Annotated in this window: 56 protein-coding genes and 12 pseudogenes (1 of these 68 running past the window's edge); 32 read left to right on the plus strand and 36 right to left on the minus strand. The window is 67.6% G+C overall.

What is annotated here, in order from left to right; genetic code table 11:
- Positions 1-655: 655 nt before the first annotated feature.
- Both FE633_RS19985 and FE633_RS19990 read left to right on the plus strand, forming a co-directional pair.
- Positions 656-1,930: a sensor histidine kinase gene (locus FE633_RS19985; RefSeq protein WP_119104001.1), complete on the plus strand. Its 1,275-nt coding sequence runs from the start codon at positions 656-658 to the stop codon at positions 1,928-1,930.
- Positions 1,927-2,583 carry a response regulator gene (locus FE633_RS19990; RefSeq protein WP_119104000.1) on the plus strand — a complete coding sequence of 219 codons (657 nt, stop codon included), beginning with the start codon at positions 1,927-1,929 and terminating at the stop codon, positions 2,581-2,583. Before FE633_RS19985 ends, FE633_RS19990 begins: the two co-directional genes overlap by 4 nt.
- Here FE633_RS19990 and FE633_RS19995 read toward each other — a convergent pair.
- Positions 2,553-3,233: a DedA family protein gene (locus FE633_RS19995; protein ID WP_119103999.1), complete on the minus strand. Its 681-nt coding sequence runs from the start codon at positions 3,231-3,233 to the stop codon at positions 2,553-2,555. The genes FE633_RS19990 and FE633_RS19995 overlap by 31 nt on opposite strands.
- A complete protein-coding gene (locus FE633_RS20000; protein WP_138046554.1) occupies positions 3,230-3,949 on the minus strand; it encodes a class I SAM-dependent methyltransferase in 720 nt (239 codons plus the stop codon). Before FE633_RS20000 ends, FE633_RS19995 begins: the two co-directional genes overlap by 4 nt.
- Positions 3,950-4,072: 123 nt before the next feature.
- Here FE633_RS20000 and FE633_RS20005 point away from each other — a divergent pair, with 123 nt between their 5' ends.
- The 3 genes and pseudogenes from FE633_RS20005 to FE633_RS48455 all read left to right on the plus strand — a co-directional run.
- A complete protein-coding gene (locus FE633_RS20005; RefSeq protein WP_171060038.1) occupies positions 4,073-5,227 on the plus strand; it encodes a sensor histidine kinase in 1,155 nt (384 codons plus the stop codon).
- Positions 5,224-5,877 (plus strand): response regulator, encoded by a 654-nt coding sequence (locus FE633_RS20010; protein WP_138046556.1) that lies wholly within the window; start codon positions 5,224-5,226, stop codon positions 5,875-5,877. The genes FE633_RS20005 and FE633_RS20010 overlap by 4 nt, the downstream gene beginning before the upstream one ends.
- A gap of 207 nt (positions 5,878-6,084) precedes the next feature.
- Positions 6,085-6,458: pseudogene (locus FE633_RS48455) on the plus strand (hypothetical protein); the annotation flags it as partial.
- On the opposite strand, the pseudogene FE633_RS20020 reads toward FE633_RS48455, so the two are convergent.
- Positions 6,443-6,610, minus strand: a pseudogene (locus tag FE633_RS20020) (transposase); the annotation flags it as partial. The pseudogenes FE633_RS48455 and FE633_RS20020 sit on opposite strands and share 16 nt — an antisense overlap.
- A gap of 303 nt (positions 6,611-6,913) precedes the next feature.
- Between FE633_RS20020 and FE633_RS20025 the strand changes: the two are divergent.
- Positions 6,914-7,210 (plus strand): hypothetical protein, encoded by a 297-nt coding sequence (locus tag FE633_RS20025; protein ID WP_119103996.1) that lies wholly within the window; start codon positions 6,914-6,916, stop codon positions 7,208-7,210.
- Between the two features lie 279 nt (positions 7,211-7,489).
- On the opposite strand, the gene FE633_RS20030 is transcribed toward FE633_RS20025, so the two are convergent.
- The 3 genes from FE633_RS20030 to FE633_RS20040 all read right to left on the minus strand — a co-directional run bounded on the left by FE633_RS20030 (position 7,490) and on the right by FE633_RS20040 (position 11,862).
- Positions 7,490-7,735, minus strand: a complete 246-nt coding sequence (locus tag FE633_RS20030; RefSeq protein WP_138046557.1) for a hypothetical protein — start codon at positions 7,733-7,735, stop codon at positions 7,490-7,492.
- 230 nt (positions 7,736-7,965) lie between these two features.
- Complete coding sequence (locus FE633_RS20035) at positions 7,966-9,912, minus strand: RICIN domain-containing protein (protein ID WP_138046558.1); 1,947 nt, start codon at positions 9,910-9,912, stop codon at positions 7,966-7,968.
- A 1,053-nt stretch (positions 9,913-10,965) separates the two neighbouring features.
- Positions 10,966-11,862 (minus strand): AraC family transcriptional regulator, encoded by an 897-nt coding sequence (locus tag FE633_RS20040; protein WP_138046559.1) that lies wholly within the window; start codon positions 11,860-11,862, stop codon positions 10,966-10,968.
- A gap of 86 nt (positions 11,863-11,948) precedes the next feature.
- Here FE633_RS20040 and FE633_RS20045 point away from each other — a divergent pair, with 86 nt between their 5' ends.
- Both FE633_RS20045 and FE633_RS20050 read left to right on the plus strand, forming a co-directional pair.
- Complete coding sequence (locus FE633_RS20045; RefSeq protein WP_138046560.1) at positions 11,949-12,959, plus strand: aldo/keto reductase; 1,011 nt, start codon at positions 11,949-11,951, stop codon at positions 12,957-12,959.
- Between the two features lie 446 nt (positions 12,960-13,405).
- Positions 13,406-14,227 (plus strand): alpha/beta hydrolase, encoded by an 822-nt coding sequence (locus tag FE633_RS20050; protein WP_205571160.1) that lies wholly within the window; start codon positions 13,406-13,408, stop codon positions 14,225-14,227.
- Positions 14,228-14,370: 143 nt separating this feature from the next.
- Here the strand turns inward: FE633_RS20050 and FE633_RS20055 are convergent, their stop codons facing one another.
- The 8 genes from FE633_RS20055 to FE633_RS20085 form a co-directional block, all read right to left on the minus strand.
- Positions 14,371-16,311, minus strand: coding sequence for an MFS transporter (locus FE633_RS20055; protein ID WP_138046561.1), 1,941 nt, complete (start codon positions 16,309-16,311; stop codon positions 14,371-14,373).
- A gap of 219 nt (positions 16,312-16,530) precedes the next feature.
- The gene (locus FE633_RS48465; protein WP_246113727.1) at positions 16,531-17,616 is read right to left on the minus strand and encodes a DedA family protein; all 1,086 of its coding nucleotides are present in this window, start codon (positions 17,614-17,616) and stop codon (positions 16,531-16,533) included.
- Between the two features lie 110 nt (positions 17,617-17,726).
- Positions 17,727-18,926, minus strand: a complete 1,200-nt coding sequence (locus FE633_RS20065; RefSeq protein ID WP_171060039.1) for an NAD(P)/FAD-dependent oxidoreductase — start codon at positions 18,924-18,926, stop codon at positions 17,727-17,729.
- Positions 18,923-19,120, minus strand: coding sequence for a ferredoxin (locus FE633_RS20070; protein ID WP_119103988.1), 198 nt, complete (start codon positions 19,118-19,120; stop codon positions 18,923-18,925). The genes FE633_RS20065 and FE633_RS20070 overlap by 4 nt, the downstream gene beginning before the upstream one ends.
- Before the next feature lie 66 nt (positions 19,121-19,186).
- Positions 19,187-20,416 (minus strand): cytochrome P450, encoded by a 1,230-nt coding sequence (locus FE633_RS20075; protein ID WP_119103987.1) that lies wholly within the window; start codon positions 20,414-20,416, stop codon positions 19,187-19,189.
- A 67-nt stretch (positions 20,417-20,483) separates the two neighbouring features.
- Positions 20,484-20,768: a hypothetical protein gene (locus FE633_RS47795; protein WP_212747243.1), complete on the minus strand. Its 285-nt coding sequence runs from the start codon at positions 20,766-20,768 to the stop codon at positions 20,484-20,486.
- Positions 20,768-21,448, minus strand: coding sequence for an SDR family NAD(P)-dependent oxidoreductase (locus FE633_RS20080; RefSeq protein ID WP_212747244.1), 681 nt, complete (start codon positions 21,446-21,448; stop codon positions 20,768-20,770). The genes FE633_RS47795 and FE633_RS20080 overlap by 1 nt, the downstream gene beginning before the upstream one ends.
- A 142-nt stretch (positions 21,449-21,590) precedes the next feature.
- Positions 21,591-22,796, minus strand: a complete 1,206-nt coding sequence (locus FE633_RS20085) for a cytochrome P450 (RefSeq protein ID WP_119103986.1) — start codon at positions 22,794-22,796, stop codon at positions 21,591-21,593.
- 235 nt (positions 22,797-23,031) lie between these two features.
- On the opposite strand from FE633_RS20085, the gene FE633_RS20090 reads away from it, so the two are divergent.
- The gene (locus tag FE633_RS20090) at positions 23,032-23,661 is read left to right on the plus strand and encodes a TetR/AcrR family transcriptional regulator (RefSeq protein ID WP_119103985.1); all 630 of its coding nucleotides are present in this window, start codon (positions 23,032-23,034) and stop codon (positions 23,659-23,661) included.
- Here FE633_RS20090 and FE633_RS47345 read toward each other — a convergent pair.
- Complete coding sequence (locus FE633_RS47345; RefSeq protein ID WP_162931284.1) at positions 23,632-23,847, minus strand: hypothetical protein; 216 nt, start codon at positions 23,845-23,847, stop codon at positions 23,632-23,634. The two genes, FE633_RS20090 and FE633_RS47345, sit on opposite strands and share 30 nt — an antisense overlap.
- On the opposite strand from FE633_RS47345, the gene FE633_RS20095 reads away from it, so the two are divergent.
- Complete coding sequence (locus FE633_RS20095; protein WP_171060040.1) at positions 23,835-24,650, plus strand: IS5 family transposase; 816 nt, start codon at positions 23,835-23,837, stop codon at positions 24,648-24,650. The two genes, FE633_RS47345 and FE633_RS20095, sit on opposite strands and share 13 nt — an antisense overlap.
- A gap of 103 nt (positions 24,651-24,753) precedes the next feature.
- Positions 24,754-24,894: pseudogene (locus tag FE633_RS20100) on the plus strand (IS5/IS1182 family transposase); the annotation flags it as partial.
- A 9-nt stretch (positions 24,895-24,903) separates the two neighbouring features.
- Here the strand turns inward: FE633_RS20100 and FE633_RS20105 are convergent.
- Together FE633_RS20105 and FE633_RS20110 are read right to left on the minus strand one after the other, a co-directional pair.
- A complete protein-coding gene (locus FE633_RS20105; RefSeq protein ID WP_138046563.1) occupies positions 24,904-26,328 on the minus strand; it encodes a sensor histidine kinase in 1,425 nt (474 codons plus the stop codon).
- Complete coding sequence (locus FE633_RS20110; protein ID WP_138046564.1) at positions 26,325-26,993, minus strand: response regulator transcription factor; 669 nt, start codon at positions 26,991-26,993, stop codon at positions 26,325-26,327. The genes FE633_RS20105 and FE633_RS20110 overlap by 4 nt, the downstream gene beginning before the upstream one ends.
- A 177-nt stretch (positions 26,994-27,170) precedes the next feature.
- Between FE633_RS20110 and FE633_RS20115 the strand changes: the two genes are divergently transcribed.
- Complete coding sequence (locus tag FE633_RS20115) at positions 27,171-27,863, plus strand: PepSY domain-containing protein (RefSeq protein WP_138046565.1); 693 nt, start codon at positions 27,171-27,173, stop codon at positions 27,861-27,863.
- A 379-nt stretch (positions 27,864-28,242) separates the two neighbouring features.
- Positions 28,243-28,468, plus strand: a pseudogene (locus tag FE633_RS47800) (ATP-binding protein); the annotation flags it as partial.
- Here FE633_RS47800 and FE633_RS49485 read toward each other — a convergent pair.
- Positions 28,429-28,671 carry a hypothetical protein gene (locus FE633_RS49485; protein ID WP_171060041.1) on the minus strand — a complete coding sequence of 81 codons (243 nt, stop codon included), beginning with the start codon at positions 28,669-28,671 and terminating at the stop codon, positions 28,429-28,431. The pseudogene FE633_RS47800 and the gene FE633_RS49485 overlap by 40 nt on opposite strands.
- A 324-nt stretch (positions 28,672-28,995) precedes the next feature.
- On the opposite strand from FE633_RS49485, the gene FE633_RS20130 reads away from it, so the two are divergent.
- Complete coding sequence (locus FE633_RS20130; protein ID WP_138046566.1) at positions 28,996-29,643, plus strand: dihydrofolate reductase family protein; 648 nt, start codon at positions 28,996-28,998, stop codon at positions 29,641-29,643.
- Positions 29,644-29,771: 128 nt separating this feature from the next.
- Here the strand turns inward: FE633_RS20130 and FE633_RS20135 are convergent.
- From FE633_RS20135 to FE633_RS48475, 3 genes and pseudogenes are all read right to left on the minus strand, one after another.
- Positions 29,772-30,404 (minus strand): annotated as a pseudogene (locus FE633_RS20135) (ATP-binding protein); the annotation flags it as partial.
- Positions 30,377-31,072 carry a Mu transposase domain-containing protein gene (locus tag FE633_RS20140; RefSeq protein ID WP_246113728.1) on the minus strand — a complete coding sequence of 232 codons (696 nt, stop codon included), beginning with the start codon at positions 31,070-31,072 and terminating at the stop codon, positions 30,377-30,379. The pseudogene FE633_RS20135 and the gene FE633_RS20140, both read right to left, overlap by 28 nt.
- On the minus strand, positions 31,009-31,260 hold the full coding sequence (locus tag FE633_RS48475; RefSeq protein ID WP_246113729.1) for a hypothetical protein: 252 nt from the start codon (positions 31,258-31,260) through the stop codon (positions 31,009-31,011). The genes FE633_RS20140 and FE633_RS48475 overlap by 64 nt, the downstream gene beginning before the upstream one ends.
- 178 nt (positions 31,261-31,438) lie before the next feature.
- On the opposite strand from FE633_RS48475, the gene FE633_RS49765 reads away from it, so the two are divergent.
- The gene (locus FE633_RS49765; RefSeq protein ID WP_119103982.1) at positions 31,439-31,837 is read left to right on the plus strand and encodes a Tn3 family transposase; all 399 of its coding nucleotides are present in this window, start codon (positions 31,439-31,441) and stop codon (positions 31,835-31,837) included.
- Here FE633_RS49765 and FE633_RS20150 read toward each other — a convergent pair.
- Positions 31,774-32,643 (minus strand): NADP-dependent oxidoreductase, encoded by an 870-nt coding sequence (locus FE633_RS20150; protein WP_138046567.1) that lies wholly within the window; start codon positions 32,641-32,643, stop codon positions 31,774-31,776. The genes FE633_RS49765 and FE633_RS20150 overlap by 64 nt on opposite strands.
- A gap of 121 nt (positions 32,644-32,764) precedes the next feature.
- On the opposite strand from FE633_RS20150, the gene FE633_RS20155 reads away from it, so the two are divergent.
- The 5 genes from FE633_RS20155 to FE633_RS20175 all read left to right on the plus strand — a co-directional run bounded on the left by FE633_RS20155 (position 32,765) and on the right by FE633_RS20175 (position 36,604).
- Complete coding sequence (locus tag FE633_RS20155; RefSeq protein WP_119103980.1) at positions 32,765-33,178, plus strand: winged helix-turn-helix transcriptional regulator; 414 nt, start codon at positions 32,765-32,767, stop codon at positions 33,176-33,178.
- A gap of 17 nt (positions 33,179-33,195) precedes the next feature.
- On the plus strand, positions 33,196-33,519 hold the full coding sequence (locus FE633_RS49770; RefSeq protein ID WP_246113730.1) for a recombinase family protein: 324 nt from the start codon (positions 33,196-33,198) through the stop codon (positions 33,517-33,519).
- 1,227 nt (positions 33,520-34,746) lie between these two features.
- The gene (locus FE633_RS20165; protein WP_138046568.1) at positions 34,747-35,151 is read left to right on the plus strand and encodes a hypothetical protein; all 405 of its coding nucleotides are present in this window, start codon (positions 34,747-34,749) and stop codon (positions 35,149-35,151) included.
- Between the two features lie 601 nt (positions 35,152-35,752).
- A complete protein-coding gene (locus FE633_RS20170) occupies positions 35,753-35,941 on the plus strand; it encodes a transposase (protein WP_138046569.1) in 189 nt (62 codons plus the stop codon).
- A 138-nt stretch (positions 35,942-36,079) separates the two neighbouring features.
- Positions 36,080-36,604, plus strand: coding sequence for a P-loop NTPase family protein (locus tag FE633_RS20175; protein ID WP_138046570.1), 525 nt, complete (start codon positions 36,080-36,082; stop codon positions 36,602-36,604).
- 564 nt (positions 36,605-37,168) lie between these two features.
- Here FE633_RS20175 and FE633_RS20180 read toward each other — a convergent pair.
- The 4 genes from FE633_RS20180 to FE633_RS20195 all read right to left on the minus strand — a co-directional run bounded on the left by FE633_RS20180 (position 37,169) and on the right by FE633_RS20195 (position 39,966).
- Positions 37,169-37,615, minus strand: a complete 447-nt coding sequence (locus FE633_RS20180) for a DUF6069 family protein (RefSeq protein WP_212747245.1) — start codon at positions 37,613-37,615, stop codon at positions 37,169-37,171.
- Between the two features lie 21 nt (positions 37,616-37,636).
- Complete coding sequence (locus tag FE633_RS20185) at positions 37,637-37,915, minus strand: hypothetical protein (protein WP_138046572.1); 279 nt, start codon at positions 37,913-37,915, stop codon at positions 37,637-37,639.
- A 5-nt stretch (positions 37,916-37,920) separates the two neighbouring features.
- A complete protein-coding gene (locus tag FE633_RS20190; RefSeq protein WP_138046573.1) occupies positions 37,921-38,919 on the minus strand; it encodes an RNA polymerase subunit sigma-70 in 999 nt (332 codons plus the stop codon).
- Positions 38,920-39,000: 81 nt separating this feature from the next.
- Positions 39,001-39,966 (minus strand): helix-turn-helix transcriptional regulator, encoded by a 966-nt coding sequence (locus FE633_RS20195; RefSeq protein WP_138046574.1) that lies wholly within the window; start codon positions 39,964-39,966, stop codon positions 39,001-39,003.
- Between the two features lie 92 nt (positions 39,967-40,058).
- On the opposite strand from FE633_RS20195, the gene FE633_RS20200 reads away from it, so the two are divergent.
- Positions 40,059-40,424, plus strand: a complete 366-nt coding sequence (locus FE633_RS20200) for a VOC family protein (protein WP_138046575.1) — start codon at positions 40,059-40,061, stop codon at positions 40,422-40,424.
- Between the two features lie 71 nt (positions 40,425-40,495).
- On the plus strand, positions 40,496-41,500 hold the full coding sequence (locus FE633_RS20205) for an IS481 family transposase (protein ID WP_138046576.1): 1,005 nt from the start codon (positions 40,496-40,498) through the stop codon (positions 41,498-41,500).
- Positions 41,501-42,444: 944 nt separating this feature from the next.
- On the opposite strand, the gene FE633_RS20210 is transcribed toward FE633_RS20205, so the two are convergent.
- Complete coding sequence (locus FE633_RS20210; protein WP_138046577.1) at positions 42,445-43,245, minus strand: SDR family NAD(P)-dependent oxidoreductase; 801 nt, start codon at positions 43,243-43,245, stop codon at positions 42,445-42,447.
- A gap of 88 nt (positions 43,246-43,333) precedes the next feature.
- On the opposite strand from FE633_RS20210, the gene FE633_RS20215 reads away from it, so the two are divergent.
- Positions 43,334-44,185 carry a helix-turn-helix transcriptional regulator gene (locus FE633_RS20215; protein ID WP_138046578.1) on the plus strand — a complete coding sequence of 284 codons (852 nt, stop codon included), beginning with the start codon at positions 43,334-43,336 and terminating at the stop codon, positions 44,183-44,185.
- A gap of 367 nt (positions 44,186-44,552) precedes the next feature.
- On the opposite strand, the gene FE633_RS20220 is transcribed toward FE633_RS20215, so the two are convergent.
- Complete coding sequence (locus FE633_RS20220) at positions 44,553-44,810, minus strand: hypothetical protein (protein WP_138046579.1); 258 nt, start codon at positions 44,808-44,810, stop codon at positions 44,553-44,555.
- A gap of 190 nt (positions 44,811-45,000) precedes the next feature.
- Positions 45,001-46,002 carry a hypothetical protein gene (locus FE633_RS20225; RefSeq protein WP_138046580.1) on the minus strand — a complete coding sequence of 334 codons (1,002 nt, stop codon included), beginning with the start codon at positions 46,000-46,002 and terminating at the stop codon, positions 45,001-45,003.
- A 104-nt stretch (positions 46,003-46,106) separates the two neighbouring features.
- Here FE633_RS20225 and FE633_RS49260 point away from each other — a divergent pair, with 104 nt between their 5' ends.
- The 4 genes and pseudogenes from FE633_RS49260 (at position 46,107) to FE633_RS20240 (ending at position 49,566) form a co-directional block, all read left to right on the plus strand.
- Entirely contained in the window at positions 46,107-46,241 is a 135-nt protein-coding gene (locus tag FE633_RS49260) for a hypothetical protein (RefSeq protein ID WP_281291220.1), read from the plus strand.
- Positions 46,242-46,436: 195 nt separating this feature from the next.
- The gene (locus FE633_RS20230; RefSeq protein ID WP_138046581.1) at positions 46,437-47,420 is read left to right on the plus strand and encodes a hypothetical protein; all 984 of its coding nucleotides are present in this window, start codon (positions 46,437-46,439) and stop codon (positions 47,418-47,420) included.
- Between the two features lie 686 nt (positions 47,421-48,106).
- Positions 48,107-48,793 carry an HAD-IA family hydrolase gene (locus tag FE633_RS20235; protein WP_171060042.1) on the plus strand — a complete coding sequence of 229 codons (687 nt, stop codon included), beginning with the start codon at positions 48,107-48,109 and terminating at the stop codon, positions 48,791-48,793.
- A gap of 7 nt (positions 48,794-48,800) precedes the next feature.
- Positions 48,801-49,566: pseudogene (locus tag FE633_RS20240) on the plus strand (transposase).
- A gap of 83 nt (positions 49,567-49,649) precedes the next feature.
- Here the strand turns inward: FE633_RS20240 and FE633_RS48485 are convergent.
- A pseudogene (locus FE633_RS48485) lies at positions 49,650-49,808 on the minus strand (transposase family protein); the annotation flags it as partial.
- Positions 49,790-50,212, minus strand: coding sequence for a leucine zipper domain-containing protein (locus tag FE633_RS20250; protein ID WP_425473196.1), 423 nt, complete (start codon positions 50,210-50,212; stop codon positions 49,790-49,792). The gene FE633_RS20250 and the pseudogene FE633_RS48485, both read right to left, overlap by 19 nt.
- A gap of 125 nt (positions 50,213-50,337) precedes the next feature.
- Here FE633_RS20250 and FE633_RS20255 point away from each other — a divergent pair.
- Positions 50,338-50,556: pseudogene (locus FE633_RS20255) on the plus strand (transposase); the annotation flags it as partial.
- Between the two features lie 134 nt (positions 50,557-50,690).
- Here FE633_RS20255 and FE633_RS20260 read toward each other — a convergent pair.
- Positions 50,691-51,647, minus strand: a complete 957-nt coding sequence (locus FE633_RS20260) for an AraC family transcriptional regulator (protein ID WP_171060043.1) — start codon at positions 51,645-51,647, stop codon at positions 50,691-50,693.
- An 82-nt stretch (positions 51,648-51,729) separates the two neighbouring features.
- Here FE633_RS20260 and FE633_RS20265 point away from each other — a divergent pair, with 82 nt between their 5' ends.
- Positions 51,730-52,584: an NAD(P)H-binding protein gene (locus FE633_RS20265; RefSeq protein ID WP_138046582.1), complete on the plus strand. Its 855-nt coding sequence runs from the start codon at positions 51,730-51,732 to the stop codon at positions 52,582-52,584.
- Between the two features lie 115 nt (positions 52,585-52,699).
- Positions 52,700-53,529 (plus strand): annotated as a pseudogene (locus tag FE633_RS20270) (IS5 family transposase).
- A gap of 22 nt (positions 53,530-53,551) precedes the next feature.
- On the opposite strand, the gene FE633_RS20275 reads toward FE633_RS20270, so the two are convergent.
- The gene (locus FE633_RS20275; protein ID WP_246113732.1) at positions 53,552-53,875 is read right to left on the minus strand and encodes a hypothetical protein; all 324 of its coding nucleotides are present in this window, start codon (positions 53,873-53,875) and stop codon (positions 53,552-53,554) included.
- Between the two features lie 405 nt (positions 53,876-54,280).
- Positions 54,281-54,639 (minus strand): annotated as a pseudogene (locus FE633_RS49980) (phage terminase small subunit).
- A 39-nt stretch (positions 54,640-54,678) separates the two neighbouring features.
- Between FE633_RS49980 and FE633_RS20285 the strand changes: the two are divergent.
- On the plus strand, positions 54,679-55,278 hold the full coding sequence (locus FE633_RS20285) for a hypothetical protein (protein ID WP_138046584.1): 600 nt from the start codon (positions 54,679-54,681) through the stop codon (positions 55,276-55,278).
- Positions 55,279-55,292: 14 nt separating this feature from the next.
- Here the strand turns inward: FE633_RS20285 and FE633_RS20290 are convergent, their stop codons facing one another.
- The gene (locus FE633_RS20290; RefSeq protein WP_138046585.1) at positions 55,293-55,517 is read right to left on the minus strand and encodes a hypothetical protein; all 225 of its coding nucleotides are present in this window, start codon (positions 55,515-55,517) and stop codon (positions 55,293-55,295) included.
- Between the two features lie 22 nt (positions 55,518-55,539).
- Positions 55,540-55,731: pseudogene (locus tag FE633_RS20295) on the minus strand (IS5/IS1182 family transposase); the annotation flags it as partial.
- Here FE633_RS20295 and FE633_RS20300 point away from each other — a divergent pair.
- Positions 55,732-55,790, plus strand: a pseudogene (locus FE633_RS20300) (cytidine deaminase family protein); it runs 349 nt beyond the window's last position.

The raw sequence follows: 55,790 nt of genomic DNA on the forward strand, positions 1-55,790 counted from the left end.
GCTCAAAGGCTTCCGCGGCATCGCCACCAGATACGACAAGACCGCCACCTCCTACGAAGCGGCGGTCACCCTCGCGTCATTCCTGCTCTGGGCAAAATCCGTTTGAAGACAGACCCTAGTACCCCGGTACTAGCCGGCGTCGCCGTATTCCCGCCCACAGTGCCGTAGCGCCAGTCGATACCGCTTCTAGATTGAAACCCGGGCCTGGTCAGGCCCGTCCACGCAAAGACCTCTTTCCTGGCGGGAACAAATCCGTGGCCACCATCCTGCACCGACTCTCCGCCTCGCCTTTGCCCTGTTCGAGGGCGAGAAGTCGCGCCACGCCCTCGACGCCCAGCAGGCCGCCCATCCCACGGCCCCCTTCTCCCCGGCTTCGGCCCCGGCTCCGGCGGCGCGGGCGCTGGCCAGGCCAGGACGACCGCAGAACCCGAGCCGTTGTCAGCCGTACGATCGCGGAAGAGCGGTCGGCCCCGGTCGGCGTTCTTCCCGAGTCGCCGCTCGTCTGTCCATTCCCCCGGGACCGGCGAGCGGATCGCCTGCACCGCGAAGGGCACAGACCTTGACACCCACGCCCCCACAGGATTCCCGGCCCGGTCGAACCGTCCCCAGCCGACCCGAGCTGCCCGAGGCACTGACGAACGACGCTGAGCAACGGGTGATTGTGTCGATCATCGCTCGGCTGTCTTCCTGGCGGTGGGCGGACCGGACCCACCCCCGGGTCCGGAGGTGGGGCGTACCGCTGTTCTGCGCCATCCTGGGACTGCCGTCCATACTCAACCCCGCCGGCGAATCCGGGGTCGCCGAAGAGCTGGTCCTCACCGTCGCCATAGCCGTCCCGCTGCTGTGGCGGGAGCGCAGGCCCATGCTGGTCTTCGCGCTCATCACTGCCACCGCCGTGCTGACGGCCTCCACAGGGTCCCTCCACGGCGCCAACGCCAGTGCTGACGTCGCCCGCATCGTGGCCCTGTTCAACGTCGGTCGCTTCGGCACCCCCCGCCAGCTGCTCATCGCCGTCACCATCTCCCTGATGCAGCTGGTCGCCTGGGCCGCCGGGCTGTGGGGTGACGGCCAGCCGGAGTACGCCACACGCCCGGAAATCCTCGTGCTGCTGGGGATGGTGACGGTGACGGCCATCGCCGGCCTCGGCCTCGCCAACCGCCTGGTGAACGTCGTCATCACCGCCCTGCAGAAGGAGAAGGACCAGCAGGCCCGCCTCGCCGTCGCCCAGGAACGCGCCCGCGTCTCCAAGGAGATGCACGACATCCTCGGCCACACCCTGGCCGTCATGGTTGGCCTCGCCGACGGCGCCGCGGGCCTGACCGAGACAAAGCCCCAGCGCGGTGCCGAGACCCTGCGGATCATCGCCGACAGCGGCCGTGGCGCCCTCGCCGAATTGCGCCGCCTGCTCGCCGTCATCGGCGACGACAACGACCGGCCGCCGGATGCCCCGCTCGCCCCGCAGCCCGGCCTGGCCGACCTCGATCCGCTGATCGAACGCGTCCGTGCCGCCGGACCGAGCCTCACCCTCAGCACAGACGGCGACCTCACCGCGCTGGCCCCCGGTCTCCAGCTCGCCGTCTACCGCATTGTCCAGGAAGCCCTCACCAACACCCTCAAGTACGCCGCCGCCGACACCTCCATCAGCGTCCGGGTAGCCGTCCGCTCCGAGACGGTCCACGTCGATGTCGAGGACACCGGCCCCCTCCACGCACCCCGCTCCCGCAGACGGAGCGCAGGAAGCGGCCGCGGTCTGGTCGGCATGCGCGAGCGCGCGGCCATCTATCAGGGCCAGGTCACCGCCGGCCCCAACCAAGAAGGCGGCTGGAGCGTCCACGCCCGCCTCCTGACCACCCCGCCCTCCCCCACTCTCGGCTCCGCTCGAGCGGGGGGACCCCCATCCACGACCACAACGGAGAACCCCCGCGCATGACCACCGTGCTTATCGTCGACGACCAGGCCCTGCAACGCCTCGGCTTCAGCATGCTCCTGGAACAGCACCCCGACCTCACCCTCATCGGTGAGGCCACCCACGGTGCCGAAGCCGTCCGCAAGGCCGCCGAGCTCAAGCCCGACGTCGTCCTCATGGACGTCCGCATGCCGGGCATGGACGGCATCGAGGCCACCAGGCGCATCATCGAGTCCGGCGGACGCTCCCGCATCCTGGTCCTGACCACCTTCGACCTCGACGAATACGCCTACGACGCCCTGCGCGCCGGAGCGTCCGGGTTCCTGCTCAAAGACGCCCTGCCCGACGAACTGGTCTCCGGCATCCGCGCGGTGGCCGCCGGAGACGCCGTCATCTCGCCCGGTCTCACCCGCAAGCTCATCGACGCCTTCGGCAGCCGAATGCCGGGCCACACGCCCGAACAGCAACGGCAGCTGGCCCGCCTCACCAACCGCGAACGCGAAGTACTCACCGCCATCGCGACCGGCTGGAGCAACACCGAGATCGCCGAACGCCTCTGCCTTGCCGAGTCCACCGTCAAGTCGCACGTGGGCAGTATCCTCACCAAGATCGGGGTCCGGGACCGGGTCCAGGCCGTGATCTTCGCCTACGACACCGGCCTCGTCAGACCCGCCTGAACATGGCCGGAGGACGTCGTACCAGGCTCGGACGCCGGTTCCTGGGCTTCAGATAGCGGGCGGCGCTTCCTTCGACACAACAGCGCGCCCCCGATCGCCATCAGAGCGACCAGGGCGAAGGCGGGGCCGCCCAGCGTCAGGACGCGCTGGAGAGAGGTCGCGGCGGCGTATCCGACACCTGCTTCCGCTGTGGCCCACACACAGGCGGCGATGACGCTGTAGGGAGCGATGCGCCGGTAGGGCAGGCGTGTGGCGCCCGCGAAGTGCGGGGCGACAGTGCGCACCACCGGCAGGAAACGGGCCAGGAAGACCGCTCGGCCGCCGTGGCGCGTCATCAGCGTCTCGGCCTGATGCCATGCGGCACCCGGTATCCGACGGCCTATGCGGCCTCCGCGCAGCTGATCACCGAGGAGTCTGCCGGTGCGATGGGCGAGGAAGTCACCCGCCACCACGGCTCCGGCCGCGGCAGCGATCACGAGGGGAAGGCTGATGTGGCCGGTGCGGGCCAGCGCGCCAGCGGTCAGGAGCAGGGTGAGCGTGGGGATGAAAGCGCCGACGAGAAGGATCGACTCAGCCAGGACAGCGGCGGCCACCACCGCGTACGCCGAGGCCGGGGAGATGTGGCCGAGGATGTCGGAGAGCGCGTTCACCGCCGCGCCTCGACGGACTGCGGCTCGGAGTGCTCCGCGGAGACGAGGGGTCGTTGCAGGTGCCAGACGTAGGCGGGGGGAACGTTGGCCCACACCGTCCAGCGGCCGGTGGCATAGGTGCGCTGATAGGTGGCCATGATCTCGTCCACGGCGGCGTGGCGGCGGGCTTCGGCTCGTGATGCCGTCAGGGCACGGGCCTTGCGCGTGCCGAGGTAGGCGAAGTAGGTCAGCGTGCCGCCGGGGTGGAGCAGTTCCATGTAGCGGGCCATGATGCGCTCGACCTGCACGGGCGTGAAGTTGGTCAGCGGCAGCCCCGAGACGATGACGTCGTAGCGCTGGTCGGTGTCGAGCTGCTCGACGTAGGTCTGGTTCACGTTCACCTGCGCGGGCGCCAGGTGGGGATGCGTGGTGACGAGGTGGCGCAGTCGCGAGGCGAAGCGCGGGTTGGCCTCGACAATGTCCAGGCGGCTGGCTCGGGGCAGTTCGGGAATCAGGGTGCGGGTGACCGTGCCGGTCCCGGCACCGGCTTCCAGGACCGCCAGCGGGCGGGGCGCCTGAGCCCGTACGGGATCGGTCAGAGCGCGGGCCAGGGCCTTGCCGCTGGGGGCTATGGCACCCGTGGTGCGCAGATCACGGGCTGCCTCGATCAGGAACATCCAGCCTTCGGCTTTGCGCTGCGCCAGGACACGGTCGTGGGAGGTGGTCCAGTCGTTCATGGAATTGACGCTAGAAAGCCGCGTCCGGCATCGGACCCGTGGTTCTGCGACGGTGTCCCCCTACGAAAGTAGGGGACGGACATCGCCGATCGTCAGACTGAACGGCGCACAGGTCTGCCTAGGATGGCCCAGGTGAGCAGCAGAGAAGGCCGCAGGTGGGCGGCCTACGGGCGTGGGGCACTCGTGACGTTGTGCGTACTGGCCGCCGCACTGAACGCCGTCTCGATCGAAGGGGGCCGCCTGGTCCCCGTCATCGGTGCAGCGCTGGTGTGCGGAGTGGCCCTGCTCGTGCCCCGGCTGCGATGGCCCCTCGCGCCGCTGTTGGTCACCGTGGCCACGGCATGGTGGGGATGGCCACTGCTGCCCATGCTGTCAGTCGCCCTGTTCGACCTGGCTGTGGACCGCCGGGCGCGGGTGGCGGCGGGCTGTGCTGTCGCCGCGCTGAGCGCCAACCTGCTCAGCTACCGGGCCACCTCCCTGTGGACGGCGCAGTCCTACGCGTCCACGCTGCTCCTTCCGGTGCTGGCCGTGCTCGTCGGGCTGTGGCTGGGTGGCCGGCGCCGCCTGGTCCAGGCACTGGCAGCCGACGTCGAGCACCTGCGCATCGAGGCGAAGCTGCGCGAGGAAGCGGCCCGCATCGCGGAACGGTCCCGTATCGCCGCCGAGATGCACGACGTCCTGGCCCACCGCCTGAGCCTGATCGCGCTGCACACCGGCGTGCTGGCCACCAAGAACGACATGCTGCCCGCACCGGTCGCGGAACGACTCGGTCTGCTGCGCACGGCGTCCGTCGAAGCCCTCACCGATCTGCGCGACGTTCTCGGTGTGCTGCGCGACCCCGACACCACGCCGACCAGCGCCGCCCTTACGCCGATGATGAGGGAAGTAGGGGAACTGGCCGACGAGGCCCGCGCCGCCGGCCAGCACATCGAGCTGACCACCGACGGCCTTCCCGAGCAGGCTCCCACCACCCACCGTCTGGCCGTGTACCGCATCGTCCAGGAAGCACTGACCAATGCCCGCAAGCACGCCGACGGCGCTCCGGTGACCGTACGCATCGACTACGGACCGCCCGCCACACTCGTCGAGGTCACCAACCCCCCTGGCATTCCCCGCACGGACACCGTCGGCAGCGGGTACGGACTCGTCGGCCTGCGCGAACGCGTCACCGCCCTCGGCGGGCACCTGAACTCCGGACCGGTCGGCGCGGGCGCCTGGCGACTGGCCGCACGCATCCCCCACCCCGCCGGCATCGAACAGAACGGCACCCGCACATGATCCGCACCATGATCGTCGACGACGACGCCCTGGTCCGCCTCGGCCTGGCCGACCTCCTGGACGGCGACCCCGGCATCGAGGTCGTCGCCCAGGCCCCCGACGGCCTGAAGGCCATCGAACAGGCCACCGCCCACCGCATCGACGTCGCCCTCGTCGACGTACGCATGCCCCGCATGGACGGCATCACTGCCACCGCCCGCCTGCGAGCCCTTCCCCACCCGCCGAAGGTGATCACCCTGACCACCTTCGACCTCGACGAATACGTCTACAACGCCCTCGCCGCCGGAGCCGACGGCTTCCTCCTCAAGGACACCGACCCGGCCGAAATACTGCGCGCCGTCCACCTGGTGGCCGTCGGGTCGGCCATGCTCCACCCCACCGCGGCCCGCCGCCTCATCGACCGCTACCACGCCACCAACCAGCCCCAGGCCATCGCGGCCCGGGCCGGGTTGGAGCGACTCACCCCGCGCGAACGCGACGTGCTCGCCCTGCTGGCCCGGGGCGACACCAACGCCGACATCGCCGTTCACCTGGCGATGCGCGAGAGCACCATCAAGGCGCACGTTAGCCGCATCCTGACCGCGCTGGAGGTCACCAACCGCGTCCAAGCCGCCCTCGTGGCCCGCGACGTCGGCTTCACCTCCTCATGACTGCCTTGCCGGGCCGATGCCGTCGAGCCGATCCCTGGCGGAAGCCTTATTACAACCTTGAATGTCTTCGCCCTGTGCTCACACTCGGCGTCTGAGAAGCTGTTGTCTTTCTGGGCTTGAGGGCTGCGCTTCCGCTGGTCGGGCGTGGGGTTGGAGGTTCGGTGGGAGCAACGGCCTGTCGTGCTGTCGCTGCCCGGGAGGTCGTGGATGCCGTCGGTGGTTGGGCTGTTGGAACAGCGTGAGCTGGGTGCTCGCCGTCGCGTGGACGAGCTGTGTGAGGAGGCCGACCGCGTCCAGGCCGAGTTGGCCGCGCCGAGCTGGAATTGCAGGAGTGGGTTATCGCCCGCAGGCGGGTCGATACGGTGCTGGCTCCGGGCGGTGGCGACACCGCGGGCACGGAGATCACCTCGGATGTGCGGGATGCCGACGGTCGGTCGGCGCCCCGGGATGCGGTGAAGCCGAAGTCGCAGGTGCCCATGTGGCGGCAGGGGCTGGCCTGGTCGGTGCTGTCGTTGGACTACCAGCGCATCCTGCAGGTCTTGACGGACCGGGCCCGGCTCGGTCAGGGGCCGAACTCCTGCGGTATCTCCCGCCACTGCCCGCCCGTCTTGAACCGCCAGATCACGCCCTCGAACTGTTGGCGCAGCCGCTCGGGGTACGGGCCATACTCGCCAATCGGCAGGTGCGGCCCAATGAACTCCCACTCTTCGTTCGTCAGTTGTACTCGCGTCACGCAAGATGATCTACCGGATCAGACCTCGGAGCGAGGGCAAAATCCTGCAAATTGATCACGACTCGATACGTGCCAGGTAGGCGCGGCCGCAAGTATTGGTCGGAATGATGTGCGCCAAATCGCCCACCCGTTCGAGCTGGCGTTCACGCATGCAAATTTTGATGCGCTCCTGGCTCGCAGCGTCGACCGCGAGCCGCACCTTCGACTCGCGGCCTAACGACCAGATTTTCCGGCCGCGTGTACTAGGATCCGCCGCTAGCATCACTCGATCAACCGTTGCTCACGCAATCGATAGGAGGCCCGATGATCGGCGTGCTCGTGACTTTCACGCAGACCGACAAGTTCGATCGTTCAACTCTCGCAAAGATTGCCGGCGAACTCCGCGGACCGTTCGAAGGCATGGCCGGCCTTCGCTTCAAGAGCTTCATGCTCGACGAAGACGGCGTTCAGGCAAGGAACTTCTACATGTGGGATGACGACGAGAAAGGCCGCTCCTTCTTCACGGAGGAGCTCGTCGACAAGGTGACGGGGATTTATGGCGTCCCGCCGAAAATCGAATACCTCGATATCGTGGGGTTCGTCGACAACTCTGGCACCTGATTCTCAAGGAGGCTGTCGCACAAACCAGGCTGTCCAGGGCCGTTTTGGACCATCTGGGCATGCCACAGAACTTCCTCACATGCGATCGAGACCCAACCGCTGCTGCAGCCCTGCAGCCCCCTGACCTGCGCGACTGGCTGCCCGAGGACCACCTCGCCTGGTTCGTGATCGAGGCGATCGAGCAGCTCCACCTCGAGCCCTTCTACGGCGCCTATCGCTCCGACGGGCACGGCCGGGCTGCCCACGAGCCGAAGACGATGCTCCCCCTGCTCGCTACTCCTACTGCGTCGGCGAGCGAAGCTCGCACGGGATCGAGCGCCGCTGCCGCGAGAACGTCGCCTTCAGGGTGATCTGCGCAAACCAGGCCCCCGACGACGCGTGATCGCCCGCTTCCGGGTCCGCCACCAGGAGGCCCTCGCTGACCTCTTCGGCCAGGTGCTCGGCCTCTGCGCCGAGGCCGGCCTGGTCGAGGTGGCGGTGCTCGCCGTCGACGGCTCGAAGTTCGAGGCCTCGGCCTCCAACCACAGAGTGATGCGCGAGGGCGCCGCTTCGGCGGCGCCCCGAAGCCATACACACCGCCGGCGAGACCCGAGGGCAAGATCAACCTGACCGACCCCGACTCGAAAAGACCTCACCCGGACCGAATGGTGATCGCGACTCGATGCACGCCCTAGTGGTGCGGCGTTCGAAATCGCGCGCCAGGCGGCCGTTGCGCTTCAGGTGGGCGAAGAGGCGCTCAATTGCGGAGGGCAGGATCAGGAGGGGACGATCTGCCACTGCTGCCGCGTCTGTGACGCGTACGGCTGCTGCTCGATGTTGGCTCCGTCGGCGGTGCTGCCCTCGTCGACGCCGAGGGACAGCCCGCTGTAGCGGTTGATGAGGAAGTAGTGTCCGTCACCGGTGGGCGTGACGGCCCAGTGCTGCTGGGGGGCGTCGGCGTCTGACCAGATGCCGACGTTGCCGCCGTCTGCGCGGGAGAGACCGGCGACCTCCAGAAGCTTGCCGCTGCCCACACCCTTGATCTTGTAGTAGCCGTCGCCGGTGCTGGTGAAGGTCCACTTCTGGTTCGCCTGGTTGAGCCATGGCCACTGATCGACGTTGGTGCCGTTGGCGGTGCGCCCGCCCTCCACGTCGGCGACCTTGCCGCTGTGCCGGGCGACCAGCCGGTAGACGGTGCCGTCACCGGGGAGTGTGGGGGATACCAACGCAGGCTTGGCCGTCCGGCCTCCGATCCTGACGCCGCCGATGTTGGCGTAACCGCCGGTGGCCGCATTGACCTGGATCCGAACGAAGCCCACGTTCCTGGCTGGCCACTCGACCAGCTTGAGGGTGCGGTCCCCGGCCCAGGTGCCCGCGGCGACTTGCGTGAAGGTGACGCCGTCGGTGCTGGTGTGGATGGTGTACGAGGCGATGTCGCCGTCGGTGGAGTTGGTGCGGCTCCACTGCTTGGGCAGGTACTCCAGGGTGGAGACGTTGCTCCACACCCCGCCCAGGTCGATGGTGATCGACTGTGGCAGCGGCAGGCTCCAAGTCGACCAGCAGGTTTCGAAGCGAACGTCGCTGAGTCCGTCAATGGCGTTGAGCGGTCCCTCGCCAGTGTGGAAGGCGGTCGCATACGCGTTGACCGGTGTGACCGGGTACTCGGCGCGCAGTGGTTGGGTGGGCAGCGGCGGCCGGGAGGTGTTCGGGCTCCAGGCGGCACCCACTTCGGCGAGCCGGTTGACGATGTTGGTGTCCAGCAGGCCGTTGCGGTTGGGCGGGCAGTTGAGGATGAACGAGGTGTACTTCGGCTCCAGGTCGGTCAGGTGCGACAGGATGTCCGCCTTGCTCATGAGGCTCTCGGTCGGGGTGGAGGGGTGCCAGAACCAGCCGTTGCTGATGGTCTGCCCTTGCATTCCGGCGTAGGTGTTGCCCGCCGGCGCCGTGACGCCCAGCGGCTCCTCGAAGAAGATCGCGTCGCTGAGGAAGGGCACGGACAGTCCGCCGATGTCGATCATGACGCAGTCCGGCTGCAGCTGCTTCACCAGCGAACGGATCCTCTGGTAGGAGACGGCCTGCTGGCCCATCTGCCATGCGTAACCATCGGTCATGAACATGTCTATAGTGCCGTAGTTGGTCAGCAACTCGGTGATCTGACCGAGCATGAAGGTCATGTCGCCGGGCTGGATGGCATCGGTGATTTCGAGCCCGGTCACCTTGTGCCGGCTCTCCCATGCCTCGACGCCGAAGGTGCGGTCCCAGATGGAGTAGTAGAACCCGACCTTCAGCCCCCTCGACCGGAAGGCGTCGCAGTACGCCCGCACCACGTCCTGCTTGTAGGAGCTGTTCGCGACGTTCTGGGTGCCGTAGGCGCTCGGCCACAGCGCGAAACCGTCATGGTGCTTGGTGGTCAGGATGCCGTACCGCATCTTCGCGGCGACCGCCGCGTGGGCCCACTGTGCGCAGTTGACGCTCGGGGGAGCGAAGAGGGTGGGGCTCTGGTTGGGTTCGGCCCACTCCTGGTTCGTGAACGTGCCCAGGCTGAAGTGGTTGAACATGCCGAACCGCATGTCGACCACCTTGCTCAGGTTGGTCTGTGTGTCCGCGGCGGCCGCGTGCGATAGAAAGCCGGAGAAGCCGGGGACGATCGGCAGGGCGGTCGCGGCAGTTGCCGCACCCGCCGCGCCGAGAAACGTACGGCGAGTCATTCTTCGTGAGGACATGGCTCACTCCTGTGTGTTGGTGGCTTTGTTTGCGGTGGCGACGTACAGATGGCATGCGAGGCCGGTCTGGGTGTCGGGGCGTGCGGGCGGGGGCATCTGCCGCCCGCCGGAGAACGGATTGGCCAGGGGCTGCGAGACGGTGCTCCGCTGGAACTCTGGTGGGGCGGCGCCACGCGGAAGGTGTCCGCCCAGGGTTGGCGACCTGGCTGTCGTTGGGGACGTAGTCGGCGTTGAGCGGTGACGTGCGGGTCAACGGTGCCGGCTGCTAGTTCCATCGCGGGTTGCGGTACCGCTCGGGGGCTGAAAGCTGTCCTGCCAGGTGCGGTCGCCGCCGACGCCGGCGGTGTCGCCGAACCAGGAGACGTTGGTGACGGGACGAGCGCTCCTTCGGCGGGTGATCGGCTCCGACAAGGTCTTCTCCTGGCTGTTGGCAGGACAGCAACAGTGCTTCCCTCGGCACCAGGGCCGCACGGAGTGACTTCACCCTCGGACGGCACGACACACAGGAGGCCACACATCGCAGGTGTTCGCCGAAGTACATCGGACGTATTAAGCGTCAACAACGCAGGCTCTGTCTAGAGGTTCGACGGGATCCCCAGTACAGAGCTGATATTTCCCCCAGCCTGGGCAGCAAGCCTCCGGGAGCATGGACTGCAATCAGCTGATAGGTCGGGTGAATGAGTGGCTTGGCACCCTGCGAGCGCGCAACCACCCTGCCGCAGGTTCGCGAGGATTCGCTTCAGACATCAGCCAGCGCCACATCCTGGCGCAGCCCAGGGGTCGTTGCCGTAGCCGGGCGGGCCGCAGGCGCCGCGGAGCATGCGGATGACCGGACGTGTAGCCGTAGGGGAGCTTGTGGCCGATTTCGGTCTGCGACGAGAGCGGGGTGCCGAACCCGGCCCCGGTGAGCACGGCCGCGGTCGTTGTGACGGCGGCGGCGTGTTCGTCATAGCCGTCGCTGGCGACCGGCTCCCTGCCGGGGTTGTACTCGAGGCTGCGGGCGCACCGACAAACCCCAAGATCGGTACGACAACAGCTACTGACGTCCTGGACCTATGCCCGCCATGGTGTGGCAGTGCGATTGTGGGTGTGTCGAGTGCGTAGCCGGGCCGCGTCCTGGCCCGGCGGGAGGCCGTAGGCGCTGCGGTACTCGCGGTTGAACTGGGTGGCGCTCACGTATCCGACCGCCTGAGCGATCTGGGCCACCGTGGCGTGGCCGGCGAGTAGGCGCCGCCGTGCCTCCTGCATCCGCAGGTGTTTCTGGTACTTGAGGGGGCTCATGCCGGTGGCCGCTTTGAAGTGCCGGTGCAGGCTGGCGGGGCTCATGTGTGCCGCGGCGGCGATCGCGTCGATGCTGAGCGGCTCGGTGTAGTGCGCGCATATCCATCGGGCCACTTTGCGCACCCGGGTCGTAGCCGAGTCTGCCAGCGTCCACTGGCGCAGGACGGGGCCGAGGGAGCTGCGCAGCAGCCGGTAGAGGATCTCGCTCTCGATCCGGGTGGCGAGGGGGCGGATGTCGTCGGGGGTGTCGAGGAGCTGGACCCAGCGGGTGACCGCGTCGACGAGTTCCGGTGTCATCGGCGCGTGGAGCTGCCCACCGGCGGTCAACGGGGCGGTCTGACCGCTCTCGTCCAGCTCGACGAGCAGTTCGGTGAGCGCCTGGTCGTCGGGTTGCATGACGGCGGCCCGGTAGGGCACCTGCTCCAGCTCGATGGTGACGGGCAGGTCGATCGTGGTGAGGTGCATCTCGCCGGGTTGCGCCACCTGTTTGAGTTCTCCCGCGGTCGTGCGTTTCACGCCGCTGGCGACGAAGCAGATCATCGGTTCGTACAGCACGTCGATGGGCTCGATGGGCTCTTCGACCGCCGCCAGGAAGAGCCGGGGCACAGCGGTGTCCGAACCCAGTCCCACGCAGTGCCGGCCGATTGCCGCAGCGAGTCGGTCGAGCACGACGCCTCCTTCCCTGAGAGGATCAGGCAATTCTATGCGACCGATGCCCCATGACCTGCGGGTGCCGTGTCCCTAGCGTTGGGGGCATGGCACAGCACACCACGAACCTGCCCCTGCGCGCCCTCGGCGGCCAGGGCCTCGAGGCCGGGACGATCGGTCTGGGCACGATGGGTATGACCATGGCCTACGGGGCTTCGGACGATCAGAGCAGCATCGCCACCATCACCCGGGCCCACGAACTCGGGGTCACCCTCTTCGACACGGCAGAGCTGTACGGCTTGGGCACCGGCAGCAACGAGCAGCTCCTCGGGCGCGCCGTGAAGAGCTTCCGCGACGACATTCTGATCGCGACCAAGTTCGGTTTCGACCTCTCCGATCCGGCCAGGATCGGAGCTGCCCTGGACAGCCGCCCCGAGCACATCCGCGAGGTCACCGAGAACAGCTTGCGCCACCTGGGTACCGACCACATCGACGTGCTGTACCAGCACCGCGTCGACCCGGACGTCCCCATCGAGGACGTGGCGGGTACGGTCGGCGAGCTGATCGCCAAAGGCAAGGTCCGCTACTTCGGCCTGAGCGAGGCCGGCCCCGAAACCATCCGCCGCGCCCACGCCGTCCACCCGGTCTCCGCGCTCCAGACCGAGTACTCGGTGTTCGAGCGAGCAGTGGAGGCCGACGTCCTGCCGGTCGTCCGGGAACTGGGCATCGGCTTCGTGCCCTATTCTCCGCTGGGCCGCGGCTTCCTCACCGGCGCCGTCAAGCCGGCCGACGACTACTCCGCCTACGACATGCGCGGCAAGGACGACCGCTGGCAGCCCGGCAACTATGAGAAGAACCTTGCCGCGGTCCGCGAGCTCACCACGCTGGCGGAGAGCAAAGGCATCTCGGTCACCCAGCTGGCGCTGGCCTGGCTGCTCGCACAGGGCGACGACATCGTGCCCATCCCGGGCACCCGCAGCCCGCGGCGTCTGGAAGAGAACGTGGCCGCCGCGCAGGTCACGCTCACGTCCGAGGACCTCGCCCGCATCCAGGAGATCCTGCCGCACGGATCGGCCGGCTCCCGCTACCCGGCGGGGGTGATGCCGGCCTGGCAGTAATCGGCGACAGGGGCTCGCACCAGTCGACCGCGAGGCCCGCCCGGACCAGAGGCTCCCGTTCTCCACCGAGCATGGGGGTCAGGAACCAACCAGGGCACTGATCAGCTTGCGGGCCGCCGCCCTTGTCAACCGTTTCGCGACCATGGTGGTCCGCTGCCGTAAGGGCACGGTGGACGAGCCCTGGCTTTTCGAGTTACCCGTACTCCGGAAAACATGATCGCTGGTGGGTCGTGCCAACGAAGAGTCGTCAACACAGCAGGCAAGTGCTGAGACACGGCGTGCGCGACGAACCTCCAGCACCACTCACAAAGCAAGGCGCAAACATGTCATTTTCTTGGGCCTCCGAGGTGATCGAATTCTTCGGCGCACCGGGAGAATTCCCCTCTGTCCACAGGCCCGTCGGGGATGTCGCGACACGTCGCAGCACGATGGAACCCGTTCACGCCATGATCGACGCTGCGCAGCCCAGACCGGACGATGTGGTGGTCAAGGACTTCGAGACCACAGCGGGTGACGGTGCCAAGTTGCTGCTGCGGTGGTATGTCAAGGAAGGCGCGCAGCCCGGGGCCGCCGTGCTCTTCCTTCACGGCGGCGGCATGATACTCAGCAGCGTCTCGCTCTACGACGGAACCGTGTCCCGTTATGTGTCGTCCAGCGGTGTCCCGTTCCTGTCGGTGGAATACCGCCTCGCCCCCGAGTACCCCCACCCCACCCCCGTCGAAGACGCTTACGCCGGATTGACCTGGCTGACGGAACACGCCGGGGAACTCGGTGTCGACCCGGCACGCATCGCGGTCATGGGGGACAGTGGCGGCGGCGGGATGGCGGCCGGCCTGGCCTTGCTGGCACGTGACCGGAGTGGCCCGGCGATCGCCAAGCAGATCCTGCTCTACCCCATGCTGGATGACCGCACCACAACTCCTGACCCAGCACTCGCTGGACTGGCCACCTGGAGCTACGAGGACAACGCGACCGCATGGCAGGCACTGCTCGGCCCCGCGTGCGGCGGCCCCGACGTGTCACCCTATGCGGCGCCGGCACGGTTGAAGGATGCCACGGGCATGCCTCCGCTCTACATGGAGGCCCTCGAACTCGACATCCTCCGGGACGAGGACATCGACTACGCGCGGCGGACCGCAGCAGCGGGAGTCAGCACCGAACTCCACGTCCACCCCTCCATCCCGCACGCCTTCGAAGCCATCGCCTTCGACACCGCCGTCGCGCGGCGCATGAAGGCCGACCGCGTTCGCGTTCTCAAGGGACTATGACCAGTGAGCACATAGAGAGCGGACCAGAAGTGAAGGCACCGGTGCGCGCCGAACATGAAAGCGGTGCCCACACGCCCGCGGAGCACGGTGTGTAGGCGTGTGGGCACCGAATATGCAGCTTCCTACTTGCTGGAAGCGGCGTCCTACTCCGCACCCGCGGTCTTCACGGCGGCTGACTCCACCGGGGCGGGGACCTCTATCGGGGGTCTACGGGGGATGAGGCTCGCGAAGGCGAAAGAGAGGACACCGGCGCCGACGCCCAGGGCCAGCACGGCCCGCAGGCCGTTCTCCGTCGGGATGTGCACGCTGTGGAAGTCGGTGGTCATGTGGGCCAGGATCAGGCCGGCGACGGCGCTGGAAACGGTCGTGCCGATGGAACGCATGAGCGCGTTGAGGCCGTTGGCGGCGGCGGTCTCGGACACAGGCACGGCTTCCATGATCAGCGCGGGCAACGCGCCGTAGGCGAAGCCCACTCCGGTCGCCACGATGCAGGAGGCGACCAGGACCTGCCAGACCCCGGACATCATCACCATGGTGATTATGTAGCCCGCTGCCACGATCGCGGACCCGATCATGAGGGTCACCTTCGGCCCCTTGCTCTTGGTGATGCGCGCTCCGTACGGAGAGACCGCCATCATCGTCAGACCCTGCGGAGCCATGACCAGGCCGGTGGCGATCAGGGACTTGCCCAGACCGTAGCCGGTGGCCTCAGGCATCTGGAGCAGTTGCGGCAGCGCCATGTTCATCGAGAACAGGGCGAGGCCCAGCGCCAGCGCGGCGAGGTTGGTGAGCAGTACCTGCGGTCGTGCGGTGGTGCGCAGGTCCACCAAGGGCTTCGGAGTGCGCAGTTGGAACCAGCCCCACAGCGGCAGCACGATCACGGCCACGGCGAACAGGGAGAGGACCGTGCCGCTTCCCCATCCCCAGTCCTGGCCCTTGGAGACCGCGAGCAGCAGGCAGACCAGGCCCAGTGCCATGCCGGCCGCCCCCGTCAGATCGAAGCGCCCGCCCGTACGTTCACTCGACTCGGGCACCAGCAGGACGACGAGTCCGGCGGAGAAGGCGCTGAGGACCGCGGAGACCCAGAACAGTACGTGCCAGTCGAAGTTGTCGACTATGACCGCGGAGACGGGCAGGCCCAGGGCGGCGCCGACGCCGAGGGAGCCGAACATCGACGCCGTCGCCGCGGGCAGTTTCTCGGCGGGCAGTACCTCACGCATGATGCTCACGCCCAGCGGGACCACGCCCGCCGCCAGGCCTTGCAATGCCCGGCCGACGACCATCGGAGCGAGGGAGTCGCTCAGCGCGCAGATCACCAAGCCCACCAGCATCAGGCAGATGCCGAGCAGGAGCATGCGCCGCTTGCCGTACATGTCGCCGAGCCGGCCCGCCACGGGGGTGGAGACTGCGCCGCACAGCAGCGTGGCCGTGACGGCCCAGGCGGTGTCCGAAGCCTTGGCGTCCAGCAGTTGGGGCAGGAGGGGAACGATCGGGATCACCAGGGTCTGCGTCAACGCGCCAACGATTCCGGTGAGGGTGAGGGCCGCCACCATGGCGCCCAGCCGCGGTGGCAGGGAATTCTGTGCCTGGGCGACCGGCGGGTGCGTTCTGGACATGGGTGGGCCTCCGTGTGTCTGGTGCTGGGCTGAGAGCGGCCGCGGCGGGCTGGGGTGACGTCGGAACGGTCGGGAAGTTGGAGGAGCAGGTGGGGGCCCTCCTTCGGGCCGTGGCCCGTGTGCGTCGGCCTGGAGCGCGTTGGTCGCCAGTGCGTCGTGCCAGGGGGTGTGGGTGGCGATGGCCTGGCGCCACGGGCGGATGGTCCTGGGCGGCACGCCGACGGCGAGGACTCCGGTCACCGTCTCGCCGGTGCGGTACGCGGCCACGAACCGGCGCTCGGTCACGTCGCTTTCCACGACGGCCACTTGCTCGTCGCCGCGCAGATATCCGTACGCCTGGATCCTCATGTCGTACTGGTCGAACCAGAAGTAGGGCACCGGCGCGAACTGCTTGCGGGCCTCGGGGCGGAGCAGGCTGCGGGCCGCGGCGATGGCCGTGGCGCTCTTCGCCTGAACGCTCGGCTTCACACACTGCCGTTACCGGCGAAGCATGCGACCGCGGGGACGGGTCCTGGACTCCGGCCCGAACTTCAGCCGATCGATGCCGCCTTCACGTGGCGGTCCTTGCTTCTTATGTGGTGCGACTTCGTGTCACACCACTGAGCAAGGCAGTTGTAGTCTTTGCGCGCCCCTGCGGACCATGAACCGCGGTCGGCTGAGGGCGTGTGCCTCCTCCCCAAGGCCACCTCACCCGGATGTGTTCGTTTCGACGATCGCGGTCGCTGCGTTCTTCCGTCGTCGGTTGCGGCGCCTGAGGAAGAGGGGGACACCCACGGCGAGGGCGCCGAGGAGGGCATACGGGACATAACCCATGATGTCGACCACCTGGTGCCAGTTCTCGCCGAGCAGGTATCCGGAGCCCAGCAGCATGCCGTTCCATATCAGGCTGCCAATCGCGGTGAGGACCACGAACTTCGGCAGCGCCATCCGCTCGACTCCGGCCGGTATGGAGATGAGGGGACGGACGACGGGCAGCATCCGGCCGAACAACACTGCCTTGGTGCTGTGCCGGGCGAACCATGCCTCGGCGCGGTCGACGCTTTCCGGCTTGATGCCCGGGAGCTTCACCAGCAGCGCTCGCGCGCGGTCACGGCCGAGCCGGGCGCCGAGCGTGTACTGGACGAGACTGCCCACGACCACTCCCGCGGCGGCGCAGACGATGGCGACGCCGATGTTGATGGCGCCCTGGCTGGCGGTGTACCCGATCAGCGGCAGCAGCACGTCGATGGGGAGGGCCCCGAAAAGCACGCTGTCCAGGACGGTGAGCAACGCGATCCCCAGCCCGCCGAGTGCGTCGATCACATCGATGGCCCACCCGGCCAGGCCCCCTGTCGGTTCGCCGGTGGTCTGGGCGAGGTACAGCATCATGTGTTTCCTCCGGGAGATTTCGGCAGCAATGTGCGTTGATGGACGGTGAGTGTGCTGGAAGCAGGGGTGTGTGAGGGTGCTGGAACGAGAGCCGCTGCTCCGTGGCCCCTGCTCGGCGTCAGTGGCGGGCTTTCCCGCGGCCGTGCCCGCCGGCGCGGGTGCTTCCGCGGAGTTGGCGTCCGACCGCCGGCGGGGGATGAAGGGCGCGCAGGCCAGGGAGACGACGGCGGTATCCGCCGATCGCCAGGACGTGCGCAGGCCGTTCCGGGGCGGCAGCGTAACGCCGTCGAAGTCGATGGTGTGGTGGGCGAGGATCACGCCTGCCACGGCGCTGGAGAGGGAGGTGCCGATGGACCGCATGAGGGTGTTGAGACCGACCGTGGCGGCGGTCCCGGACACGGGCACGGCTGGAGCCTGTGGGAACGGCGATACAGAAAAGGGGAGCTTGTGGCGGTCACAGGGCTGGGCGCGCCTTACGGGGCTCCTCAGCCCTGCGTCGCGTACACGCGTGTCGCCTACGGCCGATTCGGCACGGCGTCGTGCCAGGCGGCGCGGACGGCGATGACCTGCCGCCATTGCCGGACGACCTTGGCCGGCATGCCGACCGCGAGGGCTGCGGTGATCCGGTCGCCGGAGCGGTACGCGGCAAGGAAGCGGTCCTCGGCCAAGTCCCCTTCCACGACGGCGACTTCGTCATGGCCGCGCAAGTAGCCGTACGCCTGGATCTTCATGTCGTACTGGTCGGACCAGAAGTACGGCACCGGCGTGAACGGTGTGCGTGCCCCGGGAGCGGCGAGCAGGTTGCGGGCGGCGGCCATGCCCTGCTCGGCCGCGTTGGTGCGGTGCTCGATCCGCATCGAGGTGCCGAACAGAGGGTTGTACCAGCGGGCGACGTCCCCGGCCGCGTACACTCCCCCAGCCTTCGGCCGGGGGGACCCCCAGGCGGCCTGGCAGTACTCGTCGCAGACCACGCCGTCGTCGACCGCAAGACCGCTGCCGGCCAGCCAGCCGGTGTTCGGCAGTGAGCCGATCGCGATCAGGATCTCGTCGCCCTCAACGACCTCGCCGTCCGCCAGCCGCACCCCGTCCTCGGTCACCTCCGTGACGGTGACCCCGCACCGCAGCTTCACGCCTCGCTCCCGGTGAGCCCGTGCCAGCGCCTGCCCCACCTCAAGGCCCACCGCACGCGCCAGCGGTACCGGCGCCGGCTCCAACAGGGTCACTTGAGCGCCCAGCTTCGACGCCACCGCCGCTGCCTCCGCCCCCAGGAATCCGGCCCCGACCACTACCAGCCGCCGTCCCGGTCCTATCCGGTCCCGCAGGGCGAGCGCGTCGTCGAGGGTGCGCAGGACGTGGGCGACACCGTCACCGGGAAGGCGCCGTGGCCATACGCCGGTCGCGATGAGCAGCCGGTCGTACGGCACCGTCGAGCCGTCCGCCAGCCGCACCAGACGTCCGGCGGGGTCGAGGCCGGCCGCGGCGACGCCGAGCCGCAGGTCGAGGTCGAGGGCGGCGAGGTCCTCCGGAGTCCGCAGGGCCGCCCTGTCGGCGCCCCACTGACCGGACAGGACCTGTTTGGACAGTGGCGGCCGGTCGTAGGGCGGGTGGGGTTCGTCGCCGACCAGGGTCAGCGTGCCGTCGTAGCCCTCCCGGCGCAGTGTCTCGGCCGCCGCCAGACCGGCGGCCGAGGCACCGACGACCACGATCCGCTTCACCGCTCTGCCAGACGGATCGCCGCGGCCGGGCAGACGGCCACGGCCTCCCGTACGCCGTCGAGGAGTTCGGCGACGGGGTGCTCCTCCAGCACCACGGCGACGCCGTCCTCGTCCCGTTGGTCGAACACGTCGGGGGCGGCCATCACACACTGCCCGGCCGCGACGCATTTCGGTTCGTCCAGCTCCACACGCATGGTTCTTGTCCTCGGTTCTTCAGGGGGACTTCAGGCTTCAAAAAGTGGTTCTTCAGGAGTGGCGGCCTACCAGGCGACTGGCAGCTCGTGCACGCCGTAGACCACCATGTCGTGACGGAAACTCAGCTCTTCCAGGGGTACGGCCAGACGCAGGTCCGGCAGCCTGCGCAGCAGCGCGGGCAGGGCCTCCTGCAGTTCCACGCGGGCGAGGGACTGGCCGAGACACTGGTGAACGCCGTATCCGAAGGCCACGTGTCCGCGGGCGTCGCGGTCGAGGTCCAGGACGTCGGCCATGTCGAAGACGCTGTTGTCCCGGTTGGCGGAGGGCACACCGAAGACCAGCATCTCGCCCTCCCGTACGGGGTGACCGCCGATGACGATGTCCTCGGTCGCCACGCGCACCAGCATGTCCTGGGCGATCGACAGGTACCGCAGCAGTTCCTCGACGGCGGCGGCGACCACCTTCGGATCGTCGGTGTCCCGGATCCGATCGGCCTGCCGGGGGTTCTCCAGCAGGGCCAGCGTCCCCAGCGCGATCATGTTGGCCGTGGTCTCATGCCCGGCGTGCAGGATCACCATGCTGCTCATGGCCACGTCGCGATGAGTGAGCTCTCCGGCGACCACCCGCTCAGCGATCAGCCGGCTGATGAGGTCGTCCCCCGGCTCGCGCTCCTTGCGCTTCACCAGATCCAGGAGGTAGCCGAACAGTTCGCCGCTCGCCGCCTTCCTCTCCTCCTGTGAGGTTCCCTTGCGCATCAGCGTGGCGCTGCGCGTCTGGAAGAAGGCGTGGTCGTCGTAGGGCACCCCGAGCAGCAACGAGATCACCAGGGACGGAATCGGCAGAGCGTACGTGCGCACCAGGTCCACCGGCGGTCCTGCGGCGATCGTCTCCTCCAGGAACCGGTCGACCAGCGACCGGACATGCGGCCGCATCGCCTCGACCCGCTTGACGGTGAACTCGCCGGTGAGGGTGCGCCGGATGCGGGAGTGCTCGGGGTCGTCCATCCGCGGGAACGCCTGCGGCTGGCCGTGCTGCTGGGTTTCCATCAGCTGCGGGAAGCGATGTCCGTCGGCACTGAGCCGCGGATCGCCCAGTACCTGCTTGACATCGTCGTACCGGGGGACCGCCCAGGCGATGCGGCCATTGCTCAACCGCACCCGGGGCAGCCCGTCGGCGCGCCGCCAACCGGCCTGCACAGGGGGCGGGTCGAAGGGGCAGCGGGGGGAACGCGTGCCAGGGTAGTCGGGAAGGCTGGTGCCGTCGTTCGGCTGGGTCTGGTCGGTCGCCGTACTCATGGTTACTCCTTGGGGGGAGGGGTGGAAGAGCAGTGATCCGCCGGAGCAGGGCGTGCAAGGCACCTGCTCATGGGTGGTGTGTGGTGCTCCGCAGCAGGTGGGCCATCTCCACGCCAGGGTCCGTGGAGATGAAGGAGTCGTTCTCGTCCCGGATCCGGTCGAGGTGGTCACGTACGTCCTCGGCCGTCAGTGCCGGGTTGTGGTAGCCCCGCGTCCGTGCGACGAAGAACCGCGCGACCTGTCCGGCACCTGCGGTGTAGACCTCTCCGGACACCGGGCAGTCCTCGTGGGCCAGGAAGGCCACCACGGGCGAGACCAGCGCCGGGGCGAGACTGCGGGTGAGGGTGTTCATCATCTACAGGGCCGCCGGATCGACGGGCGGCCGTTCGCGCCGCCGATCCCCGCGTCCGCCAGGGATCCCGCGAGCATGCGGGTGGCGGCGACCGGGGCGACGGCGTTGACCCTGATGCCGTGTGCGGCTCCCTCCACGGCGAGGACCCGAGTGAAGCCGAGGAGTCCCGCCTTGGCCGCGCCATAGCCGCTCTTCCGGGCGGAGCCCAGCAGACCCGCCGCGGAGGTGGTGTTGACGACGCGGCCGTAGCCCTGTTCCCGCATGACGGACCACGCCGGGACGGTCACGTGGAAGGCGCCTTTGAGGTGCACGTCGATGACCGGGTCGAGCTGGTCCGGGGTCATCTCGTGGAAGGGCTTGTCGCGCAGGATGCCGGCGTTGTTGACGACGATGTCGATCCGGTCGTAGGCATCGAGCGCGGTGCGCACGACGTCCCGTCCGCCTTCGGGGGTCGCCACGCTGTGGCTGTCCGCCACCGCCTGCCCGCCGCGCTCGCGGATCGCCTCTACGACGGCCGCGGCAGGAGCGTCGTCCACTCCCTCGCCTGCCATGGAACCGCCGATGTCGTTGACCACGACACGTGCTCCGCGGTACGCCAGGAGCAGGGCGTGCTCCCTGCCCAGGCCGCCGCCGGCTCCGGTGACGATCGCGACCCTGCCGTCGAATCGCAGGTCCGTCATGCCGGGGCCCAGGCCATCGAGCGTGCAGGTTGGGTGCGGGCAGCCGAGAGGGAGGGGTCGGGGTTCGGTGGGGACATGCTCGGTCTCCTGTGGGGGGAATGGGGTGACCTTGCCCCTCGTGCGGCAGGGCGTCCGGGTCGTGTCACCAGGCGATCGGCAGCGCGTGGACGCCGTAGATGCTCATGTCGTTGCGGAACCTGATCTCCTCCGGTGGCACCGCGAGCCGCAGGCCGGGCAGCCGGCGCAGGAGCACGGGCAGGGCGATCTCGAGTTCGGCACGGGCCAGGACCTGTCCGAGGCACTGGTGCACGCCGTGTCCGAAGGCCACGTGTCCGCGGGCGTCGCGCTCGACGTCGAGGCGGTCGGGGTCGCTGACGAAGCCGGGATCCCAGTTGGCTGCCGAGAGGTTCATGACCAGGAGGTCACCGGCGCGGACGAGCTGGCCACCGATCTCGATGTCCTCCTTGGCCACTCGGGTGACCAGGCTGTGCACGATCGTGAGGTGGCGCAGGAGCTCCTCCACCGCGGCCGAGACCACCTTCGGGTCGTCCGCGTCGCGGATCCGCGCGAGCGCGTCCGGGTTCTCCAGCAGCGTGAGGGTGCCCAGCGCGATCATGTTCGCGGATGTCTCGTGCCCGGCGTTGAGGAGGATAAAGCCGTTCACCGCCAAGGTCTCTCGGCTCAGCTGCCCCTCATGGAGGTGCTCGCGCACGACACGGCTGATCAGGGCGTCGTCCGGTTCGCGTTCCTTCTTCCCGATGAGGTCGAGCAGGTAGCCGAGAATCGACCCTCTGGCCTTCTGCCTCTCCTCCTCCGTGGCGGTGCGGCTCATCAGGACGGCGGTGATGTCCTGGAAGTAGGCGTGGTCGTCGTAGGGCACCCCCAACAGCATCGAGATCACCAGGGAGGGAATGGGCAGCGCGTACGCCTGGACCAGATCCGCGGGGCTGCCGGAGGCCACCATGGTGTCGATGAACTCGTTCGCCATCTCCTCGATCCGCGGGCGCATGGCCTGAACCCGCTTGACCGTGAAGTCCTTGGTCAGCATGCGGCGCAGCCGGGCGTGTTCGGGGTCGTCCATCCGGGGAAACATCTGGGTGCCGGGGCCCATGCTGATCTGCTGCATCGGGACCTCTGCGCTGATCCGCGGATCCGTCATCGCGGCCGTCACGTCCTCGTACCGGCTCACGGCCCAAGCGGCGCGGCCCCTGAAGTTCACCCGGCGCAGACCACCCGTCTCACGCCACTCCCGGTACTCGGGGGCGGGGGCCAAAGGGCAGCGTGCGTCGCGGTCAGCGGGGAACTCGGGAAGACCGATGACGTCATCGGTGTCGGTCGTGGTGGACATGGAACCTCCTGGAGCGTCGTGGGGGAAGGCGCCGAGGTACTGGTGAGCGAGCCGTCGTGACCACTCGAAGAACGCAGGGGCACCACGCGCGTCGTGGACCGCGCACAGCGCTCCGCGTTCGCCACTCACCGGATCATTCGCGAGCCGACATGCAGCGGCAACTGGCAGCTGACTGCCAGTTCCATGGTGCCCCTGACGCAAGTGGCAGTCAACTGCCTGTTGCTACTCTTTCCTCGTGGCCACCAATTCCGAGCGACTCCTGCGGACCGACGCAGCCCGCAACGCCGAGCGGATCCTGCGCTCCGCCCGCGAGGTCTTCGCCGAGAGCGGCCCCGACGCGCAACTGGACGAGATCGCCCAACACGCCGGGGTCGGTATCAGAACGCTCTTCCGGCGTTTTCCCAACAAGGCCGTCCTCGCCAAGGCCGCCTTGGAGCAGGGCATCTCCGAGTGCATCGCTCCCGTCATCGAACAGGCACTCCTCGATGACGACCCGCTACTGGCACTCAACTCCGTGATCGACGCCGCCATGTCGCTGGCCGCCCGCGAGCACAACACCCTGGCCGCCGCGAGAAACGCCGGCGCCGTCATCTCGGACGCCATCGGCCCGTACTACGCGTCACTGACCCTTCTCACCCGTCGCGCCCAGGAGGCCGGACGCATCCGCGCCGACCTCGTACCGGACGACATGCCCAGAATCATGGCCATGCTCTTCAGCCTGCTGTGGACCATGGACCCGGCCAGCGACGGCTGGCGCCGCTACCTCTCCCTCATCCTTGATGGCCTGTCACCGGCGGCGGCGACCCCGCTTCCCGAGTCCGTTCCGCTGCGGCCATCACCACGACCTGGAAACTGGCCGATCTGACGCGAGGGTGCGGTGGCCGGGGTGGGGCACGTAGTTCCAGGCGTCGCCGTACTCGTCCTCGGTGAACGTGACGCCGGAGCGGCCGCCCAGCATGGCGTCGAAGAGGGCGTCGGCGCTTGGGTGTCCGGCCCGGCGCATGGCGGCGGGGTACTCCTTGGCGATGCGCTGGGCGAGTGCCCACAGCACGGCGGCGGAGTGGGCGCCGCCGGGGAGGGTGGGGCCGAGGGTTTCGTACGCAGGTACGGGGCCATGGCGAAGGTGGACTTGTCGAGGGCGGCCAGGGCGGCGAAGGCGAGCTTGTAGGGGGTGCGGCCCAGGCGGGCCGCGGCCGGGGAGGACAGCCGGAGGCCTACTGCCACCGGGCGATACTCGATGCGATCCGCTACCTGGTCGACAACGGCATCGAGCGGCGGGCGATGCCCGCCGACTTCCCGCCGTGGGACCGGGTATACGCGTTCTTCCGCCGCTGGCGCGACCATCGCATGGTCAAGGAGTTCCCCGACCGGCTGCGCGCCGAAGTCCGCGGGGAGTTGGGCCGCGACGCGGAGCCGAGTGCGGGTGTGATCGACTCGCAGTCCGTCAAGACGGACGCCGTCGTCGGCTCCGACAGCCGCGGCTTCGACGGCGGCAAGCTGATCAACGGGCGCAAGCGGCACGTCGTGGTCGACACGCTCGGCCTGCTGCTGGGCGTGGTGGTCACCGCCGCGGACACCGGCGACCGCGCCGCCGCCCAGGTCCTGCTCGAGCAGGTGGCCGACGCGCACCACCGCTTGGCCCTGGTCTGGGCCGACGGCGGCTACACCGGTAGTTCAGCATATGAAGCCTTAGATGATCTCTTGGCCCAGCTTGTAGCGGTGGAGGTGCTGATGCCGAGAAGGCGGTTGACCACTGCGGCTGGGACTTCGGCAGTCAAGTCGCGGATTGCCGCCGAGCGGCTCGGCAAGGACCGGACGCCCGGCCGTTTGAGTCGAGCAGCGAGAGTGATGTAGCTGAGGTGCTGGCCCGGACGGATTCCAGGGAAGAGCCACGGAGCGTCGAGCTGGCCGATGTGGCCATCGCGGCGGCGGTCGGCCGCGATCTGCTGGACCAGACCGCCGACGCAACGTCGTCGAACGCTGCGTCAACCAGCTCAAAGGGTTCCGCGGTCTCGCGACTCGATACGACAAGACCGCCGCCTCCTACGAAGCAGCGGCCTCTCTCGCCTCGTGCCTGCTCTGGGCAAGATCCGTTTGAAGACGGACCCTAGGTGAGCGGCAACCTCAGTTCGAACAAGGCACCTCCGCCGGGGGCATCGGTGACTGTCAATGTGCCTCCGTGGCGTACGGCGATGTCCTTGGCGATGGCGAGGCCCAGGCCGGCGCCGCCGTCATCTCGGGCTCGGGATTCGTCGAGCCGGACGAAGCGTTCGAAGATACGGTCGCGGTCGGCGAGGGGGACGCCCGAGCCGTCGTCGGCGACCTGGAGGACCGCCTGGTCGGCGTCCGTGCGCAGGGTCACGGCGACGCGGTCGCGGGCGTGGCGGCGGGCGTTGTCGAGGAGGTTGCCGAGGACGCGGCAGATCTGGTTGCGGGAGCCGCGCACCTCCACGGACGTGACGCTGTCGAGGGTCACTCCGTCCCGGGAGGACACCTCCTCCGCCACGACCTTCGCCAGGTCGAAGCGCGCGTCCGGCGGGGGCCGCTCCCCCGCGTCCAGGCGGGCGAGCAGCAGCAGGTCGGCGGCGAGGCTCTGCAGTCGTATGGTGTCCTCGACGGCCCCGTCCAGGTCCAGGAACTCCGAGTGCGCGGCGCCCACTTCGAGCTGGGTGCGCAAGGACGCGATGGGGCTGCGCAGCTCGTGCGAGGCATCGGCGACAAACGCGCGCTGCCGCTCGACCGAGGTCTCCAGGGCGGCGAGGGTCTCGTTCGTCGTGCGGGCCAGGCGGGCGATCTCGTCGTGGGTGTCCGGCTCGGGGACGCGCCGTGACAGGTCCTCGGAGGCTGTGATGGCGGCCATCTCGGCGCGGATGCCCTCGACGGGGCGCAGCGCCCGCTTGGTGACGACGTACGTCACCCCGCTGACCGTCAGCAGCAGCAGGGGCAGCCCGATGAGCATCGTCGTCAACGCGGTGTTGACGGCCTCCTCTTCGGTGGAGAGCGGGGCGCCCGCGTAGACGGTGAGCAGGACACCTGCCGGCGTGATCAGGTCGACCGCGGCGAACCGGTACTCCGCCGTCACCCCCTCGACGGTCGCGGTGCCCTCGCCGTACCAGGTCTCGTCGGTGACCTCCCCGGAGGTGAGAGCGTCGTTGTCCTCCGTCTCCCGATCGCCCTCTGCCCTGTCGTCGGCGTCGTCGTTGGTCTCGGAGTTCAGCCGGTCCGACGCGACGGCGGTCACGTTCATGGCCTCGACGTCCTCGCCGGCCGCGACGGGCTTCTCGTTGCGGTCCAGGACCTCGACGGGGTTCTCGTCGCCGTCCGGCAGCTTCAGCTCGTCGTACGCGAACCCGTTCGCCAGCGCCGAGGCGGCGTTGCGGGCCACGGAGTCAGCCTCGGCATCCGCCTTGTCGGTGAGGGTGAACCGCAGCGAGAGCAGTACGGCGGTGCCTGCGGCGACCAGGGCTAGGGCGACGACGACCGTCGTGGCGAGGGTGGCGCGGGCCCTCACGGAGCCGAGACGGCGCTTCACGGGCGGGCCTCCAGTCTGTATCCGGCCCCGCGTACGGTCTTGATGAGCGCGGAGCCGACCTTGCGGCGCAGAGTGCTGATGTAGACCTCGACGATGTTCGGGTCGCCCTCGTACGCGAAGTCCCAGACGTGCTCCAGGATGTCGGACTTCGACACGACCTCACCGGCTCTCATCACGAGCTGTTCGAGGACGGAGAACTCCTTTGCGGTCAGGGTGATCTCGTCCTTCGCGAGGAACACCCGCCGGGCGGAGGTGTCGACCTTCAGATGGCCGACCGTGTGCACGGGCGAGGCTCCGCCCGCCGGCCCGCGCCGCCTGAGCAGCGCCTTCACGCGGGCGAGGAGGACGACGTAGGAGAACGGCTTGGTGAGGTAGTCGTCGGCGCCGGTGTCGAGGCCCTCGGCCTCGTCGTACTCGCCGTCCTTGGCGGTGAGCATGAGGATCGGCACGTCCTGGCCGACGGCGCGCAGGGCGGCGCACACGCGGTAGCCGTTCATGCCGGGCAGCATGATGTCGAGGATCACCAGGTCGTAGACCCCTTCGCTCGCCCGGTGCAGGCCCTCGATTCCGTCGTGGACGACGTCCACGGCGTACCCCTCGGCCGTCAGTCCCTTGGCCAGCGACACCGCGAGCCGCTTCTCATCTTCCACGATCAACAGGCGCATGCGTTCAGCTTGGCAAACCGAACCTGAAGCGGATTTCAGGTGGCTTCAGGTTTGCTTCAGCGTCGATCAGCCACATTGGTTCCCGTCGAAAGCAGATGAGGCAGACAAGCCAACTGCAACCGCCAACAACATCCTTTACTGGCTGCAACCACTCGCATTGCATTACGGAGGAATCCCATGAAGCGCAACGTCGTCATCGCCACCATCGCGGCCGTCGCCCTGATCGGCGGCGGCACCGCGACCGCCATCGCGGTCTCGGGTGACGACGAGGCGGTGGCCAAGAAGACCGTGACGGTGTCGAACGACGACAACGACCGCGGCGACGTCAACGACACCCACGGCACGGCCCAGGACAGGGCCGGGGACCAGGCCGCCCGCGCCACGGACGAGGACGCCGAGGACAAGGCCGAGAACGCCGCCGACGCCAAGGCCGGGCAGATCACGGCCGCCGACGCAATCAGGGCGGCGCTGAAGCACACGACTGGTACGGCGGTCTCGGCCGACCTGGACGACGAGGGCACAGCCCACGTGTGGGAGGTCGACGTGCTGACCAACGGCGGTGCCTGGCACAGCATCCAGATCGACCCGGCCAACGGCAAGGTCCTCGGCTCGCACACCGAGAAGGACGACGACGGTGACGATGCCGCCGAGACCGCGCAGATCCGTGCCGCCCTGAAGGGCAGCTCCGTGACCGCCGCGGAGGCCGCCGAGGCCGCCGCCGCCAAGGGCACGGTGACCTCCGTCGACCTCGACGAGGAGAGCACGGACCAGGCCTGGGAGGTCGACACCACCGCTGCCGACGGCACCGGCAGCGACTGGCGCGTGAACCCCGACTCCGGCAGGGTCACCGCCGACCGCTCGAACGACTGACCCAGGCACACAACCACCAGGAGGAGTGCCCCCGCCGCCCCCGTCGGCCGACGGTCACTCCCCCAGGAGGACCGCGTCTCCCTCCCCCACACCGGGAGACCGACTCCTCCTCCCTCCCCGGGAAGGCCGAAACCTCCACTCCCCCTTGAGGAAGGACGCCTTCCCGCACCCCCACAGGTAGGGGCACCCGACACCGGGTGCCCCTACCGCCGCGTGCGGGTTGCTCAGCGTCGCCGGTGGGCTTGTTCACCGCCGTCCACAGGCTCGCTCACAACGTCGCTGCAGCACCAGGGAGTTGATAATGACCCAAAATCGCCGGTCCGGACCACCGTTGGTGGCCGATACAGCCGCAGCAGCGGGGCGGAGCCACGCCGGATGGGACCGACGGGGCGCTGAGCTGCTGTTTCCAGTTCCTGACGGAGCGTCAGGAGAAGAACAATGTCGCCATCGCCGCGAACGAGAGTCTCAGCGGCTGGACCAAGACCTTCACCGCTCCCCGGCCTTGCGCGGCCATCGTCGACCGGCTCACCTTCGGCGGCAACCTGATCCAGACCGGCACCGACTCCTACCGCCTGGCCCTCACCCAGGCCCGGGCAGCAGCACAGGACAGAAAGCCCGCAGCGAGGAGGACACCGACCACTGGCGCCACCGCTACGGACACCGAGCCGGTATCGAGGCCACCGTCTACGAAGCTGTAGGCGTCCATGGTCCGCTGGAGACCTGAGGCCGTGGCATGCAGATCCCGTTGGATGGAAGGAAGCACCAGATTCACGATGGTGGTGTCCAGCCCCACGATGAACAGGCTCATGCAACACACCGCGGGGATCAGCCATCTGCTGTTGCTCGGAAGGGTGGTTGAGCGGGTAGAGACACACCACTGACGCGTAAGTCCATGAGCGCGAAGACCTCCGCCTGGCTTCGCTCACGTCAAGCGGCAGCGTCTGTCCGTCTGTTCGGGCGCCGGTTGGCGGTCGACGGTGGCCTGAATGTTTACGAGAAATGACATCACTGCCTGGGGTCGCCCGCGTCTGTGACAGCAGGTGGCCCAATTTCTGACCGGTCACGGATGCAACGATGAGTTTTCGCGGCCTAAAGAGTCTCACCACCGTTGTCGACAACACAGGAGGAGCACGTGGCTCAGCTGCTGAGAGTCCAGAACTTCAACGTCTCGAGTGACGGTATCGGCGCCGGTGAGGACCAGAGCCTTGAGAGTCCTTTCGGCCACGCCGTCGATCCGGCGAAGCTGTTCGCCTGGGCCGGTGCCACGGCGAGCTGGCCCATGCGCACCGATCCCGGAGGGAGCCGGGGCCTCGACGACTACTTCACGCGGGACTACGCGCGCAACATCGGTGCCGAGATCATGGGCCGCAACAAGTTCGGGCCCCAGCGCGGGCCCTGGAATGACCATGAGTGGCGCGGCTGGTGGGGTAACGAGCCCCCCTTCCGCACCCCGGTGTTCGTCATGACTCACCACAAGCGTCCTTCGTTCACGCTCTCCGACACCACGTTCCACTTCATTGACGGCGACCCGGCCACGGTCCTGGAGCAGGCGCGGGAGGCGGCGCAGGGCAAGGACGTCCGGCTCGGCGGCGGGGTTACCACCATCCGGGAGTTCCTGGACGCCGACCTCGTCGACACCATGCATGTGGCGGTCTCGCCGGTGAAGCTCGGGTCCGGACTACGGCTCTGGGAGTCACCCGATGAGCTGCTCGACCGGTTCCACCTGGAGGTCGTGCCCAGCCCGAGTGGCGTGACGCACCACCTGTTCTGGCGAAAGTGACCGGACCTCAGGGCTGGCCCGGGCTGCCTGTTTTGCCTCCCGGGGCTGCCCTGAGGCGGGCCGTCGAGTCGCGCCTCGGGCAGTCAGCCGGCCTTGGCGGGTTCCTCGGCTCGTGCCCGGTGGGGGCCATTGGAGGCGACAGCGACGCTGTTCTTCTCCTCGCGCTCGGTCAGCACCTGGAACAGCAGCTCAGCGCCGTGAGGTCCAGTTCCATGTAGCCGAGCTCGTCGATGCACAAAAGATCGACGCGGCCGTACCGGGCGATGGTCTTGTTCAGCTGCTTCTCGTCGGCGGCCTCGACCAGCTCTCTCACCAGCTTCGTGGCCAGTGTGCAGCGGACCCGGTAGCCCTTCATGGCGGCCTCGGTGCCCAGGCCGATCAGCATGTGCGACTTGCCGGTGCCGGAGTCGCCGATCAAGCAGAGCGGCTGCCCCTTCTTGATTCACTCGCTGGAGCCAAGGGTGTGGATGGTAGCCGGGTCGACATTGGGGTTGGCGTCGAAGTCGAAGGTCCGCAGGGACTTCCCGCGGGAAGCCGGCCGCTTTGATCCGCCGTTCCGACCTGCGGCGGTCCTGGTCGTCGCACTCGGCCATCAGCGGCTCGGCCAGGAAGCCGCGGTAGGTCTTCTGGTCCTTCACCGCCCGGTCGGCGATGTCGGAGAACTCGTTGCGGATGCTCGGCAGCCGCAGCAGGCGGCAGGCGGTGCCGACGGCGGCGTCGGCGGCCTGCTCGGTCAAGCCTCGCTGACGGGACAGGGGCACTGGGCTTCTTCCTCTCGGTGGGCGCCGCCGCTGGCGCGACGGCGTCGGAGCAACTGGTCATAGGGGGTCACCGAGAGCAGCGGCCTGGTGTCCGGCGGCAGGTGGGCAAGCCTCCACTCGTGCAGAAACGTCACGGTCCCCGACGGCTGTCCCGTCCCGGTGGTGGGCAGGCCGGGGACGGGATCGTCCTCGGCCAGGGCGGCCTTGCGGGCCTCCAGCGCGACCGCGTCCGCGGTCAAAGCACCCGCCGCCCGCAGGGCGGTGGCCAGCCCGGCGACCAGGTGCTCGTGCGGGATGTGCCGGCCCAGCAGCAGCACCCCGATCAGGGCCCGGGTGCCGTCCCGCTCGCCGTGGATCTTGCGGGCCTGGGCCCAGCAGGCGTCGTGGACCGGAGTGAACTTGCCTGCCGAGCGGGCCTGTTCGAGGGCGGTGGCTCCGGGAAAGGCGCCCGGCTTGCGGATCAGGGCTTCGAGGTAGTGGTCCAGCTCCAGGCGGCAGCCGCCCTTGGCAATCAGCCGCTCATGCCGGGCGACTTCCACGTTCTGGTCATAAACCACCAGGTGAGAGGCGTGTAGCACCACGCGGACCCGCTTGCCGATCAACCTCACCGGCACCGAGTAACGGTTGGTGCGGACCGCGATCTGGCTGTAGCGGTCGACCGGTCCCACTGCTCGACCATCTCGTTCAGCTCCGCCAGCGAGGCTACCTCCGGCACCGGGGTGAAGTGGTTGCGGCGGAAGTAGACGATCTGCCACTCGACCCCGCCCTTCTCGTGGGCGCCGTCGATGCCCGAGCGGCAGTAGAAGCTCTCGATGCCGAAGTGCGAGCGGAACGCGATCCACCGGTCGGTCTCCACCCTAGGTAGGGCACGCGCAGCACTGTGGCGACGCCACGCGACGGGCCGCCCGGCTCAACTGCGCAGCTGCGCAGTTGAGCGGCGAACCCGTCGGTGGTGCCACCAAACGGCGCGAACTCCGTGAACGCCTACGGCACGGGGCGGGGAGATCGCCTCCAACCGGCGCGACGAGCAGGAGATGTTCGTGCTGTGCCGGCGGATCCTCCAGTCAGCCCTGGTCTGCGTGAACACCCTCATGCTCCAGGACGTCCTCGCCGACCCGGAGTGGGCCGACCCGCTCACGCCGGCCGACCGGCGCGGCCTGACACCGCTGTTCTGGTCGCACGTGCGCCCGTACGAAGAAGTGGACGCCCGCCTGAACCTCACTGCGGTGACCGTGCCAGGCGCTCGCGGGCCGACGGACACGCACGGCCAGTGCCCGGGCTGGGGAGCGTACGGGCGCATGATCCCAATGCTGTCTGGATCGCCGTCGAGCCCGACAGGAGCCCAATGGTGTGGCACAGGTCAGTGCGGTCAGCCGTGGTCCGGAACGATGACCAGGCGTCCCCGCAGTCCGCCTTCGGCGAGCCGGGCGTGAGCCTTCGCCGCCTCCTCCAGGGCGTACGTCTCGGCGACCCGGAGTGTGAGCACGCCCTCGTCCACCAGTCGGACCAGTTCCGCCAGCCGCGCCCCGTCCGGCCTCACCTGGACCGCCTCGACGCGTACTCCGCGTGCCGCGGCCGGGCCCGCCCCGGGGATGACACCGACGTAGGCCCCTGCGTCGCGCGCCCGGGCGAGTGCCGGTTCCCCGAGGATCGCCGCGTCGAGCACGGCGTCGAAGTCCGCCCCGCCGGTGACACCGGTGACGTGCGCCGCACCCAGCGACCGCACGAGTTGCTCGTCCTTCTCGCGGGCCAGTGCGGTCACCGACACCCCTTGGCGGGTGGCGAGCTGGACGGCGTATCCGCCCACCGCTCCCGCAGCGCCGGTCACCAGCAAGGACTGTCCCTCCCGCAGCCCCAGCAGGTCCAGCGCACCCGCGGCGGTCAGGGCGTTCAACGGCAGGGTCGAAGCATGCACGGCATCGGCCGACGACGGCGCCGGGGCCACCCAGTCGGCCTCCACGACGACGTACTGGGCATGCGTGCCGTCGGCCAGCGCCACCACCTCGTCGCCGACGCTCCATGACGTGTCCGCACCGGCCGCGTCGACCGTCCCGGCGACATCGCCACCCAGCCCGCCCGGCTCCCCGAACATGCCGGACCGCTTGGCCGCGTCGACCGGGTTCAGCGCGGCTGCCGCGACCTTGATCCGCACCTGGCGCGGCCCGGGGTCGGGCACGTCTACGTCCACGATCTCCACGGCTTCGGGACCGCCGAATGTCCTCACCACTGCAGCACGCATGGGAAATTCTCCTGAAATGACTTGTTAGCGCGTTTCCGCCTTGCTGAGGCAACCCTAGGGAGCGTTACTCTCTATCGGGAAGTAGTTACCTGAGAGTGCCTAGCGCACCGAGAGGAGAGCTGTGGCGACGATGACGGCGGCCCAGAAGCGTGAGCAGGCGCGGGTTGAGTACGACGCGTTCTGCCGCACCTGCCCGACCAACGAACTGCTCGGCCGTCTCAGCGACAAATGGGTCGGCCTGGTCGTCGCGGCCCTGTCCGACGGCCCCCGGCGCTATGGGGAGCTGAGCCGCAAGATCGCGGGTGTCAGCCCCAAGATGCTCACGCAGACCCTGCGTGCTCTCGAACGCGATGGTCTGTTGTCCCGCACGGTCACTCCGTCCGTCCCTGTCCGCGTCGACTACGAACTCACCCCCCTCGGCGCCAGTCTGGCCGGCTTGCTGACGGCCGTGAAAGCTTGGGCCGAGACCCACTTCGATGAGGTCCGCGCGGCACGAGAGCGGTACGACGCGACGGCCGATTCACCGGCATCCTGAGCCCGGCGTCTGGATCGGTGCGGTGCCTGCGCAAGCGCGGCGTCGGATTCACCTCGCCGCACGAGGCGCTCGACACGACCACGCCCGGCGGGCGCCTGATCTTCCATGCCTTCGCGGCTCTGGCGGAGTTCATCCGCGAACTCATCGTCCAGCGCCGATGGCCCATCTCCCCCGTCTGCCTGGCGCGCGCGGGGAGGCTCCGCAATTTCTGTAAAGCGGAACCTCAGCTTTCGCCGCTACAGCACGGCCCAGGCAGGGAACGCAGCACAGATTCGGTGACCGCAGACAGCACCCGAGGTCCCAGGCGGGCAGCGGGCTGGTTTCGTCGAAAAACGTGGTGATCAACCATCGACAGGCAAAGCAGTGTGAGACACCTTCCTACTCCAGCGGCATTGCGGTAGAGCGGAATGTCGACCTCGAGATCATTAATTAGAGATCACTAATGCGTGAGTGGCTAATTTCATACGTCAGCGATTTTCGGTCATTTCTCCACGACCACCTGTCGTGGGAATAAAAGGTCCGTTAACCTCCCAGAGATGCAGTGCAGTCAAGCACACGGAAAAGGGGAGGTCCAGTGAAATTACATTTTCGGCGCGTGTTGCCGAGTTGCGTGGCGCTTATCCTGGCCGCTGTCGCCAGTGTGTCCATGATCAGTCAAGCCACAGCGGCCGGGCCGGCACCTGACGGAACTTCGCTCAGCGCTTCCGAAGAGAAGCTGCTGAAGTCAGAAACGCCGAAGACAGTCACCCTCGACCCGGCCACCGGAGCCGTGCTCGCGGTCGAGGAAGGGAACTCGCGCGTCGAGCCGCTTATCAGCAGACGCAGCGTCTGCCAGTCGGGCGACGCTTGTTGGTACACAACCCGGGTTCCGTACGCCAATTTCGGCTTCTACGGGTCTGCAGGCACGTATTCAGCGACCATGCCCTACCGAGGTGACTATCACACGGGGAGATACACGACCAGGGCATGCTGGAACTATGGAGGGCCGGTCTGTGGCCCGGTCCTCGGGCCGAACACGTGGGGCACCCTCGGAGTGACCGTGACGGGCACTTCGTTCACGATCTACTGAGTAAACCCGGCCCGAGTTCAACTCGTTGCCCTGCCAATATTGGATGGGGCAACGAGTGTCGCCGTATATAGCCCAATCCGCTTTCGTAGCACATAGAAAGTCAATGAGTGCGTGTTTCTGATCCGGGCAGGGTGACTTGACTCTGGATAGGGCAGCCGACTGAGGTTGGTGCTGTCACGCTGGGAGCCGTGAGCGGTGCCCAGCGTGGTGACGACTTTCTGGACGAGCTGCCGACTCTCCGTCGCGAAGGTGCAGGCAATAAAGCCTCGTGCACTGCTGTGGTTGGCGCCACTTCCAGTTGCGTTTGTCACCGTAATCGCCCTTGCGGCTTGGCGCTCTGCGGACACGGGAGAGACTCCCGAGGACCCGTCCTTTTTGCCGTTGGAGGTTGATAACTCTGAGAATCAGGGCAGCGCGGAGGAACTCCTGAAGTACTGGACGGAGGAACGAATCCGTAATGCGCAGCCCATGCCCATGCCCACACTCCAGTTGCCGGACGATGCACCCGCCGGATAGCGCCTATTCGCTGGGGGTGGTAGTTCCCCGACTGAAAGTGATCGTCTCCTGGCGGGCGGCGTGCGAGCACACCTTCGCCTGCCTGAAGAACTGGCGGGTCCTCTCCAAGCTTCGCCAGTCCGCGCGTTACGCGCCCGCTACTGCTGCGCCCGGGCTGACCAACACCGAGGTCGCCCGCTCGCAGACGATCTTGCAGTCAGATCGAGTATGGTCCGCCACCACGGGGGGAGTGCCGGACTTCCATTGGGGTGAGTGGATCTCATTCGCCGGAGCCAGCATCTACGTGCTCTGGGAACTCGGCCGCATCAACAGCGCACTTCGCGAGCTCGCCGACCTCTGGAACGAGCAGTACCAGCAGCGGCAGGAATCGGCTGACTCCCTCCAGTGACACAGCCGGTCGGCGACTGCATGACGATTCCGCCGTCGACCCAGGGCATTCGCCTCCGGAGGGCTGCCGGGCCATGGGACGGCCTTGCCTGTCCAGTCCAGTCCACCAAGGAGTGGGGCCTCATCGAGCTGGCCGACGGCGGCCTCGGTCTGCGGCGCCTCCCGTTCAGCGCAGGCTCGCGGGTGCCAGCCGGATCCCGCCGGAGCCGGTCCTGATCCGCACCGGCCGAGGCGCTGCCGCGGCCGGTCCGGGCTGGGCAGTAGGCCGCTGTTTGACCAGCCTGGTCAGCCGCCTGGTCATCAGCGTGATGGTGGCCCACGCGAACGGCGGCTACGGCGCCGTCCACGACTACCTGCGCCCCCTGCGGACGACATCCCGGCTCCCCGGACGTCCGGCCACCCTCGGTCAGGACGGTCTCCGGCTGGATGCTCACCCATCCCGACGCCCTCCAGGATGACGACCGGCTGCGACTGAAGGCTGCGCTCGCCAACTGCCCCGAGCTGCAAGCCCTCGCCGGGCACATCCGCGCCTTCGCCCGGATTCTCACGCAGCGCGAAGGAGAGCAGCACACGGAGTGGATCGTGGTGGTTCGTAGGACGACTTGCCCAGCCTGCACACCTTCGCCAGCGGCCTCGAATGCGATCTGGACGCGGTCACAGCCGGCCTCTCCACACCTTGGAACTCCGGCGTCGTCGAAGGCCATGTCAACCGGATCAAGATGCTGAAGCGGCAAATGTTCGGCCGCGCCGGCTTCGCTCTCCTGCGGAAACGCGTTCTCCTCGCACGCTGAGTGTCCTGCTCCTGCGCCCACCAGCCTGGCCGTAGTGAACGGCAAAGGCGGTCAGCAAGAACCTGCCGGATGCACTGGGCTGGCCCCCAATCAAAACCACATGCTGAGGTAGTCCGGGTTCCGCCAGGCTGACGAGCCATGACTGCTTACGAACTGTTGCTCATTGGCGGTGGTGCGGGCGTCGGGAAGACGACTGTCGCATGGGAGGTGTCCGCAGCATTGCAGGAGAACGGGACAGCGCACTGTCTGATCGAAGGGGACTACATGGACCAAATCCATCCCGCACCCGACGACGATCCTCACCGCACAACGATCACCGAACGGAACATTGCCGCGGTCTGGTCGAACTACGCGGCTCTTGGTCAGCACCGGCTGATCTATACCAACACGGTGAGTGTCCTGGAAGGGCCCATGGTCAGCCGGGCCATGTGCGGCGGCGAAATCACAGTCACACGTATTCTGCTCACGGCAGCTGAAGCCACCGTGCGACAGCGGCTCGCCCAACGGGAAATCGGATCCCAGCTACACGCTCATATCGAGCGGAGCCTGCGGATGGCACGGCATCTGGACGAGGAGGCTCCAGCGGGCACCGTTCGTATCCCGACGGACAGCCGGCCGGTTCAGGACATCGCCATACGAGTACTTCAGGCCGCCGATTGGTAGACGTGACGCAACGATCAGGCGCTTAGAGATCGGGGCGCCTATTACCCAGTGTGTCCGCTCGACAGAAATTGAGCCAAAGCCTGAAAGAGAGTAAGTTTGTCGACGGTTTTGGGTAGCACTTACAACGGCTAACACAATGAGCCTTTTCCAACCTCCCACGTCACAAACAGCGTTCCCTGCCCCGCCGGCTACGGCGTGGAAGCCTCCCGCAGGCGTAGGTGTCAGGGCTCGGCTGCGAGCGCGTCCTGTCCCGGCTTGAGCCTGACGTCGACCCGAGAGAGGGTAGATCCCGGCTCAAGCCGCCGCGCAGGAGCCGAATCCACGTGGGAGGCGCGCGACGGCGGGGTCGGCCAGGTGAACGCGACCGGGGTACCCGGTGCGCCCCGACAGAAGCGGGTGGCGTTTGGTCTTCATCCCGCAAGGTGCCCTGTGCTTCTTCGCACCCTCGACTCAGCTTTCGAATTGACCAAGAAAAGGAACCTGGAATGGAGGGTGGCAGCACCGGGGGCCACGTTAGTGCGCTCGCGCACGCCCTTGCGCCGCGCGTTGTCCCGTTGCGGATCGTCAATCGGTCCGGGTGCGGAGGCTCCGGGCCAGGGTGGGGATCATCACCGTCGCAGGGACGAGGTGTAGCCCGAGGAGGGCGGTGGTGGTGGCGGTGTTTGCCCCGCAGAGGAGGGGCGGGACCAACGAGATCGCCGTCAGCGACACTGCCGTCCACACGAATCGCTCGGCGGGGCGAGCGCTCCAACGAAGAAGAGCGACGGCAATGACGATGCCCACGACCGAGAAGAAGCCGGTCACCACGGCGAACCCGGACAACGGGATCGTCTCGCCACCATCGGGGACCTCAAAGTCGACGCCAACGGCCTGGGCAAGCGCAGCGGCGAGGGTGGTGGCCACCATCGCTGCGAGCGTGGCGATGAATCCGGTGCCGGCGAGCCCGCGGAGTCGGTGGGTGTGTCTGGTCCGGCCCGATGCCGGGCCTGCGCCGACCCCGGTGTCATCCATGCTGTTCATGTCGTTCCTCCGTCATTCGGTAACTGGCGTACGGGGTGTTGACTGGCATGTGACGGTCCTGGCCCTGGGGGTGACGATGCGCACCCTCGCCGTGCGGCGGCCGGGGTTCCGCAGAGCGCGGACGCCGGTGCCGCGGAGCCAGAACCCGGCGTCGCGTCCGAGGACCGGCCCGGGCTCGCCGTCGCGCAACTCCAGCTGCACCCGCCCGCGGGTGACGACGCCGAACGCGTCGTACCACTCCGCCGCGACCACCGCGACACGCGCGCCACCGCGCAGCGCGAGCGTCCACACCGGGACTACTCCGTGCCGTCCGCCGGCAGGCGCTCCGGCAGCCCGAGCCGCGGGAACTGGTCGTCGTGGAAAGTGACGATCTCGGTGATCGCCCCGCCGGTGATCCGCAGGACGTCGATCGTCAGCGGCAGGTACGCGCCCTCCCGCTTCCGCCAGAGGTAGAAGGCGACGGCGGGCTGCCGGTTCACGGAGGTGAGGACGGCGCGCAGGCCCTTCATACCCTCGAAGCCGCTCTCGACCCAGTCGTTCACCACCGCGTCGCGGCCGACGTACAGGCCCGGCGTGGGCGGCATCGAGCACCGGACGTCGTCCCGCAGCATGGCCGCGAGGCCGTCGACGTCCGTGGCCACGCTGGCGTCGGTGAAGCGGCGCACCAGCTCGCGCGTCCCGGCGTCCTGTTCGCCGCCGGTCCAGTCCTGACGCTCGGCGGGCAGGCGCTCCCGCATGCCGGCGCGGGCCCGCTGCAGCGCGCTGTTCACGGAGTTGACGGAGTCCCCGAGGAGCTCCGCGACGTCCTTCGCCGGCCAGCCGAGCACGTCCCGCAGGATCAGCACGGCCCGCGGGCGCGGCGCGAGGTGCTGGACTGCGACCAGGTACGCCAGCTCGATCGTCTCCCGCGCGACGGCGACGGTCTCCGGCTCGTCCGCGTCGCCCGCGGGCAGCTCGTCGAGCAGCCGGTCCGGGTAGGGCTGCAGCCACAGCACCTCGCCGCCGGTCGCAGGCTCCGGGCGGGACTTGGCGAGCAGGTCCAGGCAGGCGTTGGTGGCGATCCGGTACAGCCAGGCCCGGAACGTCGACCGCCCCTCGAAGGTCTCCCGCCGCCGCCAGGCACGGAGGAACGTTTCCTGCACGGTGTCCTCGGCGTCCTCGAACGACCCGAGCATCCGGTAGCAGTGCACGTGCAGCTCCCGCCGGTGCCGCTCCGCCAGCCCCGAGAACGCCGGCTCGTCGACCTCGCCCAGCCCGCTCACGCCCAGCTCCTCCAGCCGCATGTCCGCACTCATCACGTCATCCTTCCGCCTCGTCGTGTCCCGTCGTAGGTGTGACGGGTGCGGGCGCGAAAACTCATCACTAGGTGTTGCGGGTCAGGACGTTGGTGACGGCGCATAGTGGTGGGCCAGATTGGTGGCGAGGTCGCGGAGGTGAGCCCTGGCTTCGGTGGGGCCGTGCACAGTGATGGCATTCCCGAACGGCAGTAGTGCTCGCACGTCCTCCAGATCGAGGAAGCGGATCGTTACCTTGCGGCCGGTGGCGGATTCTTCATGGTCGTCCGGGACGAGTCGTTGGCCAAAGATCCGTTGCGCTCGCTCGATCTGGGTCTGGTCGATGGTGGCGCTGACCTCTATCGCGTGGTTGTGCTCCCACTGATCAATGAGCGCTGCAGCGACGGTGGCCAGGGTCTGGCTCTCGCGGATCCGTCGTGGCTGGTCGACTTCTTTCCACGTCGTGATCCGTTCGAGTCGGTACATCCGTGGCACTCGGGCACAGTCGGCGACGAGGTACCAGATGCCGGCCTTGGCGAACAGCCCGTAGGGATCCACGACCAGGTCGCGTGGGCATGACTCGCGTGGGCTGTCGTACTCGATCCGTAGCCGGCGACCTCGCCGCACTGCGCCGATCAGCGAAGCCGGAGTCGTGCCGGAAGCTCGTGCCTGACGCCAGGGACGGCTGTCCACGTGCACTACGTCGGTGAGCGGCAAGAGCTCATCAACTCGACGTGGCTGTGTAGCGACGATCTTGGAGAGCGCGCGCTGGCTTTCGACCGATGCGTTGAGCTCCGCACGTTGCTTCTCATCCAGCCCAGTGAGCGACAGATGATCACGCTCGCCCGGTGTGAGTCGCGTGAGGTCGAGCCCGGCCCCGGGCAGCATGGTCACGCCTCCGAGGCGGCCCCGGTGTGCGGTCACCGGCAGACCGGCGTCGCGGAGCCAGTTCAGGTCTCGGGTGATGGTTCGAAGGGACACTCCGAGCGCTGAGGCAAGTTCCTGTGTGGTCACGGCATCCCTCGATTTGAGGAGCAGCATCAGGGTGAAGAAGCGATCTGGGGTCACACACCAATTTTTTCAGGAATTGCGACACGATGCGGCGCATATCCCGGTCAGGCTGGTGGATGCGTACCTACGACCGGTGAGAAGGAAAAACCATGACCACATCCGTCGTGTCCATCGTCTACGTGAACGACGCTCCCGCCGCAGCTCGTTTCTACGGCGACCTCCTCGGCATGAGCCCCTCGTTCGAGACTTCGGGATACATCACCTTCGACCTCGGGCCAGGCGCTGACCTCGCTCTGTGGTCTGGCCAGTTCGAGGATCTGTCACCGGACGTCCCGCGCACCAGTGAGGTTTGCCTGGCCATCGACGGTGGACCCGACGAGCTCAACGCGACCTTTGAGCAGTGGAATTCCAAGGGGGTCACGATCCTGCGCGAGCCTCATGATGCGGGGTTCGGGCTGACCTTCCTCGCAGCCGATCTTGACGGGAACCGTATCCGCGTCGCACCGCAGGACTGAAAGGCCGCAATGCGGCAGGCGCGCACGATAGGTGTCGCGCCTGCCGTCGTCTGACTTCGAGAGGACGACGAGTGCCCCACGCGAATGCGCCCCTGAGCGTCGAGGGCCGTAGGCGGCTCGTGAAGCGGTGCCAGACACGTCCCATCGCCCACGTCGCCGCTGAGATGGGCATCTCTCGCGCATGCGCCAGCAAGTGGGTAAATCGCTGGCGGCTACACGGTGATGCGGGATTGCAAGACCGGCCGCCGAGTCCGCACGGGAGTCCGAACGCGACTCCAGCATGGGTCATCGAGCAGATCGAGTCCTGGCGCCGCGAGCACAAGTGGTCCGCGCAACGGATCAACGACGAACTTGTGAGTATAGGTTTTGTGATCAACCGGCGAACTGTCAGCCGACACCTGACCCGGCTCGGCCTCGGCGAACGCCGCTTCATCGATCCAGGCGGTGAGAACAACCGGAAGCCGGGGAAGATCATCGTCCGCTGGCCCGGACACATGGTGCACCTGGATGTGAAGAAGGTCGGCCGGATCCCTGATGGCGGCGGGTGGCGGATCCACGGCCGGGACAGCGATCAGGCCAAGGTCGCTAGTCGGGCGAAGTCGGCCGGGGCGAAGCGTGGCTACGTCTACCTGCACTCCGTCGTCGATGGTTTCTCACGGCTCGCCTACACAGAACCGCTGGGCGATGAGAAGGGCGCGACGGCTGCTGCTTTCCTCGCCCGGGCGAAGGTCTGGTTCGCCGCCCACGGCATCAACCACATCCACCGGGTCGTCACCGACAATGGCGCTTGCTACCGCTCCGGCGACTTCGCCCGCATCGTCGGGCAAGGCACCCGGCATCAGAGAACCAAGCCATACACACCTCGGCACAACGGGAAGGTGGAGCGCTACCAGCGAATCATGGCCGAGGAAGTCCTCTACGCCCGCGAGTTCACCAGTGAGGATGCCCGGTCAGCCGCGATCGCAGTGTGGAACATCCACTACAACTACCACCGGCCGCATAGTGCTGCCGCCGGAAAGCCGCCAGCAGCACGCCTCCGCGAGAGCGTCACCAACGTCGAGCCCTCATACAGCTAGCGGTGTACGACCGCTGTCGCCTCGATGATCGCCACAGTCACCAATACAGCAAGCGCCAATGCAGGTACGAGGACTCGGCGACGCCCAGGGCCACGGGAGAGACCTGTGGGAGGCGCGGGGTAGTAGCTGTTCGCCCTCGACTCCGTGATGACCGGATCCTCTCGCTCCGTCCACGCCCACTCGCCACCCGCTCTCGGCTCTCCCCTCCGCAGGCCGCCGTCGCCATCTCGGCGCCACCGAGTTCCTCCGGCGTCGGTGAAGACGATGGCGATGTGGTGCAGCATGAGGGCTGGCTGGCCACCGTTCTCCGACGGCGGCAAAGGAAAGGACCGTGTGGTACCTGAGCTAACCAACCCGGAAACGTCGGGCATCTCCTCACCGCGACAACTCGCACCTCGGACCAGGATGGGCTGATTGCTCGGATTCACGATGTCCAACCGTGGCGTCACCCAGCCTTCATGTAGCGATGATTGGGACGCGCTGGTGCGAATTTCGATCATTGAAGCCTGGACGCGTTGCTCGCGCAGGTCCACAGCTAGTTCCCGGGCTTCGACCCGCCCCTCACGAACATCCAGGGCCGCCGCTCGCGTCACTTGATGCCTATGAGCCATGATGCTCATCACGAGCGCCCCCAGGGCGACGAGCGAGCTGAACGCGGCTATGAGGATCTCGACCACGTTGCCGCTATGGCCGTTCCGACCCGCTCAAGTCACCTTCGGCCAGTACGACTTGACAAACCCTCCAGGGCGCTCCGCTCCTCGTAGACGTGGTAACGGGTGGCCAAGCAGGCACGGGCGGCTGTCTATCGCTGAACGGGGCCAACTATCTCTGGACGTGTGACTGAGCACGCGCTAGTTGGCCACTTTGAGTACCGCAGTTGGCCCCAGGGGGACGCCCCACAGCGTCGGAGTCAGGACTGACGAGAGTGCGGCGGCATCGTCGGCTCAGGCTCGCGCGCCGCCGTCGACTCGCAGGACCGTGCCGGTCACGTAGGAGGAGCGGTCGCTGAGCAGCCAGGCGGCGGCCTGGGCGATTTCGTCGGGGTCGGCCGCGCGGCGCAGCGGGGTGAGCGCCTTGAGCCGCTCGACGAGACCGGGCGAATCCGCTTCCCAGGTACGGATCATCTCGGTCGCGGTGTTGCCGGGGGCGATGGCGTTGACGCGGATGCCTTCCGGGCCGTAGGTGACCGCGGCTGATTCGGTGAGGCTGTTGACCGCCCGCTTCATGGCGCCATAGGCGGGGAGTTCGGGGTTCCCCCTCAGGCTGCCGACGGATGAGTTGTTGACGATGGCGCCCGTCCCGGCGGTGGCGCGGATGGCGGCGATCTGGGCGACCATGGCCAGCCAGACGCCCTTGAGGTTCACGGCGTAGACGTGGTCGAAGTCGGTCTCCGGCAACTGGTCCATGGGGCCCGGGGTCTGGATCGTCGCGCCGTTGTTGAAGGCGACGTCGAGTCGGCCGTACAGGTCCACGGTCCGGTCTACGGCGGCGCGCACGCCGGCCGCGTCGGCCAGATCGCACACCACGTAGTCCGCCGTGCCGCCGGCCGCCCGGACTTCCTCGGTCACCGCCTTCAACTGTGCCTCCGTACGGGCCGCGAGCAGCACCCGGGCGCCCTCCCGGGCGAACAGCCGCGCCGCGGCGGCGCCGATACCGCGCCCGGCACCGGTGATGAAGGCGACCTTGCCGGCCAGCAGGCCCTGGGCGGCGGGGGCGGACGTGTCGGTGGTCGGTGTGTTGTCCATGGCAGCGAGCCTGCGACCGTTCGCGGAGCCTATCCAGGCACTGGCGGTACCTGGATAGGCTCCGCGACCCCCGCGCACACTGGGGTGTGTGGACAGACGAGAACTGGCGGCCTTCCTGCGCAGCAGGCGCGAGCGGATCACCCCGGCCGACGTTGGCCTGCCCACCGGGCCGCGCCGCCGCACCCCGGGGCTGCGCCGCGAGGAGGCGGCGCAGCTGGCGTTCATCTCGACCGAGTACTACACGCGGCTGGAGCAGGCCCGCGGCCCGCGCCCGTCACGCGAGGTGCTGGCCCAGCTGGCCCGGGCCCTGCGCCTGTCCGACGCCGAGCGCGACCATCTCCACCACCTCGCCGGCGCACCGCCGGGCCCGCTGCCCGGACCCTCCCGCGAGGTGCGGCAGAGCATTCTCGACCTGCTCCGCCGGCTGCCGCAGGCCGCCGCGATCGTGACGTCCGCGACGTTCGAGGTGATCGCCTGGAACGATCTGGCGGCCGCCCTGATGGAGGACTTCTCAGCCCTGCCGCGGCGTGACCGCAACCTGGTGCGCCGTGTGTTCCTCGGGCCGCATCCGCAGGGGAGGCGGTTGTACGGGGTGTCGGACGCGGACGCGTTCGCCCGCAACTCGGCGCAGCGCCTGCGCGCCGCCGCCGCCCGTTACCCCGACGATCCCGAGATGAACGAGCTGGTGGGTGACCTTCTCTCCGGCAGCAAGGAGTTCACCCGGCTGTGGGCCTCCCACGACGTGCGCGCCGAACCCACCCTGTGCAAGACCTTCCAGCACCCGCTGGTCGGCCCGGTCACCGTCAACTGCGACGTCCTCGACGTCACCGAGCGGGACCAGCAGGTCGTGATCTACACCGCGGCCCCGGGCTCGCCCTCCGAGGAGGCCCTGCGGCTGCTGTCGGTCATCGGCACACAGCGCATGGACGTGGCCAACTGAGCCGCACCAGGGATCGAGTCATCGGTAACAACGACGAACTACGGACGGCCGAGCATCGACGAGGTACACGCGGTCCCCCCCTGGCCTGTATCCCGGCCCAACACCGTCAGGTCCGTGCCCTGGCGGGACTGGAGCATGACCAGACGAGGACGCGCGGGGAGCTAGACGAGATTGATCTACGCCGACGTCTGGGAGTCCGAGCCCCGTTCCAGTTGCTCGACGGGGAGCAGAGCGCGCAGGCTGCCGAAGACCCAGGTGTCGACGGTCTCAGGGTAACGCTTGATCCAGTCCGCGGGCGGGAGTTCGTGCCGCTCCTCCAGCCCGTGGCACCACTGCGAGATGACGTTGTCGCCGTGCGCAAGGTCCTTTACGGCGGCCCGCAGTTTGACGGCATGCCGCAGGTGCGGTCGCTGTTCGCGGACCAGATGTGCCCGATCGAGGCACCCTCGTGCGCGATGAAGTTCCGGGCTTCCCTGGCCTTGTGGAGGGTGTCCATATCCATGGTCTGGCCCATCGCGTGGGCGGCCAGAGTGTGCAGGGTGCCGCCCAGTAGCTTGTCCGCTGGCGCTGCGGCGATGGCCTGTTCCAGGGTCAGGGCCGGGTCTGCCTGGTGGGCGGTGATCAAGTTGCCTACTCGTAGTACGTACTGGCACTCATCCTCGTAGGCGTTCGCGAGGTGAAGCGCCCGTCCTACTGAGAGGAAAACGCGTCGAGCAGTTCCGTTTCCCGGGGCGCCAAGAGGCTAAGTGACCAGCTCATCCCAGTCACGATAGTGCCGGGCCCTCAGGCGCCGCTCGTGAATTGTTGAGGTCCTGTTATTTGCCGCGAGCGATGTCGCCTTGGAGCGAGAGGTGCCGATCGAGGTCCGTCACTGCCTTCTCGACCTTCTGCTCGAAGGGCTCAAAGGCGTCTTCAACGCCGGCGTACTCGCGCACAAGCTGGTGTTTGTCATCGATTGACTCCAGTGCGGACACCAGACTTCGCCACCGCTCCAGGTCCGCCTTGGAGTACGGATACTTTCGTCCGCGAACCTGTTCGAGGGTTGTCGTCGCCGTGAGGTTCGCCTGCACTAGGCGCAGGGCATCCCCGCGCACGAGGTGCGGAACGCCAAGGTTGTCCTCGATGAACGTGAGTCCATCCCTCATCTCATCTAGGCGAGCATGCAGGTATTGGACGAGTGCACTGCGCACTTGGGGCAGGTCGAGTCCTACTTCGCGGCGAAGCTGCGCGGCGATCCTCTGCGGAAGGTCCTGCCCCACGAGGCCGAGCGGACCATCGGCCACGGCGTACCTCTTGAGCTCCGGGCCCAGTTCAGAGGGAGAGCCGTACAGCGTGTATAGGTGACGGTATGCGTTCAGGGCGGTGCATGCGGAGTCAAAGTAGATCAGGGTGGCAGGCTTGATGACTTCGCGCCTCAGTTTGTCGCGGTGGTACATCTCGTTGCGGTACTTGTGCAGTTTCTCCAAGACTGGGCCTAGGTCAGCGTCCAAGATCCCACGTTCGACAAGAAGGGCCACCTTGGCGTCGAAGTTGCGGTCGATCTTGTTTAGCTCGGATTTCGGAATGATCCTGGCCTCGATTGCTGCGACCTCAGTAGCTGCCTTTGCGCTTCCATGGGCCGCCAGCTGCTTGTACGTGGACAACAGTCCAATGAGCATCTCCTGGTCCCAGAGCTCGGATCGCACCGTCCGATGAAGGATCAGCTCCGTCACGCTGTCCAGGAGTATGAACGCCAGCCTCAGGTGGGCTACGCGCCCTTTCTCGATCATGCCCTTGGCCTCTTCGAGCTGCACGACGATTAGCTCCAACTGCTCCATGTGGACCCTCCGTTCCTGCAGTCTGGTCACCTGCTCCACATCATCTCTGGCTGGCAACGTGGGCGGCACGTGACTTTCATAGGCGCCACGAGGACGTGCAATGGGTGCACGGTTGGCTGCCCAGGTCCCGGCCGGGGCACACGACCCGTCTGGGAACGGGTGAGCCGTACACGGTCGTGGTCATCGACCTGGCAGTGGAGGTGCTGGCCGGGACGACCGGCACGCCGTTGTGGCGGTGACGCGGTTGCGGTGAGCCATCCACAGGCCGGACGGCTCAAGGCGTCAGCCCGGCACCCACGTGACCGCCACCGCGATCATCGTTCACTGCTCGAACAGCACGGTTGGGACGCACCTTCCTCGAGGCTGTTGTTATCACCGGATTAGGACGGCTCCGACGCCGTGATCACACCAGCCACACCAAGATCATCTCAGCCGTGACCAGCAGTTACGGGACACCCCTTAGTATGGCCGCCGGAAACCGCAGCGGCCTCGCGGCAAAGTACATCTCCTTCGTGACAGGTGCATCGATCCGCCAGGTCCACCGTCAGGTTGTCGAAGGCCCTTGGAGGGATCATCTTCTGTCTGCCAGCGGGCCAGCTCCAGTCCTCACCGAGGTAGTTGGACACATAGATGGACTTCCATGGACGGAATTCATCGACTACTCGGAGGTGGAGGCCCTCAGGCGGCATCTGATCACTGCCGCTTACATAGCGGTCTCGTACCTGACCGGAATGCGCCCCCGTGAAGTTCAGGCACTCGAAAAGGGATGTTGTCCCGATCCGGAGTCAGGACGGCATCTGATCTACAGCCGTGTTTTCAAGACGCCAATCGACGACGAGGGGAATCACGTCCCTCAAGGCGTCTTGCGCGATGTTCCGTGGGTAGCAATTGAACCTGTAGTCAATGCCATTCGCATCGTTGAACACCTGACCCCAGGGGGATATTTGTTCGGCGGCGTCATACCGGAAACGATGAACAAGAGGATCGAAAAATTCACCATGTGGGCTTCGGACCTTGCCAAGCGTTTTGGGCGTCCCCATGAGGTGATCCCCGCCGACAAGTACGGAGCGGTCGGGGTATCGCGTTTCCGCCGGACCCTGGCCTGGCATATAGCAAGGCGTCCCGGCGGCCTGGTCGCACTCGCTATTCAGTACGGACATATGCGTACTGCCATGAGCGCTGGATACGCATCCCGAAGCCGGGACGGGATCCACGACTTCCTGGACGTTGAAACGGCCCTGTCGGTTGCCGACACTCTCACCGCACTCAACGAGGCTTTGACGAACGGCTCAGGAGCATCTGGTTCAGCGGCTCGGAGAGCGATCAATGCGGCCCAGCATGCCCCTGGGCTGGTACGCAACTGCGGCATCCTGCGCCGGGAGAACGCCGACCGGTTCAAGGAGGCGTGGGCGCTGTAAGCCGCTCCCGCCGTGCATCCGCAGGGACCGCAAGCCACTGCGGCCCGGCATGAGGACCGGTGCATCGGCCCCGCCCGCACCAGGAACAACCTGTCTGCAGACCACACCGGATGGCTCGCGGAGCACGAGATTGATCGCGCCTACCGGGATCGCTTCGGACGGCAGGCATCGGCCGGCGAAGCCCTGGAACGGCACGTGGAACGCGTGAGCGAGGTGGTCTTGAGCGAGGGTGATCCATCGGTGGTCCTCCCCGGAGACGACGAGCGTGCCGGCCGGCCCACGCGGAGCACCTGTGGACCATGCGGCGCGGCTTCGAGAGGTCGTTCTCTTTCCGAACCTCGTGTGTGGTTTGTGGGACTACAGGGAAGCGGTCCACTCGGAAGTGGATGTTAGGCCTGGCTGATGCTGTGCGGGAAGCGGACCTTCTTCTCGAAACCCTCCAGCAGCTTCAGCTTGTTCGCGTTTTCCGGGCGACGCCGGCGCGGATGCAGGCCTCGGCGAGCAGCGGCTGTTCCTGGCCAGCGCGTGGAAGGCGCCTTCCACCCAACTGCTCACGTCGGTGTCGTGAAAGGCCCAGCGGCGGCGGCATCCGGTGCCGATCCGGCTGAGGGACGCCGCCCGGGCCGACCTGAACTAAGACTTGTCCCGCAAACTGCCTGTTCAGGGCCTGGTGGCATGATCGAAGCGTGACCAGTGAACCCGTCCAGTCCGGTGCGATGAGGTATGTCCTGTTTGATGTTGATGGCACGTTGATCGACGCCGTGGACAATCAGCGCCTGGTTTGGCGAACGTGGGCCGAGCGATACGGACTGGACCCCGATGAGGTCTACCAAGTGGCGCTGCGGACGAGGCCGTTGGAGGCCTTCGCTCAGGTTGCTCCGGACCAGGACCCCTGGGAGTGCCTTGCTGCACTGCACGAGTTGGAGGACGAGGACGTCCGCTCCGGCGCCTATACGGCCTTCGGCGGCGCCTCGGAGCTGCTGAGTGCTCTGCAGCCCGGGTCCTGGGCACTGGTGACTTCGAACTATGAGCACCGGGTGCGTGGACGCTTCGCACGGACGGGCTTGCCGGTCCCGGAGGTCCTCGTGGATGCGGCCGCCGTGGAGGAAGGCAAGCCGTCGCCCGTGCCGTATCTGCAGGCAGCCGCGCGACTTGGTGCCGAACCAGAGGACTGTCTGGTCATCGAGGACGCCCCTTCCGGGGTGGAGTCCGGGCTGCGTGCCGGGATGACGGTATGGGGTGTCAACGCCCCTGCGGCGGTGGACGGCGTGCATCGTCACTTCGGCAGCCTGCGCGAAGCGGTCCGCGACGTCCTTGCCTTCGTGTCCGGACCCTGCCCTCACGGGCTGGAGGGATCAGCCGCGATGGAATGATCTTGAGGTGGCTGGTGTGATCACGGCGTCGGAGCCGTCTTGGATAGTCCCGTTCTCCGGGCTGAGCCCGCGCCAATTCATGAAACTGGTGACGGCGCTGCGTCGCGAGGGGGTCGACGCCACCCGCCGGGGCAGGCCGTGGAGCCTGCCGCTGGCAGACAGGACGCTGCTGGTCACGGCGTACTGGCGCACAAACTTGACGATGCGCCAGCTCCCCCCGCTGTTCGGCATCTCCAAGTCTGCTGCCGACCGCATCATTGACCATCTCGGTCCGCTCCTGGCGCTTCAGCCTCGGCGCCGCCTCGCGAGAGGCGCTGTGCTCATCGTGGACGGCACCCTGGTACCCACCCGAGACCACAGATCGCCGAGCAGTCCAAGAACTACAGATACTCCACCAACCACCAGGTGGTCATCGACGCCGATACCCGCCGGGTCGTCGTGGTCGGCCGGCCTCTGCGGGCAACCGCAACGACTGCAGGGCGTGGGAGCAATCCGGCGCCAAAGCCACTGTCGGGAGGACGATGACGATCGCCGATGGCGGCTATCCGGGCACAGGGCTCGTCATGCCCCACCGCCGCCGCAAGGGCGAGGAACTCCCCGACTGGAAGCAGGAGCACAACCGCTCGCACAAGCAGGTCCGCGCCCGCGTCGAGCACACTTTCGCCCGAATGAAGACCTGGAAGATTCTCCGCGACTGCCGTCTCAAGGGCGACGGCGTCCACCACGCCATGCTCGGCATAGCCCGCCTGCACAACCTCAACCCCGCCGGATAAGCGAACGGGTTCCACAGCAGCCGACCCATCCAGCTCGACTCGAAGATCTTTTGCGGGACAAGTCTTAGGTAGGTCGGGTTTCCGACGTGGTGGAGAACGAGGATGGCCTGCACCATTGCGGTCGTCCGGGAGGGGCTGCAGCGCAGCTTGGTCAGGATTTTCCAGGTCTTGAGGGTGGCGACGGCGCGTTCGCCGCGGCAGCGGATCCGGGCGTGGGCCTTGTTCACGGCCTTCTGCCGGCGCGGGCCGGTCCATGAATGCCAGCTGGTTCAGGCCGTGCCGGGCCAGGATGCGGTGCACGGTGGAGGCGGGCAGGCCCAGGATGGGGCCGAGGCGGGCGGGGGCCGAGTTTGCGGTCCCGGCGCAGCCGGCACACCCGGGTCTCCACCGCTGCCGACGCGCGGTGGGGTGTCGTCAGCGGACGGCTGGAGCGGTCGTGCAGCCCCTGTTCGCCCTCGGATCGCCAGCGGCGGATCCATTTGTGGGCCGTGACGCGCGAGATGCCCATCTCGGCAGCGACGTGCGCGACCGGACGGCCACCGGAGATACGTTCGATGAGCAGCCGCCTGCCGTGAACGGTCAGCCGGGCATCACGGTGGGACACGAAGACCTCCGTGCGGTGCAGTCCTAGATAGCTCCACCACACCGGAGGTCTTCGCCCATGATCAAGCCCGGCCGGAGTTAACAACGCTCGTGATCAATACACCTAGACCGTGTGCTACGTGGTGAGTCGTCGTTGACCTCGGTATGGGGCGAGGTACGTGAAGTTGGATTGTTCCGGACGGGCTGTGGGAGATCGCGAAGCCGTTGATCCCGCCGTCGAAGGAAGGTCGGCAGAGTGACGGTACGCAGGACATACCTGATGAACCGGTGTTCGCGGCCATCGTGTACCTGCTGGTGTCCGGCGGTGCCTATCGTGCGTTGCCGCCGTGCTTCGGCGTCACCAAGTCGACTGTGCACCGCCGGTTCATGATCTGGTCGCGGGCCGGAGCGTGCGCATTGCCCGCAACTGCCTGGCGTTTCTCGGACTTGCCGCAGCCCCGTGCTACTACAAACGGCTCGTCCACCTCACCACGTAGGACACGGTCGTCTCGACTCGATGCCCAAGCTCCAAGGACCGGCAGTCATGTCCGGTCGCGATAGCGCTGTGGACTGATCCCGCGTGCGCGCTTGAAAGCGGTGCTGAGCGCGAATGCGCTGCCATAACCAACCTGACGGGCTACGGAGTCAATCGTGGCGTCCGACTCCCTGAGAAGATCGGCGGCCAGGTCGATTCGCCACCCGGCGAGGTATGCCATTGGTGGCATACCAATCAGGTCGGTGAAGCGACGGGCCAACGTCGCTCGGGACACCCCGGTCCGCCCGGCGAGCGCGGCCACCGTCCAGGGATGGCCCGGGTGGCCGTGTATGAGCCGCAGGACGGTGCCGACAACGGGATCCCCGTTGGCTCGGTACCAGGCTGGCGCTTCGGCATCGGGCCGGGAGAACCATGCGCGGAGGCTCGCGACCAGCAAAAGATCCAGAAATCGATCGAGCACGAGATCCTGGCCCGGCTCGTTTCGCACGGTCTCCTCAGCGAGTAGCGACACCAGCGCCGATTCGACGTGGGCGGCCCTGGGGATGACCAGAAGCGGCGGCAACGCGCTGAGCAGGTGCGTAGCGATCTCGCCCCGTCCCCGGTACTTGCCTATCAGCAGCACCGACGAACCGTCCGCGCCGTCGTCGCAAGTTCGCTTGCCGTTGACCCAGGTGCGCACACCCATGTCCGCGACCTCGGGCAGCTCCATGCCGGCTGAGGTTGTCCGTCGAGGGCCGGGTTGAACGACCACCTGGATCGGAGTGCGGGGATTATCGGCGAAGGTAAACGCGTCCGGGCCACGCATGATCGCGATATCGCCTGCGTCCAGTCGCACCGCATCGCCAGCGCTGGGCACAACCCAGGGCCTCCCTCGCAGGATCGCCACTACGCTGAGTGGTGCCCTGTCCCGCACCTGCACCGACCAGGGTGGGTTCTGGACGGTCCGCAGCACGAATGCGCCCCTGGCCCTGACTCCGTCCAACAAGATCGACAAAGGGTCCACCGGCGCAGTGTAAGACGCACGATTATGGACCTGCGAGCCTCGACCATGGCCCATAGCCCGGCATGCCGATGGACTGTGGAACATGACACCAACTACGCCAACAACGTTGGTCCTCGCGGGAACAGGCAAGACTGGACGCCGGGTCGTGTCCGGGCTCGTAGCGCGTGACGTGCCGGTCCGGATTGGCTCACGGCGTGCTGAGCCGCCGTTCGACTGGCAGGACGACACCACGTGGGAACCTGCGCTGCGAGGCGCTGACGCGGCTTATGTGGCCTTCTATCCTGATGCGGCGTTCCCTGGCGCGGCCAGGACCGTGGGTTCCTTCGCAGATCTCGCGGTGGCTTCCGGCATCCGGCGCCTTGTCTTGCTTGCTGACCGCGGTGCTGCCGAGGCCGAGCGGTGCGAACAGGCGGTGCGGGAGTCGGGTGCGGAGTGGACTGTCGTGCGGGCGGGGTTCATCACGCAGAACTTCAGCGAGGCGTTGCTCGTAGAACGGATCCGGGCCGGTGTGGTCGCACTTCCGGTCAGCGATGTAGCGGAACCGTTCACCGACGCAGAGGACATCGCGGATGTCGCCGTCGCGGCGCTGACCGAGAACGGTCATGCCGGCCAGATCCACGAAGTGACCGGACCACGACTGCTCACCTTCGCCGATGCCGTCGGCGAGATAGCGAGGGTGACCCGCAGGGACGTTCGTTATCTGCCGGTCACGCCCGAGCAGTTCGTCTCATCGCTGACCGGACGAGGTGTGTCGACCGAGTACGCGACGCAACTGGCCGGCCTGATGGTCGAGGTCTTCGACGGCCGCAGGGCCAATGTGATCGACACCGTCGAGCGCATTCTCGGCCGACCACCCCATGACTTCGCGGAGTATGCCCGCAAGACCGCCGCTACCGGTGTATGGGATGCCCGTGCTGAGTCCTCCGATGGAGCCTGACAAGACCAACAGCCCAAGATCGTGATCAAGTTCAGGGAACACGTCAAGAGCGTGTCTCCTTGATGGGTTGGTCAGTTGATCGGATGTGTCTGTCCGGTTATTGATCACTGATGCGATGTGGGACCGGATCGAGCCGCTGATGCCGCCCGATCCGGTCCGCGGCCGACGGTGGGCCGACCACCGCCGGACCCTGGAAGCCTTCGCGTGGAAGTACCGCACCTGCTCGCCCTAGCGCGACCTGCCAGAGGAGCTCGGGTACTTTCAGACCGCGCACAAACGCCTGATCAGGTGGGCCATGGACGGCACATGGGAACGGATCCTCGCGGCTGTCCTTGCAGTGGCGGATGCTGGCGACGACGTGGGCTGGACAGTCTCGGTGGACTCCACCGTCTGCCGGGCTCACCAGCATTCGGCCGGAGCCAGGAAAAGGGGGCGCCCGGCCGGACCGAGCCCAGAGGATCACGCGCTCGGACGCTCCCGCGGTGGGTTGAGCACGAAGGTCCACTTGGCCAGTGACAGCCGGGCACGGCCTCTGTCCATCACGTCACCGCGGGCCAGGCTGGTGACGCGCCGGCCTTCGAGGCAGTCATGGCCGGAATCCGGATCCCGCGAAGCGGAATCGGCAGGCCAAGAACCCGCCCTACGGTCGTCCTTGCGGATCGCGCTTACTCTTCCCGCTCGATCCGCCGGCACCTCCGTCGACGCGGCATCCGTGCCGTTGTCCCGCAGCCCGCCGACCAGATCGGCCACCGTCTGCGGCGAGGCCGCGCCGGAGGCCGCCCGCCCGGCTTCGACACTGAGACATACAAAGAGCGCAATGCCGTCGAGCGGTGCATCGCTCGGATCAAGCAGTGGCGGGGCCTTGCAATGCGGACAGACAAGCTTGCTGTCGCCTACCAGGCCGCACTGCACCTGGCCGCCATCCTCATCTGGACCCGCAGGTGACAGGACGCCGACGTAAGCCGGTCTATTGGAGGTCTGTGCTCGGTTGGCGACGCCAGTCCCATCCGGGGTAACGGTCCACAAGCGTGAGGAACTCGCTCGCCTGCAGGATCTCGTGGTGGTTGGTGTCGACAAGACCGTCCACGCCAGGCAGGACCTCGCGGAGGAAGGCCCGGGCCGCGTCCATGGACTGGCACGACACATAGACCGCGTACGGTTCGCCGATCCGGGTCCTCACCTGCTCGAGCTCCTCCGGCTCGTAGTCCGACAGGATCCCGCCCGAGAGGTCGATGTAATACGAGTACCCGTGTTGGTGCAGCCTTTCGTCGCCCGTCACGGGATCCGGCACGAGCTCAAGGGAACGGATTCGCCCTTCAAGCGACGGGCGTCGCTCCGCGGGGACAAGAACGATCACAGATGGCCAGGACACGCGTCTACCTCCCCCCCCCCCCCCCCCCCCCCCGCGACCGTAGTCGAGCGGTCCGCTCGGGTCGCAAGATTTTCCGTTCGGCGGGGAGGGTTCTTCGTCAAGGAGACAGGCTCAAGGTCGGTAAGACCCTCTACTCGGTGCCGTGGCGGCACATCGGCCGCAATGCCGACGCCCGCTCGACTTCCACGGTCCAGATCTCGAGGATGGACAGCTGATCGCCACCCGCGGACGCCGCCCGGCCGGCTAGGCCACCGACCTGTCGCACTACCCGCCATAAACGTTTCTCATGGTGGATCGTTCGTTGAGGCTGCATGAGTCAGAGGCTCACAAACTTCTGTAGTCGGCGAGGACGGCCGCGGACTGCTCCTCGAGCTCGGGCTCATGCAGTTCGATGTGCACGCGGCGCCGGTCGCCCTCCGCGCCCAGAAGCCGCTCGAAGGCGCTGTGGACGGTCTGAAGTATCTGCCCGACCTCTTCCCCGCCTGCTTGTAGAAGGAGAGGTCTTCGCAGATTGAGAAGGCGAGGGCCCAGTCGCACTGCTGGAAGAAGTCGGCCTGGCCGGACTCCTTCAAGGGGCCCCACAGGCGCTTCGTGATCGGGCGCCAGGAGCAGTCGGCAGCCGGGATCTTCGCGGCCGGGCGAGGTCGGACTCGCAGTTCGGTGCTGGACCGGGCACGGCTCACCTCGCTCGGCCGTCAGTGGGCGTGGATACGATCGTGAGCGTGTCTATAGAGGCCGTTGCTTCCCTCGTCACCGCCACCGTTGCCGTGGTCGGCGTACCCGCGGTCTATATGCAGGCCCGCGCAGCCCGCTTGTCGGCCGAAGCCGCTGGACGGGCGCAGTTGCAGCACACTCGACAAACAAGTCAGCATGCGGCGAGCGTCGAAGTATTGGCAGCCGCAGATGAGCTGAAGCGAGCCTGCGACAACAGCGGAAGCGCGGCCTGGTGGCTGACCATGATCTACCAGGATGGGGTGAGCGACGACGATAGGCGCAGGGAGCGAGCCAGGGAGCAGAAGGAGAGCGCCGAGCGGCGACACGAAGAGGCGTTCGACCATGCTTGCGAGGCGTATGAGCGCCTGGTCAAGGCAGTGGCACGGCTGGAGTTGGAGGGCCCTGACCAGCTCATTGCCTCAGCGGCCAGACTGGCCGACCTCGGAGACCTGCTACAGCTTCAAGGCCAGGGCACAAACTTTGACGAGGACGACCTGGTCTATGTGACCGAGCACGAGCAACAGCCCTTCACCTGGGTTACCAAGCAATTCGCCGAGGCACGGAGCAAGTTCATCCTTGACACGCGGTCCTACTTCAACGACATCTGACCGGGCAGGTCTGATCAGAATGTCCCGCCCGCTGGGAAGTGGGCAGACAGCCAGGCCATGAACGCGACCAGGGCAAAGCGGCGCAGCCGGGTCGTCCGGTCCGGGACGATGCCCTTGGCGGTATGGAACCACCGGGACACGTGCTCGGACAGGGTGTCGCCGGGCTGCTTGCGATAGAGGGCCAGGCCCTCTATCGCGACGAAGAGGCCCATCCATGCGACCCAGGCAGCGGTGAACACGGGCTCCTCCGTAGACTCCGTTTCAGGTGGTGTGTCGGCGGTAGCTGAGGTGGGCGGCGGCGCTGCCGACGAAGGCCAGGAAGTGCTCGGCCTCGCGTTCGTAGCGGCGGTGCCAGCGGCAGCAGCCGGGTAACCAGGACACGGTTCTCTCGACGACCCAGTGGTGGCGGCCCAGCCGCGTGGAGGACTCGATGCCTTTGCGGGCGACACGGTGGTGGACCACCACGTCGACCACGAACTCATCCAGGCCGCGGCGCACGTCGCGCGCACCCG

This window comes from Streptomyces montanus, from assembly GCF_005786655.1.
GTDB lineage: Bacteria > Actinomycetota > Actinomycetes > Streptomycetales > Streptomycetaceae > Streptomyces > Streptomyces sporangiiformans.

Bases quoted from the DNA above. Each gene is read 5' to 3' on its own strand.
- FE633_RS20180 (WP_212747245.1), bottom strand. From the start codon at position 37,615: ATGGATGACACCGGGGTCGGCGCAGGCCCGGCATCGGGCCGGACCAGA.
- FE633_RS20045 (WP_138046560.1), top strand. From the start codon at position 11,949: ATGGCACAGCACACCACGAACCTGCCCCTGCGCGCCCTCGGCGGCCAG.
- FE633_RS20035 (WP_138046558.1), bottom strand. From the start codon at position 9,912: ATGTCCTCACGAAGAATGACTCGCCGTACGTTTCTCGGCGCGGCGGGT.
- FE633_RS20210 (WP_138046577.1), bottom strand. From the start codon at position 43,245: ATGGACAACACACCGACCACCGACACGTCCGCCCCCGCCGCCCAGGGC.
- FE633_RS20225 (WP_138046580.1), bottom strand. From the start codon at position 46,002: ATGGAGCAGTTGGAGCTAATCGTCGTGCAGCTCGAAGAGGCCAAGGGC.
- FE633_RS20265 (WP_138046582.1), top strand. From the start codon at position 51,730: ATGACACCAACTACGCCAACAACGTTGGTCCTCGCGGGAACAGGCAAG.
- FE633_RS20080 (WP_212747244.1), bottom strand. From the start codon at position 21,448: ATGACGGACCTGCGATTCGACGGCAGGGTCGCGATCGTCACCGGAGCC.
- FE633_RS20005 (WP_171060038.1), top strand. From the start codon at position 4,073: ATGGCCCAGGTGAGCAGCAGAGAAGGCCGCAGGTGGGCGGCCTACGGG.
- FE633_RS20010 (WP_138046556.1), top strand. From the start codon at position 5,224: ATGATCCGCACCATGATCGTCGACGACGACGCCCTGGTCCGCCTCGGC.
- FE633_RS20165 (WP_138046568.1), top strand. From the start codon at position 34,747: ATGCACCCGCCGGATAGCGCCTATTCGCTGGGGGTGGTAGTTCCCCGA.
- FE633_RS20025 (WP_119103996.1), top strand. From the start codon at position 6,914: ATGATCGGCGTGCTCGTGACTTTCACGCAGACCGACAAGTTCGATCGT.
- FE633_RS20110 (WP_138046564.1), bottom strand. From the start codon at position 26,993: ATGCGCCTGTTGATCGTGGAAGATGAGAAGCGGCTCGCGGTGTCGCTG.
- FE633_RS19990 (WP_119104000.1), top strand. From the start codon at position 1,927: ATGACCACCGTGCTTATCGTCGACGACCAGGCCCTGCAACGCCTCGGC.
- FE633_RS20070 (WP_119103988.1), bottom strand. From the start codon at position 19,120: ATGCGTGTGGAGCTGGACGAACCGAAATGCGTCGCGGCCGGGCAGTGT.
- FE633_RS20075 (WP_119103987.1), bottom strand. From the start codon at position 20,416: ATGAGTACGGCGACCGACCAGACCCAGCCGAACGACGGCACCAGCCTT.
- FE633_RS20190 (WP_138046573.1), bottom strand. From the start codon at position 38,919: ATGAGTGCGGACATGCGGCTGGAGGAGCTGGGCGTGAGCGGGCTGGGC.
- FE633_RS20000 (WP_138046554.1), bottom strand. From the start codon at position 3,949: ATGAACGACTGGACCACCTCCCACGACCGTGTCCTGGCGCAGCGCAAA.
- FE633_RS20175 (WP_138046570.1), top strand. From the start codon at position 36,080: ATGACTGCTTACGAACTGTTGCTCATTGGCGGTGGTGCGGGCGTCGGG.
- FE633_RS47795 (WP_212747243.1), bottom strand. From the start codon at position 20,768: ATGAACACCCTCACCCGCAGTCTCGCCCCGGCGCTGGTCTCGCCCGTG.
- FE633_RS20085 (WP_119103986.1), bottom strand. From the start codon at position 22,796: ATGTCCACCACGACCGACACCGATGACGTCATCGGTCTTCCCGAGTTC.
- FE633_RS49485 (WP_171060041.1), bottom strand. From the start codon at position 28,671: ATGAGCCTGTTCATCGTGGGGCTGGACACCACCATCGTGAATCTGGTG.
- FE633_RS20200 (WP_138046575.1), top strand. From the start codon at position 40,059: ATGACCACATCCGTCGTGTCCATCGTCTACGTGAACGACGCTCCCGCC.
- FE633_RS20050 (WP_205571160.1), top strand. From the start codon at position 13,406: ATGATCGACGCTGCGCAGCCCAGACCGGACGATGTGGTGGTCAAGGAC.
- FE633_RS20150 (WP_138046567.1), bottom strand. From the start codon at position 32,643: ATGCGTGCTGCAGTGGTGAGGACATTCGGCGGTCCCGAAGCCGTGGAG.
- FE633_RS49765 (WP_119103982.1), top strand. From the start codon at position 31,439: ATGTTCGTGCTGTGCCGGCGGATCCTCCAGTCAGCCCTGGTCTGCGTG.
- FE633_RS20115 (WP_138046565.1), top strand. From the start codon at position 27,171: ATGAAGCGCAACGTCGTCATCGCCACCATCGCGGCCGTCGCCCTGATC.